Below are 55642 nucleotides of genomic sequence, written 5' to 3'. Positions count from 1 at the left end.
CTAGCTCGAACGAGGATGAGAAGTCGCGACGCAGACAACACGCGATCGTACGTTGCGGCGAGCATCTGCTAGGCGTCGACGCGCTCAGTGTCCGATGCGTCATTCCAATGCCCGAGCTTCAGCAACCGAGTCCGGGCAACACCACGTTCCTGGGAGTCGCGCATTGGTTAGGGGCGGACCTCGCCGTCATGAACCTTCCTGCGGTATTGAGTCTTCCCCAGCGCGAAACGGGGCAAGGCAAGTATCTGCTCGTCCTCGCGCACGGTGACCGTGTGACCGGTTTCGCCGTCGACGAGCTTTCAGAACTGGTACTGCTCGCGCCCAAAGACGTACGGCCGGTGTCGCCGGTTGCCTTTGCCGAACCCGGCTTCTTCTTCGGCGCTATCGGTACATCCGGAAGCAGAACGGCGCTCGTTCTGAACGCGCAAGCGCTCTCCAGCAGCGGACGGCTGATGCATCTGCCCCGCACCACAGCGCCGCAGACGGGGTCGGCCACGGTGAATCCGGCAGCGGCATACACCGGTTCCTACATTGTGTTCTCGGTGGCGGGACGCCCTTACGCGACGAACATCGAACACGTAGCCGGAATCGTGACGGACCCTAAGATCGAAGTGCGCGGGGGCGTGGATCAAGCGAGCCTTGGACTGATCAACTGGCGCAATGACCTTGTCGAGCTCGTGAATCTGGGCCTGGCGGCGGGCAGCGAGATCGAGCGTTCGGAGCCGCGGCAGGCGCTGGTGGTCGTGGTGGATGGGCTCACGCTTGCGTTTGCGGTAGATGCAGTGTTGACCATGTCGGGGCCGACCGACGCGACGCAGATTTCCCGAGCCTTCGACCCTGAAACGGGCGGCACATACCAGATCGTAACGATGACCGGACCGAGCCGGATCAGCTATCGACTCATCGACCTCGCTCAGAAGGTGTCGGAGCGGTTCGCCGCGCTACAGGTCGGTGAGGAAGCGCTTCACCATTGAAGCCGATGCCGGATTGCCGCTGCATTCTGGCATCGAGCGAATCCCGTAGCCTTCTGCGCCGTCCTATGACGCGGTCCGACGATCGATCTTCAGCGACATGTGTACCTCGTCGTGAAAGCAACCGTCCACCAGCAACGAGTTCCGCTCCACGCCGAAGGGTTCAAAGCCCAACGACTTGTAAAGCCGGGTTGCGAGCTCGTTGTTCGCGTTCACAGTCAAATTGATTTGCGTGATCTCAGGCTCGAGTCGCGCAAACTCGATGAGTGCGACGATGAGCGCTCTGCTGACGCCCCGGCCTCTCATGTCCGGCGCGACATAGACGCCCCAGACAAACGCCTTGTGACTCAGCTTTCGCGGGTGCTCACGCCCGAGGCCCGCGACGCCGACGAGGCGGGTGCCATTGAAAGAGCCGAACACGCCTTGGCCTCGCACCGCCGCCAGTTGTCTTTCGACGTCATGCAGCGAGCGGCCCGCTTCTTCTTCATAGCTGGAAGCGAACGAGGCAGGACACTCCTTCAGTCCGGCAAGCCGCAAAGAGACGAATGACGACGCGTCGGATGGAGTGAGCGGGCGAACGAGCATTGATGGACCTGTTTGGACAGAGACAGCGATACTTTACGTGATTGTCCGCGTCAGCCCACCGTCGTTGCAGGCGATCGCCCAGAGCCCTCACGCGTCATTGCTCTTCAACCAGCTGACGAGATCCTCCGACACAACCGGCTTGCTGAACAGATAGCCCTGGCCTTTCTCACAGCCGAGCGAGCGGACCACGGATGCCTGCGCCTCGCTTTCGACTCCCTCGGCAACGGTGCTCATGTTCAGGCTCGCGGCTACGCGAACCGTTGCTTCGATCAGCACGCGATGATGCGCGCTCTGCACTGCCTGGCTCACAAACGACCGATCTATCTTGACGGTAGCCACCGGCAGCTGGTGCAGGCTCGATAGCGACGAATAACCCGTCCCGAAGTCGTCGAGCGCCAGGGTGAGCCCAAGCGACTTGAGTTGTTGCAACGTGGCCTGCACGGATTCATCCTGCGCAGCGAGGCTCTCTGTCACTTCGAGTTGCAGCTCGTTCGCACTCATGCCGCTCGCTTGCAGCGTACGCGCAACATAGGCGACGAATCCCTCGTCGGTCAGTTGGGCGCGAGAAAGATTGACCGCCAGAAGGCGCGGGGCCAGGCGCCCCAGCTCCCCTTTCCATGCGACGAACTGGCGGCAGGCGGTATCGAGTACGTATTCGCCCAATGCGCCGATCAAGCCGCATTCCTCGGCGACGCCGATGAATTCGACCGGCGGAACGATGCCCCTGTCGGGGTGACGCCACCGCACCAGTGCTTCGACAGCGGCGGCATGTGGCGGGAACGACCATCTGTCCGCAGTCGGCGCAAGCATGACGACCGGTTGATAGACGACGAAGAGTTCCTGATTCGTGATCGCACGACGCAGGTCATTCTCCATTTGCGCTCGACGCGCAGCGCGCTCGTGCATGGAAGGTTCGAAACTCACATGCCGCGCTCCGCCGCGACGTTTGGCTTCCACCATCGCGATGCTCGCGTCTTGAAGTATCGCATCGGGGTGCGCGCTCGACGTCGCCGAGTGAACGATCCCGATGCTGACGCCAAGGTGCAATTGTTGGCCGGAGATCCGGTACGGCTCGCTCAACACACTGAGCAGCCGATCCGCAAGCGAGAGAACGTCCGATTCGGATCGCGCCTCGCCGATCACCACGACGAACTCGTCGCCCCCGAGCCGACCCGCGAGCAGGCCGCTGTCATGTCGGCCGTTCTGCGAATCGGGTAGACCCAATGTCGTCATCAATCGATTGGCGACCTCTGCCAAAACCTCGTCGCCGGTGGCGTGACCGAGAGAGTCGTTGATCTGCTTGAAGCGATCGCAATTGATGAATAGCACACTGAGACCGCGGCGCGCTTCCGGATTCCGATGGTGCATGCCACCCTGAATGAACTCGCAGATCGAGGTGCGGTTCGGCATCATGGTGAGCTTGTCGCGGCGCGCGGCCTCGCCGAGCTTCTTGTCAAGCATGGACTGCTCGCGCTGCGACTCCAGCGTGACATCGCTCACCATTGCCATCAGGTGGTTCTCGTCGAGCTTGAGCAAGCTGACCGACAAGACCTGCGGGGCAAGCGTGTTTCTGGAAGCGCGCGGAACCGTGATACGCACCGCATCGCAAACAGCTCCGGCAGGCGCCTCGTATTCCTCGACCATTCGCCGGAATTGCGGCGCGATCGTCTCCAGCACGTCGAACAGGTTGACGAGGTTGCCATCCGGCGAAAGCGGCATCAGCAAGCGGGCCGACATCGGGTTGATCATCTCGATCATCCCGAGTGCGGAGATCTGCAAGAGCCCTATCGGCGCGCGGTACAGAAACTCCATCAATGCTTCATTGGCGGACACGGAGTCGGCCGAAGACTTGATAGCCTCTTTCGCGGGTTGCGCGCAGCGCGCTTCCTCGCTTGTCGCGCCGCGCGATGTGACGCTATGTTGGGATTCGTGGCGTGATACCGCTACGCCATTGCATCGATTTTCACTCATTCTCATGCGTCGGGCTTCTTAGGTTCCTCGACGACCAAACAGACATGCCAGGGACAATTGGGCAAAGTGAGCGCATGAAAAGTGCCTGCCCTCAACCCAGTTCCACGCGATTCCGACCGGCTGCCTTGGCGGCGTAGAGCGCCTTGTCGGCTGCGGCGAGCAAGTCGTTTACGCAAGACGTCGCATCGGTCACGGAGGCAATGCCCGCGCTCACCGTCACGCGTATCGGGCCGGCGCCTGTTTCGATCTCTGCGTCGGCGATCGTTACACGTACACGTTCCGCGATGACGAGCGCCTCTTCGCGAGACGTTCCCGGAAGCATCAGGCAGAACTCTTCGCCTCCGAGTCGGGCCAGCAGGTCGATCGACCGCAAATGGGCCTTCGCCTTCTGAACGATCTGCGTCAGCACGAGGTCTCCCGCTTGATGCCCGGCAGTGTCGTTGATTCGCTTGAAATGGTCCGCATCGATCATCACGACAGACAAGTCCTTGCCCAGTCGCTTCGTTCTCGCAAGCTCCTTCTCAGCGAGCTTGAAGAAATGCGCGCGATTGACCGCGCCGGTCAAATGATCCGTCGTGAGAAGGCGAGTGAGTTCGTCGCTGGAAATCTTCCGTTCGGAGACGTCGCGTATCACGAGCGAATATCCCGCGATGTCTCCATTGTCTTCGCGCGAGACGGCAACCAGGATTTGCGCGGCATAGCGGCGGCCCTGCTTGCTTTCGCACCAGCGCTCCTGAATATGCCAACCCTCTTCGCGCGTCAGTGCAATATGCTCGGGACTGCAATACGGATCGACAGCCTCGGGCGCATAGAAGAGGTCCAGCGTATGGCCCAGCACTTCTTCGGCGCCGAAGCCCGTAAGCTGCTCGACGGATGCATTCCAGCTGTCGATACGGCCAGCGGCGTCGAGAGTAAAGAAGGCGAAATCGTTGACGCTCGTATAGATGCCGGCGAGCCACGACTCATGCTGTCTCGCGCGTCGTTCGGCCTCGACCTGACGGGAGATGTCGGAGAGCGTCATCATCAACGTACTGCTGTTGACCTTGATGATGTTGCATGACAGTACCATCGGGCGATCGGCACCGGGCGCGATCACGATTCGATGGCCCTCGCAAACGCGACCCCGCTCGGCCGGAAAGCTCGATACGAGGTTGCGCAACTCCGGTGCGACGTTAGTCAGACTCTCGAATACGTTACCGACGCCCATGCGCCCGGCGAGCGGCATGAGCAACTGGACCGCGACCGGATTGAGCATGTCCACCTCGCCATTCAAGCCACTACGGACGATCCCGATGGGCGACATATACATGAACGACAGCAGCGCCTCGTGCTCCGCTTCCAATGCGCCTTCCGCGAGGGCCATGACCTTCACTTGCCGGTCTGACGTTGAACCAGAAGAAAGCGGGTTTCGCTGCGGCTGGACTTCATGAGCCTCAGTTGTACTGGCGTCGGCCTCATGCGCAGCGTCAGAACGTAGGGCAGCACTTCGTCGAGTTCGGCTTCATCCTCGAACCGTTGCGCCACCATGAAATTGTTCATGCACGGCGCGACTTCTTCGAACAGATGTCTGCCGAGGACGCGAGTGGCACTCAGCCCCGCGCTCGATGACTCGAGAGCGTTGTAGTGAGTCACGGCGTAAGTCGCGTCGAAGCCGATCACCCCGAACTCGAGTTCATCCAGCTCGGGCTCGCCGGCTGCGACGAGGTCGTCGAATAACACCGAATCGAACGTATGCTTAAAAGTAGACTGGCCAACCATTATTCTTGTCTCCGCATGAAGGGACGTCGTTCGCAAGCTATAACGGCAGAAGGCGCGAATACTTTATCCTGCGGGAGATCGCGCTGCGGTGCAGGTGTTTGGTTGGCTTTGTGGAGGTGAGCCGAAGCCCGGCATCGACCCGGCTCGTGACCGATGACGTGTCATTCAATTTACGGCAGCGCTTCTGGAAGCTTTAGCTCCTGTGCGAGCCGGTGGGCTGTCATAAGGCGCTTGAGACCTTGCGTGCGAGCGTCGGCGACAAGGGCATGCTGCGCGCGTTGACTCAACCGTCGGTTTTCGCGCCGATGCCCGCGAGCAGCGCCGCCAATTGCTCCATGACGATCGGTTTGACCAGATGGTGGTCGAACCCGGCCTGCGCGCTGCGTTGACGATCCTCTGCTTGCCCGTACCCGGTCACGGCGATCAGCGTCGCCCCGGCCGTCTCCGGGCGTTCGCGCAGTCGCCGCGCGAGTTCGTTGCCATCCATGCCCGGCAGGCCGATGTCGAGCAGACATGCATCGGGCCGTTCCTGCGACGCACGTTCCAGCGCGCGCCGCGCGTCATGTTCGACGATGACGTCGTGCCCGCAGGACTCAAGCAGAGCGCCCAGTGCTTCGGCCGCGTCCACGTTATCGTCGACGATGAGCAGCTTCAGGCGCTGATGCGACGTCCAGTCTGCCTTTTCCGCATGCCCCTCGGGTGCCGCCGGTTGCGCCTGCATCAGCGGGAGGCGGACCACGAAGGTACTTCCCGCATCGAGTCCCGCGCTGAAACAATGCACCGTCCCACCGTGCAGTTCTACCAGATGCTTGACGAGAGCGAGCCCGAGGCCCAGGCCGCCCAGAGAGCGGTCGGACGAGCGCTCGGCTTGCGTGAACAAGTCGAACGCACGCGCCGTCAGTTCCGGCTCCATGCCGATGCCATCGTCGCGCACCGTCAGCGCGAGTTCGTCACCGTCTATGTCGAGGCTTATTTCGATGCTGCGCCCGATAGGCGTGAATTTCGACGCGTTATGAAGCAGATTGGCCGCCACCTGCACGAGCCGCGCCTTATCGCCCAATACTGTCGCCTCGCGCGATGGCAGGCGCACTGCCAGCCGCTGCGCGCGCGCCTCGGTCAGCGGACGAACCTGCTCAATGGCGTCCTCTATCACGAGCCGCGCATCGACCGGCGCCCGGGCCAGCGTGACGAGCCCACGCGTGACGCGTGACACATCGAGCAGGTCGTCGACGAGTCCGGTCATATGGGTGACCTGGCGCGCGATGATGGCGCTGCTGTGGCGCACCTGCTCTTCGTCCAGCTTGCTGATCTTCAATAGTTGCGCGGCGGCGGAGATCGGCGCCAGCGGGTTGCGCAACTCATGCGCGAGCATGGCGAGGAATTCGTCCTTGCGCTGATCCGCCGCCTTGAGCTTCTCTTCGGCGATCTTGCGGTCGGTGATGTCGCGAAAGAACGACGCGATTCCGCCTTCGCCGGTCGGATAGGCGCGCAGTTCCACCCAGACGATATCGCCGCCGGGACGGCTGTGACAGTATTCCGACGCGCCGGCCTCGCCGCTTTCGGTCACGCGTCGATACAGGCCTGCGAGATCCGTGGCAATCGCTTCGGGCCAAAGTTGCGAGTGACTGCCCCCGACCACCTCCTCCTTCGTGCGGCCCAGAATGCGCAGCCCTTCCGCATTCATGTATGTGACGGTCGAAGACGCGTCGATCAGCATGAAGCCTTCGCGAATGGTGTCGAAGATGTAGCGGCTCCGATCGCGTTCAGCGCGCAGTTCGGCCTGCGCGCGCGCCGCCTCGACCGCCGACCACGTGCGCTCGGCCATGTCGCGCGCAAACCGCACGTCGCTCGCGGTCCATTGATACGGCTCGGCCCGGTGCAGGCCGAGGAACGCCACCAATCGCCCGGCCTTGATGAGCGGCACCGCAATGAACGAGCGGATGCCCGTCAGTCCGTACGAGTTCGCAAACTCGACCGTGCGCGGATCGGTGCCGCTGTCGTTCACGGTGACGACGTGTCCGGCACGCAGCGAATCGATGATGGCGGGGCCGAAGTCCTCCAGCGCGAAGCTCGTTCCGGCAAGACTAGGCAACGGCGGCGCGGTCCAGTCGCGCGGCACGAAGAAGTTTTTGCCGGGTTCGTCGCATTCCCCGTAGATGACCCGTGCAAGCGTCAACTGCTCGCCGATGAGCGCGCTCGCTCGCGCGACCACTTCCTCCGGCGAGGTCAGCGGGCGCAGTGCCTCCGACACCTTGAGTTCGAACGCCGCGCGCCGTTCGGCGAGCACGCGTTCCGTCGTCTCGATGACCGTGCAGTACATGCCGCCGACGCGGCCCGAATCGTCCTGCAGCGGCGAATACGAAAAGGTGAAGAAGCTCTGCTCCGGATAACCGTGGCGTACCACGGTAAGCGGCAGATCCTCGAAGTAGGAGGACCGGTTCGACATGGCGCCGTCGATGATCGGCGCGATGTCAGGCCAGATCTCCGACCAGATATGCTCGAAACGGCCGCCGAGCGCGGCCGGGTGCTTGCGGCCCATGATGACCGCGTAGGCATCGTTGTAAAGAAAGCCGAGCTCGGGGCCCCAGGCGACGAACATCGGGAAAGCGGAACTGAGCACCATGCTGACTGCGGTGACCAACGGCGCCGGCCATTCCGACGGATGCCCGAGGGGCGACGCGCTCCAGTCGTACTGGCGCAGCAACGCGCGAACCTCGCCGCCGCCTTCGAACATCGTGTCCCGAACATCGGGCATTAAGCTGCTCCTTTATCATTGCATCGACGCGCTCTCGCCTGACTGGAAGCAATTGCTCCGCCTTCACCCATCGGGGAGTACCAGAGGCCCGCCACCGTGAGCCGGGTATCGCCGTGGCAGCGATTGTCGCGCGTCGGTCGGTTTGCCACCAGAGCATTGGGCAGCTTTTTGCTTTGTCGAAGGAACGTCCGCCGCGCGACAGGTCAGCGCCGACAAAACGTACGATCGATCGTTGCACTTTGAGGACGGTGGAGACCGGTCGCCTGTCGGAGATGATCCGGCTTGCACAAGCACAAATCTGATAATCTCGTGCGCTCCCGGCTGCCCGATAGCCCCCCCTGCGCGCACCTCAAGCGAAGCCGACGCCACGTGAACACGATGCCCGACGAGCGCCCCGTCATCGCACCGCCCGCCACGCTTACGCGCGCGGATCGCGTCTACTACACGCTGCGCGACGAAATCTTCGACATGCATTTGCTGCCGGGCGACCGGCTCACCGAAGGCGCCATCGCGCAACGCTTCGCGGTGTCACGCACGCCTGCGCGGGAAGCATTGCAGCGGCTGCAAAGCGATGGCCTGATGCAAGGCTACGTGCGCGGCGGCTGGGAAGTCATGCCCATCGACAGCAAACGCTTCGACGATCTCTACGAGATGCGCCAGATGATCGAAACGTTCGCCGTGCGCAAGCTCTGCGCCGGCGAGGCGCCGCAGGCAGAACTGCATCTGCTGCTCGATGCGCTCGATCGCACGTGGAAAGTCGGGCGAGCGCGGCGCATCACCGATGGCCGCAAGCTCGTCGAGCTGGACGAGGCATTGCATCACGCGCTCGTGGCAGCCGTCGGCAACGACGAACTGACTTCGGCGATGCAGCGAGTCACCGACCGCATCCGCGTCGTGCGGCGGCTCGACCTCGTGCATGGCGACGGCATCGCAGAGACTTACGACGAACACTCCGCCATCCTCGACGCCATTCGCCGCAGCGACAGCGCGCTTTGCGTCGCGCTCCTGACGCGTCATATCGCCGGAAGCCAGGCCAGCGTGAGCGGGCTCACCCTGCAACGGCTGCTCACCGCGCGCACCGCGCCGGGGCGCGTCGGCATCGGGCACGCACCGGCAAGACCTCGGCGCACCATCTGACGGCATCGCGCGGTTTCGCTGCAAACCGGCGATCCCGCGCCCGAACCCTTGTCCCTCGGTGCTCTCAGGGTTTCCACCGACTATTGGCACGGATCTCGCATTGTCCCTTCCCGTTGTATACAAGGGAAAGATCAATGCTTCTGGAGCACGCGTACATCGCGGCCAATCAACTGAATCAGGCACGGTGTCACCGTCCGCCGAAATCACGCCGTCGCAATACTCAAGCAGACGAGATACTTCGGCGTCCTGATGAAATATTCGACGCCGCTTACGATCCGCGCGGCGACTCAGCGGCTGCGGGCCGCTAACACCTAAGGCGCATTACCGCAAACACTTTCCGGGCCGCGTTCGTCGGACCGGAGGGCACGACTCATCTTTTTTATCCGCACATTATCCGGGGAACGCATATGAACGCACGCATCGAACCACTGCACAAAGAAGCAGGTGCGCCCGCGAGCACGACACATCACCGCTGGCTTCAGCTCGGCCTCGGCCTGCTTTGCATGATGTCCATTTCCAGCCCGCAATACGTATGGACGCTGCTGACCAAACCGCTTTCGGCCAAGCTCGGCGTGCCGCTGCCTGAACTGCAGATCACGTTCTCGCTGCTCATCATCCTTCAGACGTTCTTCTCGCCGTTTCAGGGCAAGCTCATCGACCGCTTCGGTCCGCGCCTCCTGATTTCGCTCGGCACGGTCATGTCGGGCCTGAGCTGGGTGCTTTCGTCGATGGCGACCAGCACGCCGATGCTCTATCTCACCTATGGTCTCGTGGGCGGTCTCGGCACCGGCATCGTGTATGTCGGCGTGGTCGGCCTGATGGTGCGCTGGTTCCCGGACCGGCGCGGCTTCGCAGCGGGCGCAGTGGCCGCGGGCTACGGCATGGGCGCGATCGTGACGACGTTTCCGATCTCGGCGTCGCTCGCGGCGCGCGGACTCGACGCAACGCTTTCGCTATACGGCATCGCATTCGCGGTAGTGGGGTTCGTCGCATCGCAGGGCTTGCGTGTGCCGCGCGACGCAACGCCCTCGAAGGCATCGGCAACGGCCGCATCGGATGTGCGCAATCTGCGCCCTTCGCAGATGATGAAGTCGCCGCTCTTCTGGCTCATGTTCGCCATGATGACGATGATGTCGACCTCGGGCCTCATGGTCACCTCGCAGATGGCGACATTCGCGGCGGACTTCGGCATTACCAAGGTCGTCGTGTTCGGCATGGCCGCGCTGCCGCTCGCGCTCACCATCGACCGTTTCACCAACGGTCTGACGCGCCCGCTCTTCGGCTGGGTATCGGACAGATTCGGCCGCGAAAACACGATGTTTTTCGCCTTCGCGCTGGAAGGCGTCGCCATGGCGCTGTGGCTCATGACGCGCGACAACGCCGTGCTGTTCGTGCTGCTCTCGGGCGTGGTCTTCTTCGGCTGGGGCGAAATCTTCTCGCTGTTTCCGTCGACGCTTACCGATACTTTCGGCACGCGCCACGCCACCGAGAACTACGGCTGGCTCTATATCTCGCAGGGCATCGGCTCGATCTTCGGCGGGCCGCTGGCTGCGCTGCTGCATCAGCATACGGGTAGCTGGGTGCCGGTTTTCAGCGTCGGGATTACGTTGGACATCGTGACAGCCGTGCTCGCCATTCTGGTGCTCAAGCCGATGCGCGCGCGCTTTCTCAGCAAGCAGGTCGTATAAACGCCTGGCATGACGTTCGAACGCGATGTCGGGATGAGCGCGTCCGAGCGCCGGCCGTTCAATAGCATGAATTCGGCAGAGCGGCCAAGGGACAGAACGTAGCAGCTTGCGTCCGGCCGCATCCTCACGACGCATGCTTGCCGGCGCCGTCGCATGGCGCAGGCCCTCATGCAGCGCGAGGCGCTGGCCGGACGCAGACCTCAGGAGCCTTTATAGACGTTACACGTGAGTCCCGGCGGGCAGTTCGCCGGGTTGCGGGCTCTGGCCCACTCGCCGTAGTTGCGGGCGCCGGCCGCGCTATCGCCATCGGCGGCGCCGCCGTAGTCGGAGCTGCGGTAGGTGGACGCACCGTACGTTGCCATGCTCGAATCGGTGGTGTGAGATGCGCCGGCCATCGGCGCGCTTTGTTCCTGGGCCAGGGCAGTGCCGCTCGCAACGACAAGTACGGCGGCCGCGACCGTGACAAGATGACGTGTTTTCATTCCGAGTTCCTCTCAAAGGTTACCCGCTCAAGCGCATCGCAACAGCACGACGCACTTTTGTCGCAGGCCATTCGTCTGAGCAACCGATGTTCCAGCGTCGCGGTTTGACTCGGCACGCGAACGGTCCCCTCAGCGATCCAGGCAGCCGCGCAACTTCCTGGCAAGACGGGCCGCTTCGCTTGCATCGGTAATGTTAGCGAAGCCGATGACAAGACCCCTCGGCGTGCGCGGCATACGTGCATTCGCATACCAGATCGAAAGCGGCAATACGCCGAGCCCCGCTTGCCGGGCACGGGCGGCAACAGCAACATCGTCGACCGGCCCGTTCGCGCCCTCGGCGAATCGCACCGCGAACTGAATTCCGCTGGGCGGCAGATCGATGTTCAGTCGCTTGCCGAAAGCCTGCTCCAGCGCGTCGGCAATGAAGACACGTCGTTGCCCGTACAACGCGCGCATCTTCTTCACATGCCGCGCAAAATGCCCTTGCTCCATGAAGTCCGTCGCTGCGGCCTGCAATAGCGCCGACGAGCCGGCATTCATGGAACACGCCACCCGTCCGACGCGCTCGACAGCACGATCCGGAACCACTGCATACGCGAGCCGCAGGCCGGGAAACAGCACCTTGCTGAAGGTACCGGTATAGATCACCCGATCGTGCCGATCGAGGCTTTTCAAGGCCGGCAATGGCCTGCCTGAGTAGCGGAACTCGCTGTCGTAGTCGTCTTCGATGACCCAGCGCGCCCCCTTTTGCGCCCAGTCCAGCAACGCGAGGCGTCTCGTCAGCGACAGTACCTGTCCGAGCGGGCTTTGATGCGACGGCGTGACCAATGCAAAGCGCGCCTCCGGGTCCACTTCGATGCCGCGCGCTATATCCATTCCTTCGTCGTCGACGGGCACGGGGGTCAACTGCACGCCCGTCTCCGTCAGAAAGTTACGCGCGAGCAGATAGCCGGGGTCCTCGAACCAGATGCGATCGTTCGATTGCGCGAGACTGCGCAGCACCAGTTCGAGCGTCGCGCGATACCCGCCGGTAATGAAAACCTGCTCGGGCAGGCACGTGACACCGCGCGACAAGCCGAGATAGGTAGCGATGCGTTCGCGCAGCGGTCTGTAGCCCATCGGATCGGGATAGCCGAGCATCGCGCGATCCCCGCTGCGCACGCGATGCGAAACCAGCCGGCTCCATATCTTGCGCGGAAACGCGTCCAGCGCCGGCAGGCCCGGCTGCAACGGCCGCGGCTCGCCGCTCATGGCGACGGTCACCGCTCCCTCCGACCGCGTCGGTTGGTCACGTCGCATATCTCGCGACTTCCCACCTCCCGCTTTCTTTTCATCCGCGCGCTGCACCACTGCACCCGGTAGCGACGGCGATACGAACGTGCCGGCGGCACCACGCATTTGCAGATAGCCCTCATCGACGAGGATCGAATAGGCCAGCTCGACCGTGCCGCGCGCCGTGCTCAACTGCGTCGAGAGATTGCGCAGCGCGGGCACGCGGTCGCCCGGACGCAAATGCCCGGCTGCGATCGCCGTTCTGAATCGCTCGCAGATCTGCAAGTAGATCGGCAAGGGCTTCAGGCGATCGATTTCGATAGCCAGTGCAGGGCTTCGGGCGTTCATGAACGTCTCTCCGATCACGTGCGGTGGGGCAATCTTGGACTAGTCGTCTCGACGATTCTTGCCCCTTATAAGTAGACCATCATTGTCCCATACTGGTTCTGGGAATTCGACGGCGCGACACGCCTTCATGCGTCACTACGCCCGTCGTTTCATCGACCTATCCGGAGGATCTGCCATGAAGATCGTCGTAATCGGTGGTTCGGGCCTCGTCGGCTCGCGTCTGGTCCCACTGCTCAACGAGGCGGGCCACGAGGCGCTCGCTGCATCGCCGCGTACCGGCGTCAACACCATCACGGGCGAAGGTCTCGGCACGGCGCTCATGGACGCGGACGTCGTAGTCGATGTATCGAACGCGCCGTCATGGGAACCGCAAGCGGTGCTCGACTTCTTTCGCACCTCGGCGCGCAATCTCGGCAAGGCCGAAGTGGCGGCGGGCGTGCGCCATCACGTCGCGCTGTCTATCGTCGGAACCGACCGCATGCCGGAGAACGCGTATTTCGCCGCCAAGGTCGCGCAGGAAGAAGCGATCCAGGCGGCCGGCATTCCGTACACCATCGTGCGGGCCACGCAGTTCATGGAGTTCATCGGAGGCATCGCGGACTTCAGCACGGAGCGCGGCACCGTGCGCGTCGGCGACGGCCAGTTTCAGCCTATAGCGGTGGATGACATCGTGGCGATCCTCTCGCAGGTGGCGCTCGCGGCGCCGCTGAACGACACCATCGACATAGCCGGCCCCGATCGCGCGCCGTTCGCGGAGATCATCGCGCGATACCTGAAATCCGTAGGCGACGCACGCCCGGTCGTGACCGATCCGAAGGCGCGGTACTACGGCGGCGTGGTCGAGGAACTGTCGCTCGTGCCGCTCGGCGAAGCGCGCATCGGTCGCATCGGTTTCGATCAGTGGCTTGCCCGGGCCCAGCGCGGTTGATTGTCCTCACCGAGCTTTCACGACATACAGCACTTAGGAGTACAACATGACGCAACGCATCGACTACTTTCAGCAATCGCCCGAACTCTCGAAGAAGCTCATCCAGCTAGGCGCGCTGCTTCAGGAATCGACGATCGAGACGCACGTCCGCGAGCTTGTCGAGATTCGGGCGTCACAGCTCAATGGCTGCGCCTTCTGCGTCGACATGCATGTGAAGATGGCGAAGATTCATGGCGAGCGCGAACTGCGCCTGCATCACGTGGCGATCTGGCGCGAATCGACGCTGTTCTCGCCGCGCGAGCGGGCCGCGCTCGCATGGGCCGAGGTGCTGACGAACATTCCTGCTGAGGGCGTACCGGACGACATTTACGACAGCGTGCGCGCCGAGTACTCCGATAAAGAGCTTTCCGACCTGACCTTCCTCGTGGGAATCATCAATAGCTGGAACCGGCTCAATGTCGCGTTCCGCACGGCGCCGGGTTCGGCCGACAAGGCATTCGGGCTCGACAAGGCCGGCCTGGAGTGATGTCATGAAGAGAATGCTTTGCGTCGCTGCAACCCTGATAGGGTTGGGCTCGATGATCGCGCCGCCGGCCATGGCCGCGCCAGAGGCAAGCGTCACACCGCTTCGGTCCGAGGTGTTGCCCGACTATCCGGGCAAGGAAGCTCAGATGATCGTGGTGGACTATCCGCCCGGCGCAGTGGACCCCGTGCATCGTCATGATGCTCACGCCTTCGTGTATGTGCTGGAGGGAAGCATTGTCATGGCCGTCAAGGGCAGCAAGGAGGTGACGCTCAAGCCCGGCGACACGTTCTACGAAGGCCCTGACGACATCCATACCGTCGGACGCAATGCCAGCGCCACGCAGCCGGCGAAGTTCGTCGTGGTCCTGCTCAAGAACAAGGGCGCGCCGATCCTGACGCCGGTGAAGTAGCAAGCGCACCGCGTCGACCGCGCCCCGCTGGCGGCCTGTTCCAGCGGGGCGCGCGCATGTCGAAGAAACCGTCAGCCGCCCTTCTCGACATGCGCCTTCAACAGCGCATTCACTTCGTTCGCCTTCTCCATCTGACTCATGTGCCCGGCGTCTTCGAAGACGCGCACGGTCGCGCCTTCCGGTGCGTGCTTCGCGTGCGCGGCGGGAATGATCTGGTCCTTCGCGCCCCAGATCACGAGCACCGGCTTCTCCGTCGCGGCGAGATTCACGCCCGGCTGCGCGCTCTGCCTGCCGCCCGCGAACAATCCGCCGTTGAGCGATGTTAGCGCGTCGCTTACGCCATCGAGCCGCTTATACTTCAGCAGATCGTCGAGCATCTGGCGGCTCACGAGTTCGGGATTCGCAAACAGCAGTTCGACGACAGGCTTCAGCTCGCGGCGCGATTCGGCCGTGACGAAGCCTTCGGTGTACGCGTTGTTCACTTCATCGCCGAAACCGGCAGGCGAAATCAGCGCGAGCGATTGCACGCGCTTAGGCTGATCGACGGCCATCTGCGCCGCGATGCCGCCGCCCATCGAGTGTCCGACGAGATGCGCGCGTTCGAGACCGACCGCGTCCATGAACTTGCCGACGAAGCCCGCGAGTTCCGCGAGCGACGTGCCCGGCACCTTCGGCGTCGATTGCCCGTGCCCCGGCAAATCCAGCGCGAACACGCGATGTTTCTCGGCGAGCGCGTCGAGATTGAAGAGCCAGTTGTCGAGGTCGCCGCCGAAGCCGTGAATGAAGAGCACGGCAGCGCGGCTCGCGTCATCGCCGCCGCGCGATGCGTAGCGCACGCGGATGCCATCGACATCGACGAAGTGATACGCCGCTACTTCCTCGCCTTGTTCCTCGTCCTCGGCGGGCGTCACATACGAGGACACGTACGCGTCGATATCGGCGTCGCTCACGTCGGACGGCGCGAGCACGCCGAGCAGCGCCTTCACGGGCAGCGTGTCGCCCGCTTGCGCCACTTTGCGCCGCAGCAGGCCGGCATCGGGCGCTTCGACGGCATTGGCGATCTTGTCGGTCTCGACATCGAGAATCGGCATGCCGACGGTGATCTCCGTGCCTTCATCCACGAGCCATTCGTTGATGGTGCCTTCCCTCATCGACAAGCCCCATTTGGGCATTACGATCGGTGTGATTGCGGACATTAGTGCTTTCCTCCGTGCATGGTTTTTCGTGCGGCCTCTGCAATCTGCGCGGCGCTCGGGATGTACAAGTCTTCGAGCGCCGGCGAGAACGGCACCGGCGTATGCGGCGCGCTGACCATCTGAATGCCCGCCTTCAGCGCGCCGAACGCCTGTTGCGCGACCTGCGCGGAGATATCGGTTGCGATGTTGCAGCGCGGATTCGCTTCATCGACGACGACGAGCCGTCCCGTGTTCTCGACCGTCTCCAGCACGGTGTCGATATCGAGCGGCGACAGCGTGCGCAGATCGACGACTTCCGCCTCGATGCCTTCCTTCGCGAGCGTCGATGCCGCTTCGAGCGCGCGATGCACCATCAATCCATACGTGACGATCGACACGTCCTTGCCGTCGCGCACGATGTTCGCCTCGCCGAACGGAATCGCATACGAGTTTTCGGGCACTTCGCCTTCGAAGCCGTACAGATTCTTGTGCTCGCAGAAGATCACAGGGTCGTTGTCGCGAATGGCTTGAATCAGCAATCCCTTCGTGTCATAAGGCGTCGAAGGGCAGACCACTTTCAGCCCCGGAATATGCGTGAAGAGCGACGTCAGCATCTGGCTGTGCTGGGCCGCCGCGCGAAAGCCCGCGCCCACCATCGCGCGAATCACGACGGGCGTTTCGGCCTTGCCGCCGAACATATAGCGAAACTTGGCGGCCTGATTAAAGATCTGGTCGAAGCACACGCCCATGAAGTCGATGAACATGAGTTCCGCGACCGGCCGCATGCCGCACGCCGCCGCGCCGATGGCCGCGCCGACATATGCGCTTTCCGACAGCGGCGTGTCGAGCAACCTGTCGCCATGCTTCGCATAGAGTCCCTTCGTCACGCCGAGCACGCCGCCCCACGCGTCTTTTTCGCCGTCCGCGCCTGCGCCGCCGACGATGTCCTCACCCAGCACGATCACGCTCGGATCGCGCGTCATTTCCTGATCGATGGCTTCGTTGATCGCCATCTTCATGCTCAGTTTGCGGGCCATGATGGTTGTCTCCTCGATTCAATATTTGACGTAGACATCGGTGAGCAGATCGGCGGCTGTCGGCAACGGCGCGTCTTTCGCTTCCTGCACCGCGCGGTCGATCAGCGCGGCGACTTCGCGGTCGATCGCGTCCAGTTCTCCGGGCGAGATCACGTCGGCTTGCGTGACGGCGGCCGCGAACTTCTTCAGGCAATCCTTGTTGGAGCGGATATCGTCCAGTTCGCCCGGCGCGCGATACGTCTGCGCGTCGCCTTCGAAATGGCCGTAAAAGCGGATCATCTTGCATTCGAGCAGCGCCGGTCCGCCGCCTTCACGCGCACGCTTGATGACCTCTCCCGCCGCCTCGTACACGGCGAAGAAATCGGTGCCGTCGACGGTCACGCCCGGAATGCCGAAGCCCGCCGCGCGATCCACGTAGCTGTCGACAGCGGTGCCGTAATCGCGCGCCGTCGATTCCGCATAGCCGTTGTTTTCGATCACGAAGATGACCGGCAGATTCCACACCGCCGCGAGATTCAGGCTTTCGAGAAAGGTGCCCTGATTCGACGCGCCATCGCCCGCGAACGTGATGCCCACTTCGCCCTTGCCGCGAAACTTCGCCGCGAGCGCCGCGCCGCAAATCAAAGGCGCGCCCGCGCCGAGAATGCCGTTCGCGCCCATCATTCCCTTCGACAGATCGGCGATATGCATCGAGCCGCCCTTGCCGTTGCACGAGCCGCCTTTCTTGCCGTAGATTTCTTTCATCATCGCGACAGGATCGACGCCCTTCGCGATGCAGTGCCCATGTCCGCGATGCGTGCTCGCGATGCGGTCGCCGTCGTTCAGATGGATCATGATGCCGACGCCCGCCGCTTCTTCGCCCGCGTAAAGATGCACGAAGCCGGGAATGTCGCCGCGTCCGAAATCGACGTGCAGACGTTCCTCGAAATCGCGGATCGTGCGCATCTTGCGATACGCGCTCAACAGTTCTTCCTTCGAGAGCGGCAAGCCGCCATGCTGTCGCGACGCTGTCATGGTTGTCTCCGGTTGAGTGAGCGAAGCTCGGGCTGACGCATCAGCCCGGACGCAGCCGCGTAACGCATGCACGCGGCCACGTCGATACTGCGAAAGGCGTTTTCCGTAAGCGTGATCGTGACTTCATCGCCGGGGCCGAAGGCGAGCTCGCGTTCGCCATCGAGCGCGACGATGCCCGAGCGCTGCTTCACGCGATGCGGCACGCCATTAGCGAGGCGCGTCCAGTGCGCGATCGGCACCGGTTCGATGAGCCCGGGCGCGATCGGCGCGTGCAGCACGAATTCGCCCTGCCCCGGCGCGGCGAGTTCGATTGCGACGCCGCCCGCTTCGTGACGCCCGAGCGGTTCGAGCAGACCCGCGATCGCGGACATGCCGATGGCCTGAGGATCGGCGAACGAGACGTAGACGGCGGCGAGCGTGTCGATCTTCCAGAGCGCGCGCGCGCCGATGAACTGCTCATGCGAGATGACAGCATCGACGAGCGCGATGTCGCGGCGCGCGTTGCCGTTCGCATCGCGTATCTCGATGTCGAGCCGCTTGTTCGACGCGAGCGCTTCGGCGGCAGGCACGCGGCCGCTTGCATAAAGTCCGGTCGCGAGTCCCGAGATGGTCGGCTCGCGCATTTCCGGATACGCGTTGTTCGTGCCCGTCGAAAGACCCGCGATCGGCACTTGCCCGCACTCGCGCGCCACTGCCCGATGCGTGCCGTCGCCGCCGAGCACGATGAGCGCATCGACGCTCGCCTCGCGCATCATGCGTGCGGCGCGAAACGTGTCGTCGACGCGCGCGGTCACGGGCATGTCGAGGAAATCGACTTTCGCGAGCGATGCATCCGGGCCGTGCTTGCGCGCGAGATGACGCTCGAGCATGACCTTCAGGCCTTCGCGGTCCGGCATCATCAATACGCGTTCGACGCCGCACGAGGCCAGCGACGAAAGCAGCCGCAACACGATATTCACGCGGTCCGCGAGTTGCAGGCTGTTGGCATTGGCGATCACGCGGCGGATATCGCGCGCCGAAACAGGATTGGCAATGATGCCGACGAGCGGCTGTGACATGCCTTGTCTCCGTCGTTCTTGTGTGCGGCGGATAAAGGCAAAGCCTATGCCAATCGAAAAAACGCGGGATTTCCCGTAGAAAACGCGTGTTTCGATGCAATGTGACAAGCGCCGCCGTGACAGGTGTCACAGCGGCAGGTGTATCAGCGGGAGTACAGGCGTATCAGCGGTCAGTGACCATTCGCATCGCGCTGATTCGGCGAGCGGATGCCGTAACGCGCCATGCGCCGATAGAGCGTCATGCGGCTCACGCCGATCTGTCGCGCGACTGCGCTAAGGTTCCAGCTTGCCGCGCGCAGGTATTGCATCAGCAGCATGCCTTCGGGCGGCAGGCGGTGCGGGTCGAAGTCCTCGATGGCGGGCGGCGGCGGATCGACCGGCACGGAGGCGCTTGCGAATCCTTCCGGCAGATCGTCGAGTTCGATCACGCCGTGCGAACACACCGCGCGCGCATAACGCAGCACGTTGCTGAGTTCGCGCAGATTGCCCGGCCATTCATGCCGATGCAATCGCTCGCGCGCGGCGCTCGACAGCGTGACCGCGCCTTCGAGGAACTTGTCGATGAGCCAGTCGAGATCGCTTCGTTCGCGCAACGGCGGCAGCGTGAAGCGCGCGCCGTTCAGGCGGTAGTACAGGTCTTCGCGGAAACGTCCGTCGCGCATGAGCGCATCCAGTGAATGATGCGTCGCGGAAATCACGCGTACATCGACCGATACGGGCCGCGACGCGCCGATCGCGAGCACTTCGCCTTCGGCCAGCACGCGCAGCAGGCGCGATTGCAGCTCGCGCGGCATGTCGCCGATCTCGTCGAGAAAGAGCGTGCCGCCGTCGGCTTCCTGAATGAGGCCGCGCTTGCCCTTCGCGCCCGCGCCCGAAAAGCTGTTCGGCAGATGCCCGAACAATTCGCTTTCGATGAGCGTCTCCGGAATCGCCGCGCAATTCACGGCGACGAACGGCGCCGCGCGACGCGCGCTCGCGCGATGCAGCGCCTTCGCGAAAAACTCCTTGCCGCTGCCGGTTTCCCCATTGATGAGCAGGTTGATGGGCGAATCGACGAGCTTCGCGGCGCGTTCCAATTGACGCGCGAGCGCGGCATCGCCGCCGCAGAGCGCGGCAAGCGGCGCGGGCACCTCGACGCTGCGTGGCGACACCGCGTTGCGGCCCGGCGTGACGCACGGCGCGGGCGGCATCACGCTCAAGTACAGCAGCCCGCCCGATTTCGCGAGCGGCACCGCGCGCAACTCGCTCGGGCGCGAATACACGAAGCGGCCCAACTCTTCGACGCGCGCATCGAAGAGCGTGTCGAACGGCACGCCGATCAGCGATGCAGCCACATGCCCGGGCGCGATGGGCCGGCCGATCTCCGCCGCGAGCATCGCGTGCGCGCGGCGATTGTGTCCGACGATACGCCCGCTCGCATCGAGCGCGATCAGGTACTCCGGCGCGACATCGACGAATTCGGGCGACGCGTTCAGCTTCAAGATCCAGTCCTGCCGATGCGTGCGCAGGAAGTTCGCGTTCTCGATATGCCCCGCGTAGATGCGCACGAGTTGCAGCGCGAGATTCTGGCTGTCGCGCGCTTGCGGCGACGTGAGCGCCGAAATGTCGAGAATCGCGGCCAGCGCGCCGCGCGAATCGTAGAGCGGCGCGGCGGTGCACGTCAGCGGGATATGCGTGGCGTCGAAGTGATCGACCTGATGCACGGTAAGCGCCTGGCCGGTCGTAAGCGCCGTGCCGACCGCGCACGTGCCCGCGCCGGCTTCGCTCCATTCCGCGCCGAGATAGAGACCCGCGCGGCGCAGTTCGATGTCGGTGTTCGCATCGCCGATGTAATCGACGGTCACGCCGAGCGCATCGGTCAGCAGCACGACATAGCCCATGCCTGCGACGTGCTCGTAGAGCGTTTCGAGCCCGTGACGCGCGATGCGCGCGAAGCCGTCGATGCGTTGCTGATGCTCGCGCAGCCGCGTCTGCGGCACGATGCGCGCCTCCTGCATGCGTGACGGGTCGAGCCCGTACTGATGCACGCAACGCCGCCACGAAGACTGGATGATGCTCTCGTGCGTGCGCGCCACGACTTGCGCTTCGGCTCGCGTGGTCGCCGCGACGACTGCCTCGATGTGCTCGCGTTGCCGCATGTCCATCGTGCTCTCCTGGTCTCGCGTGCGAACCGGGATAGACCGATCCGCACGAGCGTGTCTCAGGCCGTATGATGCTTCAATCGGAAGCGCGCGTCATCGGGCGAGAGCGTTGCGATGCAACATGGATGCGTGCTGCACGAGGGAATACGGCGGCCACTTAAATGGCGCATAGCGTGAACAAGTACGCAGCGAGTTGTCGCGGGCGGCGCGTGCGCGTCACGCCCGGCGCTTTTCTTCCATGACGGTCTGCCGCGTGCTCACCTGGGACAGCTCCGTCAGATAGTCCCCGATGAAGCGCACCAGATCGTCTTCCGTCACGATCCCGACGAGGCCGCCCGCGTCGTCGATCACGACGAGGCGGCGCACGCCGAGCCGCCGCATCCGGCGCGGCAGGCAGAAGGCGTCTTCCCAGTCGAACGCGGTCACGGCGGGGGCCGTCATGATGTCGGAGGCACGAAGCGTCGATGCATCGACGCCCTGCGCGACGACCGACACGGCGATATCCCGGTCGGTTACGATGCCGAGGGGAATGGTCTGGCCGTTCCGTGTATCGACGACCACCACATCGCCGACGTGACAACCGCGCATCAATTGGGCGGCATCGAGCGCCGTGGCGTCGCCACGGCAGGTCACGACATCGAGCGTGCAAATCTGTCCTGCCTTCATGTTGTCCTCGAATGAAGTAATGAGACGCGGGGAGACCTGGGCGACTGCCGCTGCCGAACGCGATTACCCCGCCGGCAGCATCGACGGCAGTTCGAGATGCGACACGACCTCTTTCACGCCGGGCACGTTTTCCGCCGCGACGCGCAGAGCCTTGGCCTCTTCGTCGCTCGTCACGATGCCCCACAGATGCACGGTCCCCTTGTCGACGATCACGCTCGCGGCAGGCAGCGCCCAGCGTTCGCCTTTCATCGCCTGCATGATCGCCGCGTGGATGGTGCGGTCGTCGCTGCGGGCCGCAGCGGGCGCAGCCGATGCGGCCGGCCCGAGCGTTACCAGCGCGCGAAGCAGATTCGCGCGGCTGACGAGGCCGACCATCTTCCCGTCGCGCATGACGGGCACGCGCTTGATGCGCCGGCGTTCCAGCAACTCCGCGATGCGCGCGACGGGGCAGTCCTCGTCGACGGTGATCACGTTCTTGCTCATCACCTCGCTCACTTTGCGCGCGTGTGCCTTCACGTACTCATCGGCGAGCTTGCGTGTCGATGAGAGCAGGTCGAGCCACCACGAGCGACGCGCGACGCCGGTGCCGATCTCTTCGCGATGCAAGAGGTCGCCTTCCGTCACCATGCCAACGAGCACGCCCTCGCGATCGACCACCGGCATGCCGCTGATGCCGGCCAGCACCATCGTCCTGGCAGCGTCGCGCACGGTCATGTCGGCATCCGCCGTGACGACGGGCCTCGTCATGATGTCAGCAGCTCGCATGTTGATCTCCTTCGGATATCGAGCCGTCCGGATGACGGCGATCGCGCCGGCCGTATGTGCGGCTTTCGGCTCGGCTTTCCGCTATTGTTCGCCTGCCTCGGCGCGCGCACTTGACCGGGATCAAGCGAAGCGATGACCGCATGCACGCGTTCGCGCGCTATATGGACGAGTGAGCCTGGCCTGCGAACATGTGTTCATGCCGCGTCTGACAGCGGATGCAACGCGTTGCCGTGGGCTGGGCCAGAAGGCGTTCGTATCCGATCGGCTCGCCGCAGTTCGCGCAGAAGCCGTAACGTCCGTTCGCGAGGCGCACGTGCGCGACCGCGATGGCTTCCAGTTCCGCCGCTTCCGAAGCATTCACCGCACGATCGATTTCCGCGGCGAGATCAGCAAGCGCCTCGTCGCCCTGATCGTGCGCCGATCCATTCAGCGAAGCGTACGACGCCGCGCCATCCTCGACGCGCCGCCGGATGGCAGCCCGGATCTCCTGTTCCCGCGCTCTCAGACGTAGTTCCAGCAGACGACGCTGCGATCGGCTCAACGGCTTCATATCGACGCTCCTTCGCGAATTGACATGCGCAATACGCGCACGGTCGCAGCTTAAGGTCGAGCCGTGCGCGCGCCCTTGACCTCGATCAAGCGCGCGAATGCCTCTGCGAAAGCCGTGGGCTGATTCAGATCAAGGACCGCTTGCGTGAAGGTGGAAGAATCGAAAGAAGCTGCCTATTGCGTCGATGACACCGACCCCGATTGCATTCCTCAGGAGTTCGTATGAATCCGGCAAGCGACCGCGCTGCGCTGCGTATCATCCGGCTCGACCACGCGCGTCTCGCCGCCATCACGAGGGCGATGCTCGAACTCGTCACGGCGTTTCGCGACGGCGCGTCTCCGCCCGATCCTATCGTGCTGCGCGCCATGCTCTACTACATACGCGAGTATCCGGAGCAGATCCACCATCCATTGGAGGACCGTTATCTGTTCGCGGCGCTGCGTAAGCGCACCGACGATCTCGACGATGTGCTCGACGAACTCGAGTGCGAGCACATCGAAGGCGCAGTGCGATTGCGCAACCTGGAGCATGCATTGACGCGCTATGAGTTGAAAGGGGACGCCGTACGGCTGAACCTGCAAACGCTGATGGAGGAGTATGTCGCGTTCGCGTCGAATCACAGGCGCGTCGAGGAAAGCCTGATCCTCCCCGCAGCCGAGCGCCTGTTGACCGAGAGCGACTGGGCGCGGATCGATGCCGCGTTCGAAGAGCGCTTCGATCCTTTCGGCGATGCGACCTTCGAAGGGGAGACGCTCGACAGTCTCTACCGACTGATTGCGAACGCGGTGCCGGCCGTGGGCGACACGCGCCAGGACGGGTGATCGCGATGCCGAACCGAGCGCACGTCAGGTCTTTGGTTGCCGGAGTCGTCTCGCTCGGCGCATCCGCGCACTGCCTCGCGTTCACTACGCCGGAGCCGACCGCGCTGATCGACCAGCAACGCTGCATGTTCTGCCACAAGGTGGATACGCCGTATCGAGCGCCGTCGTTTCAGCAGATCGCCGACCGTTATCGCGATGTACCGGGCGCGAGCGACATGCTGGCGGCGAAGCTGCGCGCGGGTGGTAAGGCTCACTGGGGCGAGAGCGCGATGCCTTCGGCCATGCAGCGCGGCGGCGGGCCGCTGTCGCGCGACGATGCAGGAAAGCTCGTGCAGTGGGTACTGAGCCAATGAGGAGCCAATGAGCAGCCAATGAGGAGCCAATGAGCGCGATGCTCATCCGACTCAATGAAGCAAGTCCGCGAGCGTGAGGTGAATCGGGCTCTTGCTCGGCCCCTGTTGAGCGAGCTTGCGTGCCGCCACGTACAGGAAGTGCGCCGGGTCCGCGCAGAAGAGACTCTTCATGCTGGCCGGCCCGATATGCGTGACCTGCAATAGCTCTTTGAAGACATCGGCATCGACAGCGAAGCGCTGCGGTCTTCCACCGATGCTGCCGACGAATTCGATCCGGTCGGGTGCGAAGCGCACGGGCGCGTCGAGTGTCAATGCTTCAATCATTGCAATGCTCCACTTCGGGCGGCTCGCGCGGCGCCGGGAGCCGCCGTGAGGCTCCATCGAGCGCCGCGCCCCGCCATGCTCAGATGCCCGGCATGATCGGATAAGGGATGGTGTGGTCCTCCACCTGCTTCACGCCCGGCGTGCGTTCGGCTGCGATGCGCATGGCATCGAGCTGATCGCTCGACCAGACGGTGCCCCACAGGTGCACCACGCCGTCGCGCACGACGATATTGCGGCCGGGAAACGCCCAGCCGCGTCCCGCCAGTTCGCCCATCAGCATCGCGCGGATTTCCTTGTCGCTCGCCGACGCGGGCGCCGCGGCCTCCGCGACGGCGGCCGAAGCGATCGCCTGCACCAGATTCGACCGGCTGACGATGCCCGCGAGCCGGCCGCCGCGCAATACGGGCACGCGCTTGATGTGATGACTTTCGAGCACGGAGGCGATCTCCGACAGTTCGTTCTCCTCATGGATGCATATCGGCTCCCGGCTCATGATTTCGCCGACCGTGCGAGCGTTCGCCTTTACGTAATCCGCCGCTCCGTCCGAGCCGATCATTCTGAGCCACCACGACTGCCGTCCCGGCTTTCTTTCCGTATCGTTCTCGCTGCGATGAAGGAGATCGCCCTCGCTTACCATGCCGATGACATGCTGGTCGTCGTCGACGACGGGAGCGGCGCTGATTCGATGCTGCACGAGCAGCTGCGCCAGTTCGTGCACCGTGGTTTCGGGTTTCACCGTGATGACGGTAGAGGTCATTATGTCGCGTGCTTGCATCTTGGACTCCGTTACTTTCGAATGGCGGGGCGAGCGGTTGAATGCGTCGCTCGCGCGTGTGGGTCTGTGATCGGCAACGAGCGCGGATCAGCCGAACTCCAGGTTGTCGATGACCGCGGTGACACCGCGCGTCGCCCAGGCCGCGCCGCGTGCCGCGTTTCGCTCCGTGGCACTGCCGACTTTGCCCGAGAGCGTGACGGTACCGTCCTCGACCTTGATCGCAATGTGTCTGGCTTCGCGCTCGGCGTGGCGCGTTAATGCACGCGCGATCTGCTTGCCGATGTCTTCGACCGCGAAATCGGATCGCACGCGAATCAGGTCGGTCACGCCCGTGACACCGCGCAGATGCGCGATCGCGCGCACGGCCTTGTGGCTCTGGTACGCCCACTCGACATCGCCGCGCAGCGTGACATGGCCCTTCTCGACCTGCACGTTGACCGCGCCTTCGGGCAGCCCGACGGTCCAGCGCAGCACGGTGTCCGCGGCGTTCGCGATGTCGGAGTCATAGCGCACCTCGTGATGCGGCAGGCGCACGTCCATCTCGACCACCACTGCGCGCACGCCCGCCACACGGCGCACGGCCTTCTCGGCCGCGAGCTTCTCGGCGTAGCTCTGCGGATGCCCGGACAACGTGACGATGCCGCCCGATACCTCCACGCCGATGCGCGCCGCGACGACTTCAGGCGTCCATTCCAGCTCTTCTTCCACGTCCTGCTTCAGCTTCCAGTCCTCTTTCATGGGGCGTACCTCGTCGCTCTCGGTCAGTTGATCTGCAGGCGCTTCTGATCGGCGGGCGCCTTCTTCGGCAGAGTGAGGGTCAGCACGCCGTCCTGATATTGCGCGGTGGCGGCGGCATCGTCGATCTCGCTACCCAGCGAGAACGAGCGGCTCATCTCGCCCGAATAGCGTTCCCGGCGGATCACGCGCTCGCCGTCCTTCTGTTCCTTGTTGCGCTCGCTCCTTGCATGGATCGAAACGGTGTTCCGGTCGATCTTCACATCGATATCCTTCTTGTCGACGCCGGGCAGTTCGGCCTTCACCTGATAGGCCGCGTCGGTTTCGCTGACGTCGAGCTTCACGTGGCTCAACGGCGTATCGTCGAGCGAAAGGCCGCGTAGCGGCCGAAACAGGCCCTGAAACATCTCCGATACGGGTTCCATCGAAAAGGGATCGAAACGCGTCACGTTGCTCACGGTTATCTCCTTGAGAACGAGGAAAGAAAGGTAGCCGGCCCGAGCAGTTTCCGATACGGCACACCGTTAGGACCCCGCATCGTCGATGCAGGAGCATGACCTCAGTCTACGTCGCGCCTGTCCGGCGCCATTGACCTGCATCAATCGACAGCGCGGTTCGCTTGGCCGCGTTCATGCGGTCGGACCGGACGCCGTTGATCCATGTCAACCGCCATATCGGGACGTCTGCAAGGATGACGCATCGAAGCGCATCAGCCTGAGGACGAAGCCATGCATCCGACCATTGCGACCGACGCCTGGGATATCGATGAGGCGTCCCTCTCGCCGCTCGCCGGCGACGCCGCGAAACTGCACTTCGCGCTTCGCTACGCGGTGCTCGCGCCATCGAATCACAACGCGCAGCCGTGGCGTTTTGTCGTGGACGGCGCGAATGTGCTGCTCTATGCCGACCGCACGCGCTCGCTGCCTGTGGTCGATCCGTTCGACCGCGAGCTCATCATCGGCTGCGGAGCGGCGCTCTTCAATCTGCGCGTCGCCATCCAGCATTTCGGGCTGCGCTACGCGATCACGCTGTGCCCGGACCACTTCGACCCGGACGTGCTCGCGCACGTCCGTGTATCCCGCGAAGGGGCGCACGACGGCGCGCTGGCCGCGCTGTTCGACACCATGACGCGGCGCGTGACGACCCGCGAGGCGTTCGACGCAAGCCCGATTCCGGCGGACACGCAAGACGCGCTCGTGCAGGCCGCGCTCGACGAAGGCGTCGATGCGGCCGCCATCGCATCGGCGCCGGCACGCGAGCGCATCGCGGAACTGGTCGGGCAAGCCGACCATCTGCAATTTCGCGATCCTCGCTTCCGGCGCGAACTCGCAAGCTGGATTCATTCGAGCCGGCGCGGCGACGGCATGCCTCGCTATTCGGCGGGCGTCAGCGCGCTGCTGGACTTCGCGACGCCGATCACCGCGTCGGCGATCCGAACGTTCGATCTCGGCAGCGGCGCGGCGGCCGTGCATCGTCAGCTCGCCGCGCATTCGCCGATGTTCCTTTGCATCGGCACCGGGCAGGACGACCCATCCGCGTGGCTCGCCTCGGGGCAGGCGCTGGAGCGCGTGCTGCTCACCGCGGTGTCGTTCGGGCTGACGGCGTCGTATCTGAATCAGCCGATTGAAACAGAGTCTCTGCGCGACGCCGTGCGCAAGGAGGCCGGCATGAGCGCGCTGCCGCAACTGCTGCTGCGCATCGGTCGCGGTCCGCGCTGTGCGCATACGCCGCGGCGCGCGCTGTCCGATGTCGTCTCGTCGTGAAGGGAACCTCCGCACGAGGACGTGACGAACAAATTGCCTCGGTCTAAACTGGGAACCGGTAAATCAAGCAGCCTGCCACCGGAGAACCCAGATGCGCAGCTCTTGCGATTCGTCCCCGCCAGCGGACCGCGCGCCGCCGGGCGACGGAGCGGTCACTTCTGCTTTCACGCCGGACGCGCACTTTCGCCTTCTGGTGGAGTCCGTCGAAGATTACGCAATCTTCCTGCTCGACGCGCAGGGCAACGTGGGCACCTGGAACAACGGCGCACGTCGCATCAAGGGCTATGAGGCGCACGAAATCATAGGCCGTCACTTTTCCGCCTTCTACCCGCCCGAGGATATCGCCGCGCGCAAGCCGCAAAAGGAACTGGACACCGCAGCGCGAGCCGGACGCGTCGAAGACGAAGGCTGGCGCGTTCGCAAAGACGGATCGCGCTTCTGGGCCAACGTCGTCGTCACCGCATTGCGCGACGCGAAAGGCGAGTTGATCGGCTTCGCGAAAGTCACGCGCGACATGACGGACCGCTTGCGGCTCGCCGAGCTTCAGCATGCGCGCGATCTCTCCGCGCACGTTCAGGCTGCGCTCGAAGATGAGCGGACATCCATTGCGCGAGAACTGCACGACGATCTCGGCCAACAACTCGCGTCGCTCAAAATGCAGATCGCGGCGCTCGATGCCGAGCGCGTCGGCGCGGGATTCGCCCGCCATTCGCTTCGCGACACGCAGGGCATACAGGCCCAGATCGACACCGTCATTGCTTCCGTGCGGCGCATCGCAGCCGGTCTGCGCCCGCCGGTGCTCGACGACCTCGGTCTCTTCGCTGCCATCGAATGGCTCGTCAGCGACTTCCGCCGCCGCTATGGTCTTGCCGTCACGCTCGACATCTCGGGCGACGAAGTCGGCTTCGGACCGGACGCGTCCATGTCCGTCTTTCGTCTGGTGCAGGAAGCGTTGACCAACGTGGTTCGGCATGCCGACGCGAGCAAGGTGCGCATTGCGATACGGTGCGCGAAAGACCGCTACACGTTGACGATTCAGGACGACGGCCGCGGGGCGAATCTCGCCGGGCCGCGCGCTGCCAACGCCTTCGGTTTGCTCGGCATGGGCGAGCGCGTGCGGCAACTCGGCGGCGTCATCGCGTTTCAAAGCAGCCCGGGCGAGGGCTTTCGCATCAGCGTCGATCTTCCGCTGAACGGACTCGGCTGAAGCGGCGGCGATGAATCGCACCGCGTGTCAACTCAAGCCGAACCTTCTTACGAATGTGCTTTTCACGCACTGGGCCAGCAACGCATAGGCCGCGAGAACCGCGAAAAGCGCGGGCCAGTACGCGTCCGGCAGCGGCACGAAGCCGAGCAACGTACCCAACGACGTATGAGGCAGGGCCACGCCGATTGCGGCAATCGCGAGACTCGTTGCGATTAGCGCAACGCTCGCGCGGCTTTGCACGAACGGAACCTTAGACGTCCGTATGATATGAATGATGAGCGTCTGACTCAGCAACGACTCCACGAACCAGCCCGTCTGAAAGAGCGCCGGGTTATTCCCTGCGTGAAAGAAGCGCAGCATCGTGAAGTAAGTGACGTAGTCGAACACGGAACTGACCGGGCCCATCAGCAGCACGAACCTGAATATCGCGCCGATGTCCCAGCGCCGCGGCATTGCGAGGAACTCGTCGTCGACTTTGTCTGTTGGAATGGCCGTTTGCGAGAAGTCGTATAGCAGATTGTTGGTCAGCACCTGAATCGGCGCCATGGGCAGAAACGGCAGAATCACGCTTGCACCGAGCACGCTGAACATGTTGCCGAAGTTGGAACTCGCGCCCATCTTGATGTACTTCGTGATGTTGCCGAATACCTTTCTGCCTTCGAGCACGCCTTCGTTGAGCACGCCGAGGCTCTTCTCGAGCAGGATGATATCGGCGGATTCCTTCGCGATATCGACGGCGCTGTCCACCGACACGCCCACGTCCGCCGCGTGCAGAGCGGGACCGTCGTTGATGCCGTCGCCCAGAAAGCCGACGACATGGCCGCGCCGCCGCAGCGCTTCGATGATCGCGGCCTTCTGCGCGGGTGATACCTTCGCGAAGACACTCGCGCTTTCGGCCACGTCCTCCAGCCGTTCAGGCGCCATCGACTCCAGCTCCTTGCCGATCACGATGCGACCGACCGACAGCCCCACTTCGTGGCAGACCTTGCGCGTGACGATATCGTTGTCGCCCGTGAGGATCTTGACGCGAACGCCGCTTGCGGCAAGCGCGGCCAGCGCGGGGGCGCAGGTTTCCTTGGGCGGGTCGAGAAACGCGATGTAGCCCGCGAGCGTCAGGTCGCGCTCGTCTGCCGCCGTGTACGCCCGCGACTCTTGCGGCAAGGTCTTGCACGCGACCGCCACCACGCGGAAGCCGTCGGCATTCAGTCGCGCTGTCGTTCGCTTGGCATCGGCGAAGTGCGTGGCATCGAGCGGACCCTCGCCTTCATCGGTCGCATAGCGGGTGCAGACGGAGAACACCTCCTCCACCGCGCCTTTGCAGATGAGCAGACGCTGGCCCGTTTCATCCGACAACACCACCGACATGCGCCGCCGCTCGAAATCGAACGGGACTTCATCGATCTTGTGGTACGCGCCTGCAGTGCCGATGCGCTCTTCCATCTCCACGTGCGAAAGCACCGCAACGTCGAGCAGATTCTTCAGGCCCGACTGATGCAGGCTGTTCAGATACGCATATTCGAGCACGCGCGTGGACTCGTCGCCGCGCACATCCAGATGACGCTTCAGAATGATGCGGTCCTGCGTCAGCGTGCCGGTCTTGTCGGTGCAGAGCACGTCCATAGCGCCGAAATTCTGGATGGAATCGAGACGCTTGACGATGACGCGCTTCTTCGCCATCTCGATTGCGCCCTTTGCCAGGTTGACCGTCACGATCATCGGCAGCATCTCGGGTGTCAGCCCGACCGCGACCGCGACCGCGAAGAGCAGGGCCTCGAACCAGTCGCCTTTCGTCAGCCCGTTGATGACGAACACGAGCGGAACCATCACCGCAATCAGCGCGATCATCATCCATGTGAAACGCGTGATGCCCCGGTCGAAGCTCGTCGGCGCGCGCCGCGCGGCCATCATTCCCGCGACGTGGCCAAAGGTCGTGCGCGGCCCCGTCAACGCAACCACGCCGCAGCCGACGCCGCTCAACACCGACGTGCCCGCGAAACAGATGTTTTGGAGGTCGAAGGCGCTGTCGGGGCTGTCGTCGACGGCATGCGCGAATTTCTCGACCGGCATGGCTTCGCCGGTCAGCGACGACTGGTTGAGGAAGAGATCCTTCGCGGAAACGAGTCTCACGTCGGCAGGCACCATGTCCCCGGCGGAAAGCAGCACGATGTCGCCCGGCACGACTTCTTCCATCGGCACTTCGAGGTGCTCGCGAGCGCCGCCTCGGCGCACCGTGGCAGTCGTGCGCACCATGCGCCGCAGTGCGTCCGCCGCCTTGCCGGAGCGGTGCTCCTGCACGAAGCCGAGCCCGACGCTCAGCACGACCATCGTGACGATCATCGCGGCAGCGCGCTGTTCGCCGAGGTAGAACGACACCGCAGCCAGCGACAAAAGCAGCGCGTTGAGCGGGTTGACTGACCGGCTCAGCAACTCGCCGACGAGGTTTTGCCGCTCGACGTGCGCGACGTCGTTGCGCCCGTATCTGCGCAGTCTTCTTTCGGCTTCGTCTGCTTCGAGGCCGGCCGCCGCGCTCGATAGCTCGGCGATCGCTGCGTTCGCATCGAGCTGCGATAGCGCCCTCAGCCGCGCCGATGAGGCGGCATTGCCCGCCGCGCCCGATGCTCCGTGCGGCCCTTGCGCCGGGTGTCTGAGCAAGCCGAGCGAATGCGGGAGGTCGGGAATCTTCATCGCGTGCCGGGGTGTCGTAGGGACGGACGCCCAGCGTCGCACGCGGCGGGCCGCCGCCCTTGATTCACATCAAGCGGCCCGTTCGAGCACCGCGCACGTCAGGCCGAACTGTCGCGCGATGGATGCGAGCCTGTCCGCCCACTCCCACACGCCGAACACATCGTGCACGTTCTGCAGGCAACTCAGCAGCGCGACGGTACACGCATCGTCGACGTCGATATGGGCGCGCAGCAACGCCCGGCGCAGCGCGCGCACGCCGAGGTCCATGTACGGAGGCCGGCCTTCGACGCGCGGATCGAGAAAGCGCACGGGCACGCCCTCCATCACGCTCGCGTAGTCCGCCGGACGAATGAAGCTCCCGATCGGACAGCCGCCGCACCCGCCGCGATAGGCCGCGCCGCCGCGTGGCAGCAACGCCGCGCTGCGCTGAGCGAAGAGATGATCCACTGCCCTGTCGAAGATGTCCTGTCTGGACAGAAAACGCTGGCTGGCCATGATGACTCTCCTTTCCCGACGGCGCCGGCGTTGCGTGCGCACCCGGTGCGATTCCAGTATCGTCGATGCGGCAGGAGAACCCCATCAGGGGCGGCGGAATGTGCTGTCGGCGTGCGGGTAGTCATGTAGGGAAAGGCCTACGCCGACGTGAGCGCCCGGCGTGCCGGCTAGCGCGGAGCGTAGAAGCCCGGTTGGCCGATCTGGCCGGGAAACTGCGGGACTCGCCTGAAGCGCGTCGTGTCGAAACCCATTGCGTCGAGTTTCGTCAGCAAGGAACGGTAGACGTCCTCGCTCACGTGCGGATGCCGGGAAAGAATCCAGCCGGAATCCTTGTCCGGCGTCGCGCGCACGGTGTACTCGTAGTCGGGGTCGACATAAACGGTCAGCACCACCACTTCGAAAGGCCACAGCGGGCGAACCTTCCAGACCGAATTTCGCGCCCCGCGTTCAGGCGTGGCCATGAACGCGCTGCGGATTTCCGGCTGATCGAAGCCATGCTTGCGGCCCACGACGACGTCTTCGATGTGCCCGTCGGCGCGCAGGGTCCAGACCGCGTAACTGCCGACATAGTCCCGCTCGTTCAGCATCGGCATGCTAGCGATGACGTACCAGCGGCCCATGTAGCGCGGCAGATCCACAGCGGCCGGCACCAAGGGATCGTCGGCATGCGGATTCGGGTTGACGGGCGCCATCGTGCATCCCGCCACGACCCATGCCATGAGTCCAGCCAGTGCCGCGAGCGCGATTCGCTTCATGGCTTCGCCGCTTCGTCCGTCCGATAGAGTGCGTTCACGGTAATGGCAACGCGAAAACGCCGCTTGATGTGGGTCAACTCCGGCGTGTTGACCTGCATCAACTCGCCTGGGATGACCGCGGGCACAGTCACGGCATACCCGTTAGACGCGTTATTCCATGGAGACGGCGATGACTTTCCGCACAGGCACGCTTTGGGTCGTGAGCGCATTCGCCGCGTGCGCGGTTGCGGCCGCAGCGCAGCCCGAAGCGCCCGGCAGCATGAGCGAACAACGCATCGTCGCGCCTGTGAATCCGGACCCGCTGGTCGTGAAGCGCAATGCCGCCGCGCAAGCCGATGCCGAATACCGCGCAAGAAAACAGGCCGCCGCGCGCGAGCGGCGCGCCGCGCACGCCGAGGCGAAGGCACGCTACAAGGAAGAACTCGCGAATGCGCGAATCAATCGCAAGGGGGATCGGGATGCCGCGAGCAATGCGCTGAAGGCCATCGAACCGGATCAGCCGGAAGGCTCGCGTCGTTCGCACTGAAGGTCGTGCGTTTCCCGCTCGACACTGCGTGCTTGCCTCGCGGCCGGGTCGTGCGCTTGCCGTGCCGGATCGTGAAAGTGCCGAGGCGGCCGCGCTCGTTTGGACGGAAGCGCCGCCATGCCGGTATCGGGCGCTTTCGTGCGCGTGATCGTGACCGGTGCCACGCAAGGACGGCTTTCGCCAAGCGCCGCCGCACCTACACCGCAATCGTCTTCGACGTCTTGAGCCCGATCCACATCAACCCTTCTCGCAGTCCGGCGAGCATCGCATCGCTCTCGCTGACGTACGTCGATGCGTGTTTGAAGCGGTGAGCGAAACGCCCGCCCTCCACGTTCGGATGTTCGAGGCCGATCGAGCACATGAAGCCTCGCGGCGTCTCCTCAGTCTGGCAGGTGACGACCCACTGCGCGGCTTCCACTCTTGCTTTGAGCGTCATGTTCGTTCTCCCTTGGACGCTTTTCACTCTATGCGCCGCGCTTTTGGGCGCGTTTGCGCCAGGTCAAGGGTATGGCGTCCCGAAAGCGGCCTTGCGCCGGCTTGATCTGCATCAAGGGCCGGTGAGCCGCGACCGGTAGAGTCGGCGCAAGGAACGAATCGTCATTTCGACGCCACGAGGCCGCCATGTACACCCGCATTCTTGCACCCATCGACGGCAGTCCCACGTCCGCGCACGCGTTCGACGAAGCCTTGAAGATCGCGCGGGACAATCACGCCGAACTGCGGCCGCTATTCGTCGTGGACTTGCAGCCGGTCGCCTATGACGCGGCCGCCATGTTTTATCCCGACATGCGCGAGGCCATGATGGAAGAAGGCCGGCGCCTGACGTCCGAGGCCGCGAAGCGCATGGACCGCGAAGGCGTAAAGGGGACGCCGTTCATCGGCGAAGTGCAGTTGACGGGCGACGACATCGCCCAGCGCATCTGTCACTGCGCGGAAGATTTCGGCGCCGATCTCGTGGTGATGGGCACGCACGGCCGTCGCGGCTGGCGGCGCCTCGTGCTCGGCAGCGTGGCGGAACGCTTCGTTCGGCTCTCGCGCTGGCCCGTGATGCTCGTGCCCGGGCGCGATGCCGAGGAACTCGCGAGACGCGAGGCGGCCGCCGCCAGCGATTGAGACGGCGAAAGCCTGCGCGTGCGTCGGCAAGGGATCGGCGATAATGCATTCACCACGCGCTTACTGGAACCGCCCGGTCAGGCTGAAATAGCGCGACCGCGCGGACTTTCGCATCAGGCCGATATGACCAACAACGATGGCCCGGATTCCGTCACGGCATCGGCCGCTTCGGCAGGCCGGGTCGTCGCGCCGCGCGCCGGGTTCGCGACCGCCGTGCTCGCCGGCGCGATACTCTTTGCGGCATGGTGGGCCCTCGTTCGAAGCACGCTGAACGCTTCCGCGCTTACGCCGCGCGTCGCGGTATTGCTCATCGCGAGCGGACTGGCGAGCGCCGTGCTGCTCGCCTGCCTCGTCTACCTCGTCTTCCTCATGCGACGCCGCATGCACGGCGTCGCGCCCGCGTCGGCCACACTGCCCCAGGCGCGGCTCGACGGCATCATTCGCGCGACGACCGAAGCCATCATCACCGTCGATGCGCAGCAGCGCATCGTGCTCTTCAATCCAATGGCCGAGCGCGTGTTCCGCTGCCCGGCGAGCGAGGCCATCGGCGCGTCGCTGTCGCGCTTCATCCCCGAGCGATACCGCACGGCCCACGAGGAACAGGTCCGGCGTTTCGGACAGACGGGCGTGTCCGACCGTCAGATGGGCGCGCAGCGCGTGCTGTACGGCCTGCGGGCGGACGGCGAGGAGTTTCCCGTCGAGGCATCCATCTCCCAGATCGACGATATCGACGGCAAGCTCTTCACGGTCATTCTGCGCGACGTGACCCAGCGCGTTGAGGCCGAGGCGGAACTGCAACGTTCGCGCGAGGAACTGCGCGCGCTGTCGGCCAATCTTCAGCACGAGCGCGAAAAGGAAAGGACGCGCATTGCGCGCGAATTGCACGACGATGTCGGACAAACACTGAGCGCGCTGAAGATGGACGTCGCCGCGCTCGAAGCGCGGCTCAACGCCAGCGCCGCGCCGCGCGACGACGTGGCCGGCCAGCTCGCGCGCATGCGCCGGGCGATCGACGGCAACATCGCTTCGTTGCGGCGCATCGCCGCTCATCAGCGGCCCGTCATGCTCGACGATCTGGGACTCGCCGCCGCCATCGACTGGCTCGTCGACGACTTCACGCAACGGCAGGGCATCGACGTGGAATGCGAGTTCGGCACGGGCGAGATCGCCTTCAATACGAACGCAGCGACCGCCGTTTTCCGTATCATTGAGGAGGCGCTCGACAACGTCGCGCTGCATGCGCGCGCAAGCCGCGTGAAGCTCACGCTCGGCGCGCACGACGCCCATTGCGTGCTGCGTGTCGAGGACGACGGCGTCGGCGCGCCCGCGTTGCCCGGCGCGAACGGCAAGTCGTTCGGCCTGCTCGGCGTGCGCGAGCGCGCGAACGCGCTGGGCGGCACGGTACTGATCGAATCGAACCCGGACGACGGCTTCGCGCTGACCGTCCGGCTGCCGCTTGCTGCCGTGAGCGAACAGGAATCGCAACCATGACGATCAAGGTGCTGATTGCGGACGACCATGCGATGGTGCGGGAAGGCCTGCGCCATATCCTCGACAACGCGCACGGATTCGAAGTCGCGGGCGAGGCGAGCGATGGCGCGAGCACGCTCCAGCTTGCGCGCGCGACCGACGCCAACGTGCTCGTGCTCGACCTGTCGATGCCCGGCCGTCACGGGCTGGACCTGTTGAAGCAGATCAAGGAAGAACGCCCCGCGCTGCGCATTCTCGTCCTCACGATGCACGCCGAACAGCAATACGCGGCGCGTGCGTTCAAGGCCGGGGCGTCGGGCTATCTGACCAAGGAAAGCGCGAGCGCGGAACTGGTTGCGGCGCTCGCGAAGGTCGCGGCGGGCGGCGCATATGTCAGCCTCGCCATGGCCGAGCGCATGGCGCAAAGCCTCGCCGAACCCGCCGACGCGCTTCCGCATCAGCGCCTGTCCGACCGCGAGTTCGACGTGTTCCGGCGGCTGTGCGCGGGCGAATCCATCAACGAGATCGGCGACGCGCTGTACGTGAGCGCGAAGACGGTCAGCACGTATAAAGCGCGCATCCTCGAAAAGATGCACCTGCCGCACGAGGCCGCACTCGTGCGTTATGCCGTGCGGCACAAGCTCCTGGACGACGATACCGACGACAGCGACGGCAGCGACAACAGCGGCCATAGCGACGCCGGCCGCGACGTTTGAGCGCAGGCTTGTCAGGATTTCCCTACACCGCTTCGGAAACGCCTACCGAACTTTCCACGCGCGCCGATATATTTTTGAGATGGCGCGGTAAATAATTCGATGCATCAACCAACCGTTGCGCATCGAGGCTGTCGGGCCTTGCGATCGAAGCTGGCACGCGTGCGCGAATCGAGTTCGACAGGAGGCATCATGTTTCCGGTAAGCGATGGCAGAACGGCTACGTCACCCGCATCGGCACCGGCATCGCGCCGCGTGTTTCAGATCGCCCATTCAACCGATTCCACCCGTTCCGCCAATAGCGCCGATCGCGCCGACTGCGACATCAAGCACAAGTCCGTACGCTGTTCGACCTGCTCGATGCAGCGCGTCTGCATGCCGAGCGGGCTCACGCCGGATGAATCCGCGCGGCTCGATGCCATCATCTGCTCGACGCGCACCGTGCGGCGCGGCGAGACCCTCTACCGTTGCGGCGACGCGTTCCAGAGCCTCTATGCGGTGCGCAGCGGCTGCTTCAAGACCGTGGTGCTGCACCGCGAAGGACAAGAGCAGCTCACGGGCTTCTACCTCGCTGGCGACGCGCTCGGGCTCGACGGCGTCAGCTCGGACCACCACAACTGCGATGCGATCGCGCTCGAAGACAGCGTCGTGTGCATCATTCCGTTCGATCTGCTCGAGGTGCTTTGCCGCGAAGTTAAGGCGATCCAGCATCACGTGCACCGGCTGATGAGCAGCGAGATCGTGCGCGAATCGAGCCTGATGATGTTGCTCGGCACGATGACGGCCGAACAGCGCGTCGCCGCTTTTCTGCTGAACATCTCGACGCGCATGAAGGCGCGCGGTTATTCGCCGGCGCAGTTCGTGTTGCGCATGACGCGCGAAGAGATCGGCAGTTATCTCGGGCTCAAGCTGGAAACCGTGAGCCGCATGTTCTCGAAGCTCCAGAAAGCCGGCGTGGTCGATGCGCGCGGCAAGGACGTGCGCATTCTCGATCAGGCGGAGCTGGAAAGCGTGTGAACGAATGCACTCACGCCGCGATGCGCAGCACCGCGGCGCCGACCATGCGTCCTTCGCGAAGATCGGAAAGCGCGCGGTTCGCGTCGGCGAGCGGATAGACGGTCGTTTGCAGATGGAGCGGGATGGACGCCGCGCGCTGCATGAATTCCTGACCATCGGCGCGCGTCAGGTTCGCCACCGACACGATGCGCCGCTCGCCCCACAACAGCGCATACGGGAACGCGGGAATGTCGCTCATATGGATGCCGCCGCACACGACGACGCCGCCCTTCGCCAGCGCCGCGAGCGCCGCAGGCACGAGCGCGCCGGATGGCGCGAAGACGAGCGCGGCGTCGAGTTCTTCGGGCGGCCGCTCGTCGCTGCTTCCGGCCCACGCCGCGCCCAGTTGCAGCGCAAGGGCTTGAGCGGCGCTGTCTTGCGCGCGCGTGAACGCATAGACGGTGCGGCCCTCGTGCCGGGCGATCTGCGCGACGATATGCGCCGCCGCGCCGAAGCCGTAGATGCCGATGCGCCTCGCATCGCCCGCCATCTTGAGCGTCCGGTAGCCGATGAGTCCCGCGCACAGGAGCGGCGCGGCTTCGACGTCGCCGTAGCGCGACGGCAGATGCAGGCAGAACCGGCTATCCGCGACCATTCGCTCCGCGTAGCCCCCATCCAGCGTATAGCCGGTGAAGCCGGGGCTGTCGCACAGATTCTCGCGGCGCGTCGCGCAATAGGCGCAGTGGCCGCACGTGTGGCCGAGCCACGGCACGCCCACGCGGTCGCCCACGACGAAGCCGTCCACGCCCGCGCCGATCGCGGCAACGCGGCCGACGACTTCGTGCCCCGGAACGACCGGCCGTTTCGGATGCGCCAGTTCGCCGTCCACGACATGCAAGTCCGTCCGGCACACGCCGCACGCGACGACATCCACGAGCAGTTGCCCCGGACCGGCGACAGGATCGTCGATGTCGGCGGCGCGCAGTTGCGGGGCGGCGCCGTCGTAGAGCATTGCACGCATCATTCGGCTCCGTGCGTATCGCTTCGTTGATAGACGCTTCCTGTGTGGGCGGCGGGTGCATCGTCCGGCAGTCGCCGTGCTCGATGCCGCTGTACCCGCGCCGCGCCGCCGTCGTCGAAACGAAAATAGCCGCTGCGCAGCATGACCGGCATTCGTCCCACGCTGGTCAGCAATTGCTCGGCGGCGCCTTCTATCGCGACGCGGCCCAGTTCGAACGCGTGCCGCAAGTCTTCTTCCCGCGACGAAGCCGCGCCGAAATGATCTTCCAGCGCCTCTGCCGAGATGGTGCAGGGGATACGCGCGCCGTCGACATAGGCATAGAAGGTGAGAGCGGGTTCATCGCCTGCATAGATGGGCGCGCTCTGCGAAAACGTGATGTTCATGGTGATGTGCCTCGCACGGGATGAGTCAAGCGGCGCCGGCTCGCCGCCCTTCGATCGCGACATACCTATGATTGTTCGCTTGCCCGTGGCCATGCCGCTTGATGCAGATCAAGAGGCTCGTGCCGTGCGGCCGCATCATCGTCATGTGTCTTCACCCGGAACCCTTGCGCCGCCATGCTCACTTACTGCGCCGAACCTCGCGCCGAACCTCGCGCCGACCCGCGCGCCGACCGAGCCGTCCGCGCCCGTCATGCGCTCCTCATCGGCATCGTCGCGGGCGTGCTCTTGAGCGCCGCGCCCGCGCTGGCGCAGACGGAAGTCAACGCGCTCGTCGATCAGCACCACTGCATGTTCTGTCATACCAACGATTCGCCTTTCCTCGCGCCCTCGTTCCAGCAGATCGCCGAGCGCTATCGCGACGATCCGAAAGCGCAGGCGATGCTCGAACACAAGTTGCGCGTGGGCGGGCGCGCACACTGGGGCGACATGGCGATGCCTTCGCCGCCCGAGCGCGGCGGGTCGATTTCGGCGGAAGACGCGCATACGCTCGTGCAATGGGTGTTGCGCCACTAGACGTCCTCCATGGAGAGCGACATGCGTATCACGATCAAGCTCGATGGTTTCGATCACGCCGCGCAATCGGCGTTTGCAGTGCTGTGGATCGACCGCGAACGCGGCCGCTGGTCGCGCGAAGCGCACGAACGCGTCGAGTTGCCGGCATGGGGAACGTGGGAATCCGCGCCCGAAGGCACGCTGCTGCGCGATTCGGGCACCTTCGTGCCGCTCGTCTTGCTGCACGGACTGGTGCTCGCTGCCCTGCCCAAAGCGACCAGCGTACCGGAGCCGATGCAGCAAGGCCACGCCGACTATCTCGCATCGCGCGGCAGCAGAGCAACGCCCGCGAAGCTATCCGGACATTGGCATATCCAGTGCATCGACTGCGAGACGACGGTCCCCGAGCACGAACTCTTCTCCGACGAAGAGGACTGTGCGCGATCGGCCGGCTTGGGCTTCAGCGCAACGTAGAAACGCCACCCGTCCTCAACGCGCCGGCGACGACATGAACCGTTGCTTCAGCAGGCCCACGGCATTGTCGAACGCGTGGTGAATCGCGATGCTCAGGTCCGCGTCGGTACTGCTTGCGACGGGCAGGAGGTCGAACTCGCGCGTGATGAGATCGAGGCGCGCATCGAAAACGCGCTGTCCGGATGGATCGCGGTAAGCCTCGACCGTCAGATGGCAATTGGCGATGTCCTTCGCGAGCCGTTCCAGCCGCACGAGTTCCACGCCCGCCTCGCGTTCCGCGTCGTTGGACCCCGCGAATCCGAGATACGCAATCTGCAATCCGAGGCCCATGGCTTTGTTCTCCCCTCTCTCTGCAAGTGCCGGCGCGCCGGTGAACACCCTTTCTGATGGTTCAGATCGTGGCGATTAGACCATCGTCCTGGATTCGCGCCGGACGCGGTTGACTCACATCAAGCAGCGCGCTGTCATGCTGCGTCGTCGGGCAAGCGCGAACCCGGTTCGACGACATAAGCTCTGAAGTTCATCTCGATGCTGCGAATCTGGCTCGCGCAGCTCGAATACAGCCAGCCCGGGCCGCCGTCCATGCCGTACATGCCGCGGCACATGCCCCTCAGGCTGATGCGCGCCCGGTCGCCGTCGAAGCCATTGCCGGCCGCCGGCGTGCGCGTGGCCCAAAGATAAACGACGCCTGCTTCGAGCGGACGCCCTGTCTCGATGCTGGCCGCGTCCGCGCGACGGATGCGCGTGGCCGAATAACGCGCCACATACTGCCGCGTGCGCTCCCAGCGCGCCGTGCATTCTTCGCGACCCGTGCATTCGACCGACGCCAGCTCTCTTGCTTCTGCGAGTCGCGGCTCGGTCTCCCTGAAACGATTCCAGCGCGCGTCGGACGAACAAGCGGCCACAGTCAGCAGCAACGCCGCATACAGCATGCGGAATCTCATCTCGCGCTCCATCTGTAATCGTCGTCACGCGAAATAACCATACCGCAATGTAGCGCGGTGTTATTGATCTGCCTCAGTGGACGGCCATATGCGGTGTCGGTGCAACACACTGCACTGCGCGCAAGAGCGGCTGCCACGCCGCCTCGCCGCCTCACCGCCAAATCAATCCGCGTTTTTCCATATCACATAGCCGAGCGCCGCCAATGCGACGACGAACACCGTCGCCAGCGCGATGGCCGCTATTCCGAGGATCTTGCTCATCGCATTCGCCCATGAAGTCGTCGTTCCGCACGCGGGCGGCAGCGCATCAAGCGTCCTCCTCGAGGCTGTCGAAGAGTTCGTCCTCCTGCGCACAATGAACCCGCACGATTTCATCGAGCGCGAAAAGGAGGCGCTGTATCTCCTTCCTCGCCGGCGCGTCATTGTCTTCAGCCGGGAGATCGGCCGCGAGTCGCCGCAACTGGAAAACAAGGCGAAAAATCTCGCGATGACTGCCGCTCAGTGCGGCCATCGGATCGTCGCCGGCGAGGCGCTTCGCCAGATACGGATAGAGGTGCAGGTCGTCCCGCTCTTCGTGAGGCAGAAGCTCGCGCGTCAGGCGCTCGTTGATCCTCTCCAGTTCCGCCTTTATCGAGGCGCCGGGCAACTCGGGCAATTGGTAGGCTATGCGTCTGAGTTCGTCGAGCAACGGTTCGATTTCCGAGTGAGCCGCGCGCAAGCGGCCCGATTCGCCTGGCGGCAGCGCCTTCATGCCGCGTGCCCGCGTTGCCGTTCGCAATGCCCGCAGCGCATTGCCTATGACGGCGACGTCGATCAGTTCCTGCAGCACCGCGCCTTCCAGCGGCCTCAGCAGGCCGAGCGCCGCCACGATCATCGCCGCGACCGACAGGCCCATGCCGCTCATCACGCACTGCACGGCAATGCGGCGCGACGACCGCGCGATGCGCAACGCATCCACGAGGCGATCGAGCCGGTCGGCAAGCAGCACGACGTCGGCCGCCTCCGCCGATGCCGCCACGCCGCGCGCGCCCATCGCAATGCCGACGTCCGCTGCGGCAAGCGCGGGGGCATCGTTGATGCCGTCGCCGACCATCGCCACGACCGCGCCCTTCTGCGCTGCCTGAATGTCCGCGAGCTTGTCCGCCGGCGTCTGTTCCGCGTAGACCTCCGTCACGCCGAGGCTCGCGCCGATGGCTTCGGCGACATCGCGCCGGTCGCCCGTCAGCATGCCGAGCCGCGCGATGCCGGCCTGCCGAAGCAAGCGCAATGCTCTCGGCGTATCGAGGCGGACATCGTCCGCGAGCCACAACGCGCCGGCCATGACGCCGTCGATATCGACGAAGAGCGACGAACCGCCTTCGCGTCCGAGACGGCGCAAAAAGGCCGCGCTCCACGGCGCCGCGGGCGCGCCGGCCGCCGCATGGCCGAACGAGCCTATGACCACGCGTTTTCCGTCGACCGTGCCGCTCACGCCCGCCCCGGCCGACTCGACCACTTCCGTCGGCGCGGCGAGGCGCATGCCCCGCTTGCGGGCGGCAAGCGTCACCGACTCCGCCACGACATGAGGCGAAGCCTGCGCAAGCGACGCGGCCATGTGCAGCACGGAGTCGGACGCGAAACCTTCGCTGCACTCGATGCGCACGAGCTTCGCCTGCCCGCTCGTCAGCGTTCCGGTCTTGTCGAAGAAGAGCACCTGTGTGCTCGCGAGGCGTTCCAGCGCGCCGCCGTCCTTGATCAGCACGCCGCGTTTCGCGCAGGCGGAGATGCCCGAGACGATCGCCACCGGCACGGCGAGTATCAGCGGACAAGGCGTGGCGACGACCAGCACGGCCAGCGCGCGAACGACGTCTCTCGTGGCGAACCAGACGCCGCCTGCCAGGATCATCGTGAACGGGACGAACAGCAGCGCATAGCGGTCCGCGAGCCGCACGGCGCGGCTTCGCGACCGCTGCGCCGTCTCCACCATGCGGACGATGCCCGCGAACGTGCTGTCGCGTGCCGCAGCCGTGGCGATCATCTCGAACGGCGCGCCGGCGTTGATGACGCCGCTCCTGACCGCGTGCCCCGCGCTGCGCGCCATGACCGCCGACTCGCCCGTCACGGCGGATTCGTCGAGCGCGGCTTCGCCGAGCAGCGTGCCGTCCACCGGGACGCTTTCGCCCGCCCGCACGAGCAGCCGGTCGCCGGGGCACGCCGCCTCGGGCTCGATACGCCGCCACTCGCCGTCTTCGAAGCGATGCGCCTGCTGCGGCGCGCGGCTCAGGAGCGCAGACAAGGCCTTGCGCGCGCGGTTCTGCGCGAAGCCTTCGAGCGCGCCGCCGCTTGCGACCATCAGCGAGACGATGGCCGCAGTCAGCGACTCGCCGACGGCAGCCGCCACGCATATCGAGAGCAGCGCGAGGATATCGACGCCCGGCTCGCGGCGACGCAGCGCACGCACGATGGATACCGACAGCACGACAAGCGCCGGCAGCGTGCACGCGAGCCAAAGCAAGCGCGCAAGCTCGACGCGGCCAGCGATATGCAACATCCCTCCGGCCGTGAGCAGCAGCGCGGTGACCGAGACGACCGTGAGTTGCGTCACACGCGGTTTAGGGCTGACGCGATGCATGGCTTCGTCGCTCATGGCTTGCCTGCCTTCGACCGGCGCCGCAGCATCGGGCGTGCGGCGGACGGCGCCCGTCGATGCGCCGCTGGAGATGGCCGAGCACATCGGCGAAGGCCAAAGCGCGGCGAGGCCATCGCGTGCTCACGAATCAGCAAGCGCAGCATTTCCGCCACCAGAGGCCCGATGAAAAGGCCGATCGGCCCGAAGGCCGCTGCGCCGCACACGATTGCCGCCAATGCCAACGCAAACGGCATCCGCACGGCATTGCCGATGACGAGCATTCGAATCACGTTGTCGATGGAGCTGACCACGAGCGCGCCCCACAAGAGCAGGCCAGCCCCCGCCCATATCCTGCCCTCGATGAGAAGGACCACACCCGTCGGCAACCAGACCAGAAGCGCACCGAACGGCACCAGTGCGGCGAGCGCGGTCAACAGGGTCAGCAAAACGGGCTCATCGACGCCCGCCGCCCAATAGCCGGCGCCGGCCAGCACCGCCTGTCCCGTGGCCGTCGCGGGCACGGCTATCAGCACGGCGCGCGCGACGGTTTCGAGCGATGCGAGGTATTCGTCCAGTCTGCCGCCCATACTCCGGCGAGCGACATCGCGGGCACGGACCGACAGCTCTGCGCCGTATCGATAGACGAAGTACAACGCGAGCAAGGTAAAGAAGAACTGGAACGCATTGCGGCCGACCAGTCGGCCCATAGCCGGAAGATTGCGCATCCAGTCGCCGCCGAACGGAAGAACCTCGTCCCTGCGTGCTGGCAACTCGCGAATCAACGCGGCCAGATCTTCGCCGATGACAGGCACCCCGGCGGCCAACGACGCGACGCGCTCGGGCTCGCGCCCGCTCCACGAGGACAACCGAAGGCCCAGTTCGAGCGTCTCGTGCGTCAGAGGCACCGCGACGGCCAACGCAATGCCTGCGGCCGCCAGCGCCAGCAGCAGGGTCGCCGTCAATGCGCTCAGGGCTGCCCGGCCGCGCAGCAACCGGAGGACGCAGCGGTGTATCGGCCATGTGGCATAGGCGACGATCAGCGCCCATAGAACGGGCTGCACGAACGGACGAACAAGCATGACGCCGAGCGCGAGGATCGCGATGGCGGGCAGCCACGATGCATCGAACGGCATCCTGTTTTTCATCGGCGCGCCATCCCGTCATGCGCTGGCGCTTGCAGCGCGCAGGATCTGCGAACGCGACGCCGGCCGTGACTGTCAGAGACGCGCGTCATGCCGCGACGTCCTTCCCGCGCCCTTGCGGAACAGATGGTGCCGCGCGAGGTACTTTTCGAACTCGACGAGCGCGAGCACGACACTCGACACCGCCAGCGACACGGCCAACTGCCACGCATCGAGCGGCGCGGTGTGCAGCATGTCGTTGAAAAACGGCACGTAGATCGTCGCTATCTGCAATGCGACGGTCAGGCATACGGCACCCGCGAGCGCCCGGTTGGAGCACAGCCCGAGTTCGAACACCGACCGGCGCGCCGAGCGGATGCCCAGCACCAGACCCATCTGCGAAAGCGACAGCACCGTGAACGCCATGGTCTGCCATTGCGCCTGACCCGCCGCCAATGCGCATGCCTCGGTGCCGAGTGTCAGAAGCGAAATCGCCAGCGCAACGCCGACGATCCGTTGCCACATGCCGCCCGCAAAGAGGCTCTCGCGCGGCGGCCGAGGCGCGCGCCGCATGATGTCCGGTTCGGCGGGTTCGGCAGCGAGCGCAAGCCCCGGTAGTCCGTCCGTCACGAGATTGATCCACAAGATCTGGATGGGCAGCAAAGGCATCGGTAGCCCGAGAAACGGCCCCACTGCGATTACCAGCAGTTCCGCCGCATTGCCCGTCAGGGCGTAACGGATGAACTTCGTCACGTTGTCGTAGATCCGCCGTCCTTCCTCGATGCCCGCGACGAGCGTGCCGTAATCGTCGTCGAGCAGGACCACGTCCGCAGCCTCGCGCGCGACGTCCGTGCCGCCCTTGCCCATCGCCACGCCGATGTCGGCGCGGCTCAATGCAGGCGCATCGTTGATGCCGTCGCCGGTGACGGCCACGCAGCGCCCGCGCGTCTGCAAAGCCTCGACGATACGGATCTTCTGCGCCGGGTCCAGCCGCGCAAACACGCTCACGCTTTCTATCCTGCGCACGAGTTCGTCCTGCGATAGCGCGTCGAGCTCCGGACCCGTGACAAGCGACTGCCCCTGCGACATGATGCCGAGCGACCGCGCGATGGCGCTGGCCGTCAGCGGATGGTCGCCGGTCATCATCACAGGAACGATGCCGGCGCGCTTGCACATGTCGACCGCCTGCGGCGCGCCCGGCCGTGGCGGGTCCTGCATGCCCAAGAAGCCCAGAAACACGTGACCGGTTTCGATCCACGCCGCGGTGGGGTCCATATCGGCGCCGGCGTTCGCTTCGCGCTTCGACACGGCTATCAGCCGTTGACCGTCGGCGGCCATGCGCGCAGCAAGGGCGAGCTGCGTGGCCCGGTCGAGCGGGCCTGTCGAAGCGCCGAACGTAGCATCGCATCGAGGCAGCACGGCTTCGGGCGCGCCCTTCATGTACGCCGTCCAGCCGGACGATGTCCGGTACACCACGGTCATGCGCATGCGATTGGAGTCGAACGGCAGTTCGATGCTGCGCTCGCCCGCTTGCAGTAACGCCTCGTCGAAAACATGAGCGTCCAGGCCCGCCTCGCGCGCGGCTCGCCATATCGCGACTTCGGTGGGATCGCCGAGCCACTTGCCGGTTTCGGCATCGCGCTCGCCCGCCTCCTCGCCGCAGGCAAGCGCCGCTGCGTAAAGGAGTGACCGTGGGAGCGACCGCGCGTCGGGACCGAGCGAATGCGCATCGCCTTGAGTGAATGCGATGGAGCTTCCGTCCGGCAGCCCCAGTTCGACGACGCGCATGTCGTTGAGCGTCAGCGTGCCGGTCTTGTCCGTGCAGACGTGGCTGACCGAGCCGAGGGTTTCGATTGCGGCGAGATTGCGCACGAGGGCCCGTCGCCGCGCAAGATTGCGCGCGCCCAGAGCGAGCATGACAGTCAGCACCGTAGGCAGCGCCTCGGGAATCGCCGCTACCGCGATACTCACCGAAGTCAGCAGCATCAGCGACACGGCTTCGCCGCGCGCGACGCCCATCGCAAAGATCGCCACGCACGTGAGCGCAATGGCGATGCCCAGCTGCCGCCCGAACGCGGCCAGCCGCTGCTGTAGCGGCGTGCGCGGCGGCTCGATGCGTCCGAGCAACGCGACGATCTTTCCTAGCTCCGTGTCCATCCCGGTCGCCACCACGATGCCGCTGCCGCGCCCACACGCGATGCTGGTTCCCATATACGCCATGTCGCGGCGCTCCGCGAGCGGCGCGTGTTCGTCGGCAACCGGGGCAGCCGACTTGTCGACGGCAAGCGATTCGCCCGTCAGGGCCGACTCGTCCGTGCGCAGTTGTATCGATTCGACCAGCCGAATATCCGCAGGCACGCTCGCGCCCGCTTCCAGGAACGCGAGATCGCCCGGAACGACTTCGGTCGCGGGAACAGTGAGGCGCTCGCCGTCGCGGACCACCGTCGCGCGCGATGCGCCCAGCTTCCTCAACTCGGCCATCGCATGCTCGGCGCGAACGGTTTGCATCAGACCGATTGCGCCATTGACGAGCACCAGCGCGGCGATCGCCAACGCCTCCTGCACATCGCCCGTTGCGCCGGCGATGCACGCGGCCACCAGCAGCACGATGTTCATGTAGTCGCGAAACTGCGCGCCGACGAGCGACAGCAACGAACGAGGCCGCTCGCGGATCGTCTCGTTCGGACCGTGCCGCGACAGACGCCGTGCCGCTTCGTCGCGCGAAAGTCCGTTGTGCGCGTGGGATGCGAACGCCAGCGCGACATCTTCGGATGTCCGCTCATGCCACGGTCCGGTCGCGATTTCAGTCATGCGGGCTTCCTCACGGTGACGCACAGCGTGTTCGCACATGATGCGCCCGCAGCGCCTCGCCTCCGGATGACCTGGATCAAGCGACGTGCACACGCGAAGTATCAACATGGGTGTCGCCACACGATGACCCGATGGAATCGACATGACAGACACCGCCGAACGGGCACCCCGCCCGCGCAGAGTGCTGATCGCACTCGACAGTTCACCCGCTTCGGAGAATGCGCTCGCGTACGCAGGCAAGTTCGTCCCGGCCGGGGCGTCCATCCGCATCTTGAGCGTGCTTGCGCAGTGCAATGCGGCGCTGCCGGTGCCCGACCTCGTGCGCCACTCTCTGCACGAGGCGCGGGGCAGTGCCGTGACGGACGCGCGCGAGATGCTTCGCCGTTCCCAGAACGCGCTGCGCAACGCAGGGCATCACGTGGAAACGGTGTTGCTCGAACTGTCGGACGGCCGGAACAACGCGCAGGCGATTGCGCAGGAAGCCGAAGACTGGAACGCGGACCTGCTCGTAATTGGCGCACATCAGCATCACGGCCTGCTCCGCTGGATCGAGGGCAGCACGGCCGAGCCGCTGGCGGCCAACCGGAGGCTGCCGGTTCTCGTCGTCCCCGAGTCGTTCGACGCAACCGGGGCGCACGAGCCGCGGCGCATTCTCTTTGCGGTCGACGGTAGCAGCGAAGTCCTTCCCGCCTTGCGCTTCGGCGCGGGCCTCGCTTCATCCGCAACGCATCTTCGGGCGATTCATGTGATCGACAAGGCCATGCGCATGACCAATCCGCTTCCGTTCTCGCTGCTCGAAGAAGCATTCGACGAAGACGCGCGAGCAGCGAGATCAATGGCGCGACGGGTGTTTGCGAACGCGCCCGGCGAGACCAGTTTCGAAGTGCTCAGCACGTGCGAGTGCCGGGACGATGTTGCGCACACGATCGTGCGCGAGGCAGACGCGTGGCGCGCCGATCTGCTGGTCATGGGCACGCATGGCCGCCGTGGCGCGGCGCGCTGGCTGCTCGGAAGCGTGGCCCGCAACGTCGCAAGAATCACGCACACGCCGCTTTTGCTTGTTAACCAAGTGCCTCGGTGACGCGTATCGCTAATCAGCAGGTACCGAGATTACGCGACGAAGCAGCCGTCATGTGTCCGCCTCCGTGCCGGGCCGTATCCGTGTTCTGCGTCCCTCATGCGCGGGCTCGTGTCGCACCGGCTCGGCCGTGCGGTCCGTGAGCGCATCGCGCAGCAGGCGCACGTCGTCGCGCATCAGCGCCATCTCGCGTTCGAGACGCTTGATGTCCTTGTGCATGTCTCGTCGAAGCTGCTTCTCTTCGCCGCCGATGACGAGCGCAGCGATGCTCGCGAAGGTGAGCGAGAGCATTCCGTATCCGAGCAGCACCACGAATACGGCGAATACGCGGGACGCGGGCGTAGTCGGCGCGATGTCGCCGTACCCCACGGTCGCGCTGCTCTCGAACGCGAGCCACAGACCCTCGGCATAGGTGTGGACACGCGGCTCCAGCCAGTAGAAGCCCGCACCCGCGAGCGCGAGCACCGTCGCGCCGAACGCCATTAGCAGCACGAGACGGCCCGGCACGATAAGCGCCTGCAACGCGAGAAAAATGCGAACGGCCACGACCGACATGAACCCGAGCCGCAGCATCCACTCGGGCGCGGACCACGGCGTCGCGCCGCCGAAGACGCTCGACAGCGCGGCGAGCGCGATGCCCGCATCCATTGCGTTGCGGCACAAGAAGCGCGCCGGATGACGGCTCAATGCAAGCATGCGCCCGAGCACGCACACGCAAGCGAGGCCCGCGGCCAGATACAGGCTGCGCGAAGCGGCCAGCGCCGTGGCGGGCCCGGTCAATCCGAGGTAGAAGGCGGGTATGAGAAGCAGCATCGCGCCGGGCATCAGCCAGCGCAACCATTGCCAGGTGCGCACGGCGGCGGGGTCGTCGTGAGGATCGACGCCTTGCGGACTCAACGCACACGGCCACTCCGTCATGGCGCGGTCGTGTTCGTGAGCGTCGCGCCCCGGCGCGCGCAAGTCACCGCTCAGGCGGCCCATTCGAGTTGATCGATTCGCGTGAGCTTGCGTTCGATGCGATCCACGAAGACATCGACGAGGCGGCGCGCATCGTCCGCAGGCAGACCTTGCTTGATGGCACAACGCGCGACGGGCTGCTTGCCCGCGAGCGTCGCCATGTTTCTGAACGCCGTGGTCTCGCCCCGCGCGTTCTCGGTGCAGAAGAACGCCACGTACGGCAGCTTGCGCCGGTTGAGCGCGAGCCACGCGCGCACCGGTGCGCTGACGGTGCCGGCCCAGACCGGCGTGCCGATGACGACGAGCTCATATGCCGTAGCGTCGCGACAGCCGGCATGCAACTGCACGGGACGGGCGAAGACGGTATCGAAGATGGCGCGCACAAAGCCCAGCACGCCGGACCGATCCACCGGCTCCGTGATGACTTCCAGATCCGCCTGCAGGCGGGCGGCGAGCGCCTCGCCCAATGCGCGCGTCTTGCCGGTTCGCGAATAGCAAACCACGAGCACCTTTGACATGTCCGTTCTCCACGATCCACCTACGCGACTTCGATGATGACCTTGAGCGCGCCCGTATCGGCGGCGCGCGCGAAGGTGTCGTATGCGTCCAGCACGCGGTCGAGCGTGAAGCGGTGCGTAATCAGCTGCTTCGGCTGCAGACGTCCCGCGCGCACCGTCTTCAGCAGCATCGGCGTGCTGACGGTATCGACGAGCCTCGTCGTGATCGTGATGTTGCGGTCCCACAAGGCTTCGAGATGCAGGTCGGCTTTCACGCCATGCACGCCCACATTCGCGATGGTCCCGCCCGCCGCGATGATCGCCTCGCACAGCTCGAACGTCGACGGCACGCCGACGGCTTCCACCGCGCAGTCCACGCCTGCGCCATCCGTCAGACGCAAGGTCTCGGCCACCGGATCGCTCCGCGAAATGTCGATGCATGCCGTAGCGCCGAACGTGCGCGCCACCTCAAGCCGATTCCTGTCCCGGTCGATCATGATGATCTGCGCCGGCGAGTAGAACTGCGCGGTCAATAACGCCGCGAGGCCGATGGGTCCCGCGCCGACGATGGCCACTGTGCTGCCCGGCTGCACGCGGCCGTTGAGCACGGCGCATTCGAAGCCGGTCGGGAGAATGTCGGAGAGCATGACGAGCGCTTCTTCGTCCACGCCTGCAGGCAGGCGGTACAGGCTCGTGTCCGCGTGCGGAATGCGCACGTATTCGGCCTGTGTGCCGTCGATCTTGTTGCCGAGTATCCAGCCGCCCGTCGCGCAGTGCGAGTACATGCCGCGCCGGCAGGCGTCGCACTTTCCGCACGACGAGATGCACGAGATCAGCACGCGATCCCCCGGCTTGAACGCGGCGACCGCCGCACCGACCTCTTCGACGACGCCGACGCCCTCGTGCCCCAGCACGCGCCCCGGCTGACACGTCGGCACGTCGCCTTTGAGAATATGCAGATCCGTGCCGCAGATGGTGGTGCGCGTCACGCGCACGATCGCGTCCGTTGCACTGACGAGCCTGGGCGACGGCCGTTCGTCGAGCGACTTCTCTCCGGGACCGTGATAGACGAGCGCTTTCATGTAACGAACTCCTGTGCGTGGCATGGCGTGTGGCGTGGACCGAGCCACTGTATGCGCACGGATTCGGCGGCTCTTGATCTGCATCAAGCAGAGCCGAACCGATGCGCCGCGCGGCGCCGGTTGATCTGAGTCAAGCGTCCGGATGAAACGCCTGCATAGACTGAGGGCCTTCGATCCCGCGAATCAGGGAGTCATGCGATGAGCTACAAGACGATCCTCGTGCATCTCGACACCAGTGTGCGCGCGCATCCGCGACTGGAAAGCGCGCTTGCGCTCGCCAGGCGTTTCGACGCTTATGTCATCGGCCTCTTCGCGGTGTTCGAGCCACCGCCGCGCGTCTTCACCGTGATGGCAGGCACGGCCGACTACTACGCGCAACATGCGGCATTGCGGCGCGAGCAGCGCGCTGCGATCGAGCGCCTCTTTCATGCGGAGTTGACGCGCGCCGGTGTATCGGGCGAATGGATCACCAGCGACGAGCGCGCGACAGTGTGCGTGCCGCACTATGCGCGGTGCGTGGATCTGGTGGTCGCGAGCCAGGATGATCCGAATGATCCGGACTCCTACGTAGGCGATCATTTTCCGGAAACGCTCGTCATGTCCGCCGGCCGGCCCGTGCTGCTGATTCCCTATACGGGCTTCTTTGCGACGATCGGCACGCATGCGATGGTCGCGTGGGACGGCAGCCGCGAAGCCACGCGCGCCGTCCACGACGCGCTGCCTCTTTTGAAGGCTGCGGAGCGCGTGACCGTCGCGACGATCGATACCGCTTCCGACCATGCACAGGAAGAACGCATTCACGGCGCGGATATCGCGGCATGTATCGCGCGGCACGGCGTGTCGGTGGAGGTGTCTTCGAACAAGGCGCCCAGCAACGCGCAGGCCGGCGAGATGTTGCTTTCGCGTGCCGCCGATATCGGCGCGGACCTCGTCGTGATGGGCGGTTACGGCCACGCGCGCTGGCAGGAACTCGTGCTCGGCGGCGCAACGCGGACCTTTCTTGCGTCGATGACCGTTCCGGTTTTGATGTCGCATTGACGGCGACGGTTGCTGGCTTGCGCGGACGACCAACTCCCGTGAGAAGAACTCGAGTCACCGCTCCGGCGAGCGGTGCGGCCGCTAGAGTCAGGCCGTCCGACGAACGAACCGTTGTTCCGTGACGCTCGTTCCCCATTGCGTACCCTGAGCTTCTTCGCACAGCCGGAAGCCGAAGGATTCATACAGGTGCCTCGCTGCGTCCAGACCCTTGAAGGTGGAAAGGTACGTTTCGGAGAACTGAGCGTCGACGAAGTTCATGGCGCGCGTCATGAGCTGCCTGCCTATTCCAGTACCGCGCAACGCGTCGTCCGCGATGAACCAACGCAGGTGCGCCACTCCGCTCGCAACATCTCCATCGATGGCAAGCGATGCAAGCGGTCGGCCGTCCCGTTCGCCGAGCCGTCAGTCCTTCGAACAGAAACCTCCATGAATACGCGCCACCATCGGATCGCAGCCTCGCCCTGGGCCTAGCACAAACCCTAGCCCGCTGCTCATAGACATTCCGAAGAAGTAGAATGCCTTCGCATCGGCAGATGCGGTCGTTACCGCTCTCTGTCAGGCGGTATGCGCACCTGCAATTGAAAGAACTTTCGGGAGCGAATCGATGCAGCGAAGCTATCCTTATCGAGGGTTCGAGATCACGATTCAGCTCGAGCCAGTCAGAGCCGTGTCGCACAAGGCAGAATTCAGCGATCCAGTCGGGTTCATTGCCGTAGTAAGTGTTTGCACCGCTGAACCCAAGCGGCCTGTGGGCGTACCGGTTCGGCTGGTCTCCGAAACACATACTGTCTTCCGCACGGAGGACGAAGCTCTGTCAAGCGCGCTCAGTGCAGCGCAACGCATCATCGACGCCAAGATACCCAGTTGACGACAACTCAACTCACGTCCTCGAAACTCTATTCGCTAATCACCTAATTCGATCAATCAGGTCGCCTTGCTAATGACGTTTCAATTCCCGCATGCCTTCCGCGGATTGAATCAATTCGAGGTCATCTGCATCAGATCAAAGCCTCACCACATAATTCGGCGATTCACTCTTCGTTTGCCTATGATTCATCGTAGGCAAATGATCCTTGAGCAACTTTGCGCAGACGTCTTATCTATTGACCTCGTGCAGTCAGGGGACAAGGAGTCCTTCACATGAAAGCTCCGCGACGTTTAGAGCGAATCGAGCTGATGGCGCCTATCTCTGGCGTCATGGTCCGACTCGATACGGTGCCCGATCCGGTGTTCGCTCAGAAGATGGTCGGTGACGGCGTGTCGATCGATCCGACTTCCGACGAATTGCTCTCCCCGCTCGCCGGCAAGGTCACGCAACTGCATCGCGCCTGTCATGCAGCGACCGTGACGGGCGACTGCGGGCTCGAAGTGCTGATTCACATCGGTCTCGATACGGTGATGCTGCGCGGCGAAGGCTTCACGCCGCTCGTGAAGGAAGGCGATACCGTCGTCACCGGCCAGCCGCTGATTCGCTTCGATCCGCTCGTCGTCGGCGCAAAGGCCGTGAGTCTGCTCACGGAAATGGTCATCGCGAACGGCGAACTCGTCACCCGCTACGAACCCGCCACGGGCATCGTCACGGCGGGCACGGACGTCGCGCTTCGTGTCGAGTTCGTCTCGCCGACGAAAGACAACGCGAGCCGCGACGCAGGCGGGCAGGCCGTATCCGATGAAGTCACGCTCCCGAACCCGCAGGGCCTGCATGCGCGGCCGGCCGCCGTATTCGCCGCCGAAGCCAAGAAATACACGTCCGAGATTCGCGTCATGCGCGGCAGCGACAGCGCGAACGCGAAGTCGGTGGTCGCGCTGATGGCGCTCGCGACGAGCTTCGGCGACAAGCTGCGTGTCGAAGCCGCAGGGCCCGATGCGAATGAAGCCGTGACCGCGCTCGCGCGCCTGCTCGTGTCAGGTTCCGGCGAAAAGCCCGGCGAAGCGCCCGCGCCCGCCGCTCCGGCCATTGCAAGCGAAGCCGCGCCGCCACGCGCCGCGCCTGCCGACGCGAACGAGTTCACCGGCGTCTCGGCGTCGCCGGGACTCGCGGTCGGCAAGATCGTGCAGTTCCGCCGCGAAGTCATCGACGTGGCCGAGACGGGCGAATCGCCGCAACGCGAGCGCGCACGGCTCGACGCGGCGCACCATGAAGCACGTCAGCAGATCGAGGCGCTGAAGGCGAAGCTGACCGATCCGTCGAAGGCAGCGATACTCAATGCTCATCTCGAACTGCTGGGCGATCCCGATCTCAACGACGCCGCGATCGCCGGCATCAGCGACGGCAAGAGCGCGGGCTTCGCGTGGCGCGCCGCGTTCGAAGCGCAGGCAAGCCATCTCGAGAAGCTCGACAACGCGCTTCTGCGCGAACGAGCGGGCGATATTCGCGATGTCGGCCGCCGCGTGCTCGCGTTGCTCGCGGGCGTGAAGCAGGCGCGCATCGACGTGCCGGACGAATCCATTCTCATCGCCGAGGAACTCTCTCCTTCGGACACCGCATCGCTCGACAGGAGCAAAGTGCTCGGCTTTTGCACGACGACAGGCGGCGCGACGAGCCATGTCGCGATACTGGCGCGCTCGCTCGGCATTCCGGCCATCTGCGGCATCGACGAAAGCGCGTTGCAGTTGCCCGACGGCACGCTCGTCGTGCTCGACGGCTCGCGTGGCAGCCTGCGGCGCAATCCCGGCGCCGACGACCTGAAAAAGGCGCGCGAGCGCATCCAGCGGCAGACGTTGAAGCGGGCACAGGAACAAACGGCCGCGAGCAAGCTGGCCGTCACCGCCGATGGTCATCGCATCGAAGTGGTCGCCAACATCCGCAACGCTCAGGAAGCGCGCGATGCCGTCGCGGCGGGCGCCGAAGGCGTGGGTCTGTTGCGCTCCGAGTTTCTCTTCGACAATCGCGACACCGCGCCTTCCGAAGACGAACAGGCGGCCGAGTACTGCGCCGTCGCAGAAGCCCTCGGCCGCGAGCGTCCGCTCGTCGTTCGCACGCTCGATGTCGGCGGCGACAAACCGCTTTCCTATATGCCGCTGCCGAAGGAAGACAACCCGTTTCTCGGCCTGCGCGGCGTGCGCGTGAGTCTCGAGTTTCCCGACTTCTTTCGCACGCAGTTGCGCG

At 64.8% G+C, this 55642-nt stretch carries 53 protein-coding genes and 1 pseudogene (2 of these 54 only partly in view); 20 read left to right on the top strand and 34 right to left on the bottom strand.

From position 1 onward, the window contains the following. Positions 1-974, top strand: the 3' portion of a protein-coding gene (locus NCR35_RS22445; protein WP_250536147.1) for a chemotaxis protein CheW. It extends 493 nt beyond the left edge of the window; only the last 974 of its 1467 coding nucleotides appear in the window; its start codon lies off the left edge, out of view; the stop codon is at positions 972-974. A gap of 63 nt (positions 975-1037) precedes the next feature. Here the strand turns inward: NCR35_RS22445 and NCR35_RS22440 are convergent, their stop codons facing one another. The 5 genes from NCR35_RS22440 to NCR35_RS22420 form a co-directional block, all read right to left on the bottom strand. After that, positions 1038-1556 carry a GNAT family N-acetyltransferase gene (locus NCR35_RS22440; protein ID WP_250536146.1) on the bottom strand — a complete coding sequence of 173 codons (519 nt, stop codon included), beginning with the start codon at positions 1554-1556 and terminating at the stop codon, positions 1038-1040. Between the two features lie 87 nt (positions 1557-1643). Further along, positions 1644-3533: a putative bifunctional diguanylate cyclase/phosphodiesterase gene (locus tag NCR35_RS22435; RefSeq protein ID WP_250536145.1), complete on the bottom strand. Its 1890-nt coding sequence runs from the start codon at positions 3531-3533 to the stop codon at positions 1644-1646. Positions 3534-3618: 85 nt separating this feature from the next. Next, complete coding sequence (locus NCR35_RS22430) at positions 3619-4890, bottom strand: sensor domain-containing diguanylate cyclase (RefSeq protein WP_250536144.1); 1272 nt, start codon at positions 4888-4890, stop codon at positions 3619-3621. A gap of 5 nt (positions 4891-4895) precedes the next feature. Further along, complete coding sequence (locus NCR35_RS22425) at positions 4896-5285, bottom strand: phosphonate transporter (protein WP_250536143.1); 390 nt, start codon at positions 5283-5285, stop codon at positions 4896-4898. A 283-nt stretch (positions 5286-5568) separates the two neighbouring features. Continuing rightward, complete coding sequence (locus NCR35_RS22420; RefSeq protein WP_250536142.1) at positions 5569-8040, bottom strand: ATP-binding protein; 2472 nt, start codon at positions 8038-8040, stop codon at positions 5569-5571. 378 nt (positions 8041-8418) lie between these two features. Here NCR35_RS22420 and NCR35_RS22415 point away from each other — a divergent pair, with 378 nt between their 5' ends. Continuing rightward, the gene (locus NCR35_RS22415) at positions 8419-9177 is read left to right on the top strand and encodes a GntR family transcriptional regulator (RefSeq protein WP_250536168.1); all 759 of its coding nucleotides are present in this window, start codon (positions 8419-8421) and stop codon (positions 9175-9177) included. A gap of 407 nt (positions 9178-9584) precedes the next feature. Next, entirely contained in the window at positions 9585-10865 is a 1281-nt protein-coding gene (oxlT, locus tag NCR35_RS22410) for an oxalate/formate MFS antiporter (RefSeq protein WP_250536141.1), read from the top strand. Positions 10866-11065: 200 nt separating this feature from the next. On the opposite strand, the gene NCR35_RS22405 is transcribed toward oxlT, so the two are convergent. Both NCR35_RS22405 and pdxR read right to left on the bottom strand, forming a co-directional pair. Next, on the bottom strand, positions 11066-11347 hold the full coding sequence (locus NCR35_RS22405; protein WP_250536140.1) for a hypothetical protein: 282 nt from the start codon (positions 11345-11347) through the stop codon (positions 11066-11068). Between the two features lie 129 nt (positions 11348-11476). Beyond that, positions 11477-12967 carry a MocR-like pyridoxine biosynthesis transcription factor PdxR gene (pdxR, locus tag NCR35_RS22400; RefSeq protein WP_250536139.1) on the bottom strand — a complete coding sequence of 497 codons (1491 nt, stop codon included), beginning with the start codon at positions 12965-12967 and terminating at the stop codon, positions 11477-11479. Positions 12968-13142: 175 nt separating this feature from the next. Between pdxR and NCR35_RS22395 the strand changes: the two genes are divergently transcribed. From NCR35_RS22395 to NCR35_RS22385, 3 genes are read left to right on the top strand one after another with little or no spacing between them, the layout of a single operon-like run. Next, positions 13143-13895 carry an SDR family oxidoreductase gene (locus NCR35_RS22395; protein WP_250536138.1) on the top strand — a complete coding sequence of 251 codons (753 nt, stop codon included), beginning with the start codon at positions 13143-13145 and terminating at the stop codon, positions 13893-13895. Positions 13896-13941: 46 nt separating this feature from the next. Further along, positions 13942-14421: a carboxymuconolactone decarboxylase family protein gene (locus tag NCR35_RS22390; RefSeq protein WP_250536137.1), complete on the top strand. Its 480-nt coding sequence runs from the start codon at positions 13942-13944 to the stop codon at positions 14419-14421. Between the two features lie 4 nt (positions 14422-14425). Further along, positions 14426-14830: a cupin domain-containing protein gene (locus NCR35_RS22385; protein WP_250536136.1), complete on the top strand. Its 405-nt coding sequence runs from the start codon at positions 14426-14428 to the stop codon at positions 14828-14830. Between the two features lie 71 nt (positions 14831-14901). Here the strand turns inward: NCR35_RS22385 and NCR35_RS22380 are convergent, their stop codons facing one another. From NCR35_RS22380 to NCR35_RS22345, 8 genes are all read right to left on the bottom strand, one after another. Next, the gene (locus NCR35_RS22380; RefSeq protein WP_250536135.1) at positions 14902-16026 is read right to left on the bottom strand and encodes an acetoin dehydrogenase dihydrolipoyllysine-residue acetyltransferase subunit; all 1125 of its coding nucleotides are present in this window, start codon (positions 16024-16026) and stop codon (positions 14902-14904) included. Further along, positions 16026-17042: an alpha-ketoacid dehydrogenase subunit beta gene (locus NCR35_RS22375; protein ID WP_250536134.1), complete on the bottom strand. Its 1017-nt coding sequence runs from the start codon at positions 17040-17042 to the stop codon at positions 16026-16028. The genes NCR35_RS22380 and NCR35_RS22375 overlap by 1 nt, the downstream gene beginning before the upstream one ends. A gap of 18 nt (positions 17043-17060) precedes the next feature. Then, complete coding sequence (locus NCR35_RS22370; protein ID WP_250536133.1) at positions 17061-18056, bottom strand: thiamine pyrophosphate-dependent dehydrogenase E1 component subunit alpha; 996 nt, start codon at positions 18054-18056, stop codon at positions 17061-17063. Further along, positions 18053-19114 carry an ATP-NAD kinase family protein gene (locus NCR35_RS22365; RefSeq protein WP_250536132.1) on the bottom strand — a complete coding sequence of 354 codons (1062 nt, stop codon included), beginning with the start codon at positions 19112-19114 and terminating at the stop codon, positions 18053-18055. The genes NCR35_RS22370 and NCR35_RS22365 overlap by 4 nt, the downstream gene beginning before the upstream one ends. A 170-nt stretch (positions 19115-19284) precedes the next feature. Continuing rightward, complete coding sequence (locus NCR35_RS22360; protein ID WP_250536131.1) at positions 19285-21258, bottom strand: sigma-54-dependent Fis family transcriptional regulator; 1974 nt, start codon at positions 21256-21258, stop codon at positions 19285-19287. Between the two features lie 213 nt (positions 21259-21471). Beyond that, the gene (locus NCR35_RS22355; protein ID WP_244851490.1) at positions 21472-21921 is read right to left on the bottom strand and encodes a CBS domain-containing protein; all 450 of its coding nucleotides are present in this window, start codon (positions 21919-21921) and stop codon (positions 21472-21474) included. 63 nt (positions 21922-21984) lie between these two features. Next, on the bottom strand, positions 21985-22686 hold the full coding sequence (locus NCR35_RS22350; RefSeq protein ID WP_250536130.1) for a CBS domain-containing protein: 702 nt from the start codon (positions 22684-22686) through the stop codon (positions 21985-21987). Positions 22687-22843: 157 nt separating this feature from the next. After that, the gene (locus NCR35_RS22345; RefSeq protein WP_250536129.1) at positions 22844-23236 is read right to left on the bottom strand and encodes a TraR/DksA family transcriptional regulator; all 393 of its coding nucleotides are present in this window, start codon (positions 23234-23236) and stop codon (positions 22844-22846) included. A gap of 221 nt (positions 23237-23457) precedes the next feature. Between NCR35_RS22345 and NCR35_RS22340 the strand changes: the two genes are divergently transcribed. Further along, positions 23458-24057: a hemerythrin domain-containing protein gene (locus tag NCR35_RS22340; protein ID WP_250536128.1), complete on the top strand. Its 600-nt coding sequence runs from the start codon at positions 23458-23460 to the stop codon at positions 24055-24057. 5 nt (positions 24058-24062) lie between these two features. Continuing rightward, on the top strand, positions 24063-24410 hold the full coding sequence (locus tag NCR35_RS22335; protein WP_250536127.1) for a c-type cytochrome: 348 nt from the start codon (positions 24063-24065) through the stop codon (positions 24408-24410). Positions 24411-24461: 51 nt separating this feature from the next. Here NCR35_RS22335 and NCR35_RS22330 read toward each other — a convergent pair whose 3' ends face one another. The 4 genes from NCR35_RS22330 to NCR35_RS22315 form a co-directional block, all read right to left on the bottom strand. After that, entirely contained in the window at positions 24462-24734 is a 273-nt protein-coding gene (locus tag NCR35_RS22330; RefSeq protein WP_250536126.1) for a hypothetical protein, read from the bottom strand. A 79-nt stretch (positions 24735-24813) separates the two neighbouring features. Beyond that, positions 24814-25509, bottom strand: coding sequence for a CBS domain-containing protein (locus tag NCR35_RS22325; RefSeq protein ID WP_250536125.1), 696 nt, complete (start codon positions 25507-25509; stop codon positions 24814-24816). An 87-nt stretch (positions 25510-25596) separates the two neighbouring features. After that, a complete protein-coding gene (locus NCR35_RS22320) occupies positions 25597-26247 on the bottom strand; it encodes a BON domain-containing protein (protein ID WP_250536124.1) in 651 nt (216 codons plus the stop codon). A gap of 23 nt (positions 26248-26270) precedes the next feature. Next, complete coding sequence (locus tag NCR35_RS22315) at positions 26271-26702, bottom strand: Hsp20/alpha crystallin family protein (RefSeq protein ID WP_250536123.1); 432 nt, start codon at positions 26700-26702, stop codon at positions 26271-26273. 270 nt (positions 26703-26972) lie between these two features. Between NCR35_RS22315 and NCR35_RS22310 the strand changes: the two genes are divergently transcribed. Then, positions 26973-28007 (top strand): Acg family FMN-binding oxidoreductase, encoded by a 1035-nt coding sequence (locus tag NCR35_RS22310; protein WP_250536122.1) that lies wholly within the window; start codon positions 26973-26975, stop codon positions 28005-28007. A gap of 91 nt (positions 28008-28098) precedes the next feature. Further along, on the top strand, positions 28099-29214 hold the full coding sequence (locus tag NCR35_RS22305; protein WP_250536121.1) for a PAS domain-containing sensor histidine kinase: 1116 nt from the start codon (positions 28099-28101) through the stop codon (positions 29212-29214). Between the two features lie 27 nt (positions 29215-29241). On the opposite strand, the gene mgtA is transcribed toward NCR35_RS22305, so the two are convergent. From mgtA to NCR35_RS22290, 3 genes are all read right to left on the bottom strand, one after another. Further along, on the bottom strand, positions 29242-31899 hold the full coding sequence (gene mgtA, locus NCR35_RS22300; protein WP_250536120.1) for a magnesium-translocating P-type ATPase: 2658 nt from the start codon (positions 31897-31899) through the stop codon (positions 29242-29244). Positions 31900-31968: 69 nt separating this feature from the next. Then, positions 31969-32394: a hypothetical protein gene (locus NCR35_RS22295; protein ID WP_250536119.1), complete on the bottom strand. Its 426-nt coding sequence runs from the start codon at positions 32392-32394 to the stop codon at positions 31969-31971. A 167-nt stretch (positions 32395-32561) separates the two neighbouring features. Further along, on the bottom strand, positions 32562-33149 hold the full coding sequence (locus NCR35_RS22290; protein WP_250536118.1) for a lipocalin family protein: 588 nt from the start codon (positions 33147-33149) through the stop codon (positions 32562-32564). 169 nt (positions 33150-33318) lie between these two features. On the opposite strand from NCR35_RS22290, the gene NCR35_RS22285 reads away from it, so the two are divergent. Next, positions 33319-33675 carry a hypothetical protein gene (locus tag NCR35_RS22285; protein ID WP_250536117.1) on the top strand — a complete coding sequence of 119 codons (357 nt, stop codon included), beginning with the start codon at positions 33319-33321 and terminating at the stop codon, positions 33673-33675. A 196-nt stretch (positions 33676-33871) separates the two neighbouring features. Here NCR35_RS22285 and NCR35_RS22280 read toward each other — a convergent pair whose 3' ends face one another. Beyond that, positions 33872-34111 carry a hypothetical protein gene (locus tag NCR35_RS22280; RefSeq protein ID WP_250536116.1) on the bottom strand — a complete coding sequence of 80 codons (240 nt, stop codon included), beginning with the start codon at positions 34109-34111 and terminating at the stop codon, positions 33872-33874. A gap of 185 nt (positions 34112-34296) precedes the next feature. Here NCR35_RS22280 and NCR35_RS22275 point away from each other — a divergent pair, with 185 nt between their 5' ends. The 4 genes from NCR35_RS22275 to fnr all read left to right on the top strand — a co-directional run bounded on the left by NCR35_RS22275 (position 34297) and on the right by fnr (position 37988). Beyond that, the gene (locus tag NCR35_RS22275; RefSeq protein WP_250536115.1) at positions 34297-34788 is read left to right on the top strand and encodes a universal stress protein; all 492 of its coding nucleotides are present in this window, start codon (positions 34297-34299) and stop codon (positions 34786-34788) included. Between the two features lie 123 nt (positions 34789-34911). Continuing rightward, the gene (locus NCR35_RS22270; protein WP_250536114.1) at positions 34912-36279 is read left to right on the top strand and encodes a PAS domain-containing sensor histidine kinase; all 1368 of its coding nucleotides are present in this window, start codon (positions 34912-34914) and stop codon (positions 36277-36279) included. Beyond that, positions 36276-36974, top strand: coding sequence for a response regulator (locus NCR35_RS22265; RefSeq protein ID WP_250536113.1), 699 nt, complete (start codon positions 36276-36278; stop codon positions 36972-36974). Before NCR35_RS22270 ends, NCR35_RS22265 begins: the two co-directional genes overlap by 4 nt. A 189-nt stretch (positions 36975-37163) precedes the next feature. Next, entirely contained in the window at positions 37164-37988 is an 825-nt protein-coding gene (fnr, locus tag NCR35_RS22260) for a fumarate/nitrate reduction transcriptional regulator Fnr (RefSeq protein ID WP_250536112.1), read from the top strand. A gap of 10 nt (positions 37989-37998) precedes the next feature. Here fnr and NCR35_RS22255 read toward each other — a convergent pair whose 3' ends face one another. Next, the gene (locus NCR35_RS22255; protein WP_250536167.1) at positions 37999-38988 is read right to left on the bottom strand and encodes a zinc-dependent alcohol dehydrogenase family protein; all 990 of its coding nucleotides are present in this window, start codon (positions 38986-38988) and stop codon (positions 37999-38001) included. Next, positions 38988-39464, bottom strand: a complete 477-nt coding sequence (locus NCR35_RS30100) for a DUF1488 family protein (RefSeq protein WP_502801713.1) — start codon at positions 39462-39464, stop codon at positions 38988-38990. Before NCR35_RS30100 ends, NCR35_RS22255 begins: the two co-directional genes overlap by 1 nt. An 81-nt stretch (positions 39465-39545) precedes the next feature. Between NCR35_RS30100 and NCR35_RS22245 the strand changes: the two genes are divergently transcribed. Together NCR35_RS22245 and NCR35_RS22240 are read left to right on the top strand one after the other, a co-directional pair. Further along, positions 39546-39944 carry a c-type cytochrome gene (locus tag NCR35_RS22245; protein WP_350029222.1) on the top strand — a complete coding sequence of 133 codons (399 nt, stop codon included), beginning with the start codon at positions 39546-39548 and terminating at the stop codon, positions 39942-39944. 21 nt (positions 39945-39965) lie between these two features. Beyond that, positions 39966-40397, top strand: coding sequence for a DUF3564 family protein (locus tag NCR35_RS22240; protein WP_250536111.1), 432 nt, complete (start codon positions 39966-39968; stop codon positions 40395-40397). A 15-nt stretch (positions 40398-40412) separates the two neighbouring features. On the opposite strand, the gene NCR35_RS22235 is transcribed toward NCR35_RS22240, so the two are convergent. From NCR35_RS22235 to NCR35_RS22215, 5 genes are all read right to left on the bottom strand, one after another. Next, positions 40413-40727, bottom strand: coding sequence for a hypothetical protein (locus tag NCR35_RS22235; protein WP_250536110.1), 315 nt, complete (start codon positions 40725-40727; stop codon positions 40413-40415). 134 nt (positions 40728-40861) lie between these two features. Continuing rightward, positions 40862-41341 (bottom strand): hypothetical protein, encoded by a 480-nt coding sequence (locus NCR35_RS22230; RefSeq protein WP_250536109.1) that lies wholly within the window; start codon positions 41339-41341, stop codon positions 40862-40864. 307 nt (positions 41342-41648) lie between these two features. After that, complete coding sequence (locus NCR35_RS22225) at positions 41649-43967, bottom strand: heavy metal translocating P-type ATPase (protein WP_250536108.1); 2319 nt, start codon at positions 43965-43967, stop codon at positions 41649-41651. Continuing rightward, on the bottom strand, positions 43964-45094 hold the full coding sequence (locus tag NCR35_RS22220) for an AI-2E family transporter (protein ID WP_250536107.1): 1131 nt from the start codon (positions 45092-45094) through the stop codon (positions 43964-43966). The genes NCR35_RS22225 and NCR35_RS22220 overlap by 4 nt, the downstream gene beginning before the upstream one ends. A 72-nt stretch (positions 45095-45166) precedes the next feature. After that, on the bottom strand, positions 45167-47881 hold the full coding sequence (locus NCR35_RS22215) for a cation-translocating P-type ATPase (protein WP_250536106.1): 2715 nt from the start codon (positions 47879-47881) through the stop codon (positions 45167-45169). Between the two features lie 142 nt (positions 47882-48023). Between NCR35_RS22215 and NCR35_RS22210 the strand changes: the two genes are divergently transcribed. Continuing rightward, entirely contained in the window at positions 48024-48962 is a 939-nt protein-coding gene (locus NCR35_RS22210; RefSeq protein WP_250536105.1) for a universal stress protein, read from the top strand. Positions 48963-49010: 48 nt separating this feature from the next. Here NCR35_RS22210 and NCR35_RS22205 read toward each other — a convergent pair whose 3' ends face one another. From NCR35_RS22205 to NCR35_RS22195, 3 genes are read right to left on the bottom strand one after another with little or no spacing between them, the layout of a single operon-like run. Then, positions 49011-49940, bottom strand: a complete 930-nt coding sequence (locus NCR35_RS22205) for a potassium channel family protein (protein WP_250536104.1) — start codon at positions 49938-49940, stop codon at positions 49011-49013. After that, positions 49928-50434, bottom strand: a complete 507-nt coding sequence (locus NCR35_RS22200) for a flavodoxin family protein (RefSeq protein ID WP_250536103.1) — start codon at positions 50432-50434, stop codon at positions 49928-49930. The genes NCR35_RS22205 and NCR35_RS22200 overlap by 13 nt, the downstream gene beginning before the upstream one ends. Before the next feature lie 20 nt (positions 50435-50454). After that, positions 50455-51495 (bottom strand): zinc-dependent alcohol dehydrogenase family protein, encoded by a 1041-nt coding sequence (locus NCR35_RS22195; RefSeq protein WP_250536102.1) that lies wholly within the window; start codon positions 51493-51495, stop codon positions 50455-50457. Between the two features lie 198 nt (positions 51496-51693). Here NCR35_RS22195 and NCR35_RS22190 point away from each other — a divergent pair, with 198 nt between their 5' ends. Next, a complete protein-coding gene (locus NCR35_RS22190; protein ID WP_250536101.1) occupies positions 51694-52533 on the top strand; it encodes a universal stress protein in 840 nt (279 codons plus the stop codon). An 87-nt stretch (positions 52534-52620) separates the two neighbouring features. On the opposite strand, the pseudogene NCR35_RS22185 reads toward NCR35_RS22190, so the two are convergent. Then, positions 52621-52920 (bottom strand): annotated as a pseudogene (locus NCR35_RS22185) (GNAT family N-acetyltransferase); the annotation flags it as partial. 753 nt (positions 52921-53673) lie between these two features. Between NCR35_RS22185 and ptsP the strand changes: the two are divergent. Then, positions 53674-55642, top strand: partial view of a phosphoenolpyruvate--protein phosphotransferase gene (gene ptsP, locus NCR35_RS22180; protein ID WP_250536100.1) — the 5' portion only. The gene runs 566 nt beyond the window's last position; the window shows 1969 of its 2535 coding nt (coding positions 1-1969); the start codon lies at positions 53674-53676; its stop codon lies off the right edge, out of view.

This window comes from Caballeronia sp. AZ10_KS36 (assembly GCF_023631105.1).
Taxonomy (GTDB): Bacteria; Pseudomonadota; Gammaproteobacteria; order Burkholderiales; family Burkholderiaceae; genus Caballeronia.
The sequence above is the reverse complement of the archived record's forward strand: the minus strand, read 5'-3'. Positions and strand labels throughout refer to the sequence as shown.

Bases quoted from the DNA above. Each gene is read 5' to 3' on its own strand.
- NCR35_RS22440 (WP_250536146.1), bottom strand. From the start codon at position 1,556: ATGCTCGTTCGCCCGCTCACTCCATCCGACGCGTCGTCATTCGTCTCT.
- NCR35_RS22435 (WP_250536145.1), bottom strand. From the start codon at position 3,533: ATGAGAATGAGTGAAAATCGATGCAATGGCGTAGCGGTATCACGCCAC.
- NCR35_RS22430 (WP_250536144.1), bottom strand. From the start codon at position 4,890: ATGGCCCTCGCGGAAGGCGCATTGGAAGCGGAGCACGAGGCGCTGCTG.
- NCR35_RS22425 (WP_250536143.1), bottom strand. From the start codon at position 5,285: ATGGTTGGCCAGTCTACTTTTAAGCATACGTTCGATTCGGTGTTATTC.
- NCR35_RS22420 (WP_250536142.1), bottom strand. From the start codon at position 8,040: ATGCCCGATGTTCGGGACACGATGTTCGAAGGCGGCGGCGAGGTTCGC.
- NCR35_RS22415 (WP_250536168.1), top strand. From the start codon at position 8,419: ATGCCCGACGAGCGCCCCGTCATCGCACCGCCCGCCACGCTTACGCGC.
- oxlT (WP_250536141.1), top strand. From the start codon at position 9,585: ATGAACGCACGCATCGAACCACTGCACAAAGAAGCAGGTGCGCCCGCG.
- NCR35_RS22405 (WP_250536140.1), bottom strand. From the start codon at position 11,347: ATGAAAACACGTCATCTTGTCACGGTCGCGGCCGCCGTACTTGTCGTT.
- pdxR (WP_250536139.1), bottom strand. From the start codon at position 12,967: ATGAACGCCCGAAGCCCTGCACTGGCTATCGAAATCGATCGCCTGAAG.
- NCR35_RS22395 (WP_250536138.1), top strand. From the start codon at position 13,143: ATGAAGATCGTCGTAATCGGTGGTTCGGGCCTCGTCGGCTCGCGTCTG.
- NCR35_RS22390 (WP_250536137.1), top strand. From the start codon at position 13,942: ATGACGCAACGCATCGACTACTTTCAGCAATCGCCCGAACTCTCGAAG.
- NCR35_RS22385 (WP_250536136.1), top strand. From the start codon at position 14,426: ATGAAGAGAATGCTTTGCGTCGCTGCAACCCTGATAGGGTTGGGCTCG.
- NCR35_RS22380 (WP_250536135.1), bottom strand. From the start codon at position 16,026: ATGTCCGCAATCACACCGATCGTAATGCCCAAATGGGGCTTGTCGATG.
- NCR35_RS22375 (WP_250536134.1), bottom strand. From the start codon at position 17,042: ATGGCCCGCAAACTGAGCATGAAGATGGCGATCAACGAAGCCATCGAT.
- NCR35_RS22370 (WP_250536133.1), bottom strand. From the start codon at position 18,056: ATGACAGCGTCGCGACAGCATGGCGGCTTGCCGCTCTCGAAGGAAGAA.
- NCR35_RS22365 (WP_250536132.1), bottom strand. From the start codon at position 19,114: ATGTCACAGCCGCTCGTCGGCATCATTGCCAATCCTGTTTCGGCGCGC.
- NCR35_RS22360 (WP_250536131.1), bottom strand. From the start codon at position 21,258: ATGGACATGCGGCAACGCGAGCACATCGAGGCAGTCGTCGCGGCGACC.
- NCR35_RS22355 (WP_244851490.1), bottom strand. From the start codon at position 21,921: ATGAAGGCAGGACAGATTTGCACGCTCGATGTCGTGACCTGCCGTGGC.
- NCR35_RS22350 (WP_250536130.1), bottom strand. From the start codon at position 22,686: ATGCGAGCTGCTGACATCATGACGAGGCCCGTCGTCACGGCGGATGCC.
- NCR35_RS22345 (WP_250536129.1), bottom strand. From the start codon at position 23,236: ATGAAGCCGTTGAGCCGATCGCAGCGTCGTCTGCTGGAACTACGTCTG.
- NCR35_RS22340 (WP_250536128.1), top strand. From the start codon at position 23,458: ATGAATCCGGCAAGCGACCGCGCTGCGCTGCGTATCATCCGGCTCGAC.
- NCR35_RS22335 (WP_250536127.1), top strand. From the start codon at position 24,063: ATGCCGAACCGAGCGCACGTCAGGTCTTTGGTTGCCGGAGTCGTCTCG.
- NCR35_RS22330 (WP_250536126.1), bottom strand. From the start codon at position 24,734: ATGATTGAAGCATTGACACTCGACGCGCCCGTGCGCTTCGCACCCGAC.
- NCR35_RS22325 (WP_250536125.1), bottom strand. From the start codon at position 25,509: ATGCAAGCACGCGACATAATGACCTCTACCGTCATCACGGTGAAACCC.
- NCR35_RS22320 (WP_250536124.1), bottom strand. From the start codon at position 26,247: ATGAAAGAGGACTGGAAGCTGAAGCAGGACGTGGAAGAAGAGCTGGAA.
- NCR35_RS22310 (WP_250536122.1), top strand. From the start codon at position 26,973: ATGCATCCGACCATTGCGACCGACGCCTGGGATATCGATGAGGCGTCC.
- NCR35_RS22305 (WP_250536121.1), top strand. From the start codon at position 28,099: ATGCGCAGCTCTTGCGATTCGTCCCCGCCAGCGGACCGCGCGCCGCCG.
- mgtA (WP_250536120.1), bottom strand. From the start codon at position 31,899: ATGAAGATTCCCGACCTCCCGCATTCGCTCGGCTTGCTCAGACACCCG.
- NCR35_RS22295 (WP_250536119.1), bottom strand. From the start codon at position 32,394: ATGGCCAGCCAGCGTTTTCTGTCCAGACAGGACATCTTCGACAGGGCA.
- NCR35_RS22290 (WP_250536118.1), bottom strand. From the start codon at position 33,149: ATGAAGCGAATCGCGCTCGCGGCACTGGCTGGACTCATGGCATGGGTC.
- NCR35_RS22285 (WP_250536117.1), top strand. From the start codon at position 33,319: ATGACTTTCCGCACAGGCACGCTTTGGGTCGTGAGCGCATTCGCCGCG.
- NCR35_RS22280 (WP_250536116.1), bottom strand. From the start codon at position 34,111: ATGACGCTCAAAGCAAGAGTGGAAGCCGCGCAGTGGGTCGTCACCTGC.
- NCR35_RS22275 (WP_250536115.1), top strand. From the start codon at position 34,297: ATGTACACCCGCATTCTTGCACCCATCGACGGCAGTCCCACGTCCGCG.
- NCR35_RS22270 (WP_250536114.1), top strand. From the start codon at position 34,912: ATGACCAACAACGATGGCCCGGATTCCGTCACGGCATCGGCCGCTTCG.
- NCR35_RS22265 (WP_250536113.1), top strand. From the start codon at position 36,276: ATGACGATCAAGGTGCTGATTGCGGACGACCATGCGATGGTGCGGGAA.
- fnr (WP_250536112.1), top strand. From the start codon at position 37,164: ATGTTTCCGGTAAGCGATGGCAGAACGGCTACGTCACCCGCATCGGCA.
- NCR35_RS22255 (WP_250536167.1), bottom strand. From the start codon at position 38,988: ATGCGTGCAATGCTCTACGACGGCGCCGCCCCGCAACTGCGCGCCGCC.
- NCR35_RS30100 (WP_502801713.1), bottom strand. From the start codon at position 39,464: ATGGCCACGGGCAAGCGAACAATCATAGGTATGTCGCGATCGAAGGGC.
- NCR35_RS22245 (WP_350029222.1), top strand. From the start codon at position 39,546: ATGCTCACTTACTGCGCCGAACCTCGCGCCGAACCTCGCGCCGACCCG.
- NCR35_RS22240 (WP_250536111.1), top strand. From the start codon at position 39,966: ATGCGTATCACGATCAAGCTCGATGGTTTCGATCACGCCGCGCAATCG.
- NCR35_RS22235 (WP_250536110.1), bottom strand. From the start codon at position 40,727: ATGGGCCTCGGATTGCAGATTGCGTATCTCGGATTCGCGGGGTCCAAC.
- NCR35_RS22230 (WP_250536109.1), bottom strand. From the start codon at position 41,341: ATGAGATTCCGCATGCTGTATGCGGCGTTGCTGCTGACTGTGGCCGCT.
- NCR35_RS22225 (WP_250536108.1), bottom strand. From the start codon at position 43,967: ATGAGCGACGAAGCCATGCATCGCGTCAGCCCTAAACCGCGTGTGACG.
- NCR35_RS22220 (WP_250536107.1), bottom strand. From the start codon at position 45,094: ATGAAAAACAGGATGCCGTTCGATGCATCGTGGCTGCCCGCCATCGCG.
- NCR35_RS22215 (WP_250536106.1), bottom strand. From the start codon at position 47,881: ATGACTGAAATCGCGACCGGACCGTGGCATGAGCGGACATCCGAAGAT.
- NCR35_RS22210 (WP_250536105.1), top strand. From the start codon at position 48,024: ATGACAGACACCGCCGAACGGGCACCCCGCCCGCGCAGAGTGCTGATC.
- NCR35_RS22205 (WP_250536104.1), bottom strand. From the start codon at position 49,940: ATGGGCCGCCTGAGCGGTGACTTGCGCGCGCCGGGGCGCGACGCTCAC.
- NCR35_RS22200 (WP_250536103.1), bottom strand. From the start codon at position 50,434: ATGTCAAAGGTGCTCGTGGTTTGCTATTCGCGAACCGGCAAGACGCGC.
- NCR35_RS22195 (WP_250536102.1), bottom strand. From the start codon at position 51,495: ATGAAAGCGCTCGTCTATCACGGTCCCGGAGAGAAGTCGCTCGACGAA.
- NCR35_RS22190 (WP_250536101.1), top strand. From the start codon at position 51,694: ATGAGCTACAAGACGATCCTCGTGCATCTCGACACCAGTGTGCGCGCG.